Raw genomic sequence first — 57671 nt, forward strand, 5'->3', positions numbered from 1 at the left:
CGATCTGGCGGATGGCAAGCCCGGAGATCAGGATACGCTTCCCTGGCTTTGCGAGATCATGGATCGGGCTTTCATTGCCATCGGTCACCAACTGCTCGATTGAACGGCACAATCTTCGAGTTTCTTCCGCCGAAATTTCAGGCCAATCCGCCGGTCTTGGACACAGCGGAACCGTGAAGGGCAACGACGCGTTGATGTCCCGTAGTCGATCGCGTCGGGAGATTTCATGAGCCGCAACACCCTCATTTTGCTGATTGTCGTAATCGTGGCGGCTGCCGGTATTGGCGGCTACATCTACCATGAGCAAAACAAGAATACCGTCGAAATTACTATTGGCGGCCAGGGCGTCAAAGTTAAGGGGCCCTCCGATTGAGCGGCACGCGTCGCGTTTGAGCCTGAGAGGCCGCAGCCGTGATGAGACACCCGGCACCGTTGCATCAGTGCACATCCCTATGCCGAAGGTAATGCGAGGATTGCGTCCTGCGTCCGGAACATTGTTCGGTAAGGATGGTTAGCAAGGCCATATCGAGTCCGTCCCCGCGACTTGCGAGGACGGCAAATACGACAGGACCTTTGCAAGTGACTTCCCCGCACAAACCTCTTAGTCTGTTGGCAGGCGACCGAGGAAACCGCTCCTTGACGTTCTTCGGCTCGAGCAAGTTGCCCCCGACCAACGGCGAGATGAGCAGTTCAGTGGACAACGATCAGAAGAGTGACAAGGCCAGACCCACAGACAAGGAAGTGGCACGCATTCTGGCCCGCGTCGAGCGGGAACCCATTCCGCAGCGTCTGCTGGAACTCGCCTTCAAGCTGCAAAGGGCTCTGAGGGACGCCAAGAAGGCTGGCTAGAGCGCGTCGGATTAGAGAGCCGACCAGCGTTCAGTTGCGAACGTGGTCTGGAACCAAGCCGCCTCGAGCGCGGTGGGGAATCCTTGATGCCGAGCCGCTCGCAACATATTCCGATCCACAAAATTGCCACCTGACGGGCAAACGATCGAACGCTTCTTGTGCGAGACTTGACGAAGATGATCCCTGACCATCTTCCGGAAAGGAGACATCATGTACAAGCTTCTGCCCGCAACGCTCGCACCGATCGTCCTGGCTGCCGGCATTGCCACCAGCCTTGCCCAACCCGCGACCAATCCGCCGGATTCGCCCGATGACGGCGTTATCGAGCGGTCTCCCGGCGAGATCAGAACGGTGACGGTCTCCACTCTTGACGAGCTGTCGATTCCTCAGCGGGTCATGGTCAATCAGCAGATTGCCCAAACAGGCCCGAACGAGCTGCAGCGCATGAGGAAGGTCATCGCCGATACACCCCGCCTGCAAGCCGCGCTGGAAGATCATGGCGCGGCGCCGTCCTCGGTGATCGCGATGATATTCGATGACACGAACGAGGTGACGCTGGTTATCGCCTCGTAAATGGCCTTGGTCCACGGCATGTTTGCCCTGGTTTTCGAGATCTCGGTTGTCCTGTCTGAACACTCGGGCACCGCAGACTGAACCGAGGTCTAATTGATCTTCGCGCCTTTGGCTCGGACAATCTGGCGCTGATTTGCCAGCTCCTTTGTCAGTCGTCTGCCTGGAAACAGAGCCGCGTTCCAGGTCTCGCCATTGCGAGGAATGCCAGCAGATCTTCACGCCTCATCGAGGCGCAGCCGGCGGTGGGGCCGTATCCCTCGCTGGCAATATGAAGGAAGATCGCACTGCCTTCGCCGGGAACGACCGGCGCATCGTTCTGACCGAGAACCACGACGATGTCGTAAAGATCATCGCGGCGCCACATCTCTTCGTGGCTGGCGTCGAACGGGAGCCGGACCGGGCGGTTATAGTCGGGATGATCGGGCGCATCGCACCAGCCGTCCTGCGGATCGATGGCCGTCGTTTCGAAAACGGATACCGGGGCGGCCGGGAATTTATCGGCGCGATAAAGCACCCGGCGGATCGGCCAGCAGCCGACCGGGCTGACGCCGTCGCCCTCGGTCTTCTCTCGGTGGATGCCGCTACGACCGACAGCCGCGCGCCAAACCTGGTCTGCATAGACAGCCTGCCAGCTTTCGCCACTGCGCTTCACGATCAAGTCCAAACGCGCCTCCTTCAAGATACAAGCGGGAAATGGCAGCTCACCACCCCACCACCCTCGACCAGGAGACACCACGCCGACACGATCGGCGACTTTATCCTGCCTGGGTGGTATTCTGCCATGGCCCGGCCTGCTCATGGGCCAAGACATCCGAAATGTCGACCCTGCGCCGGATGAGCCTGAACACTTCGCCGTCGATCAAAACCTCGGGTACCATATCGCGTGAATTATAGGTCGAAGACATCGAAGCGCCATAGGCTCCGGCATTGTCGAATACCACAAGGTCACCGCTCTGGATCTGCCCCAGCGTCCGGTATTTGCCGAAGACATCGGAGCTTTCGCAAATTGGACCGACAAGAAGGCTCGGCCGTGCATCCGCATCGGCCCGCGGATCGTGTACCGTCAGTGCAGGATGGCGAGCATCGTACAATGCCGGCCGCATGAGATCATTCATCGCGGCATCCAGAACGACGATGGAAACGCCCGCTCCATCCTTGACGTAGAGAACCTCGGTAACCAGCGCCCCAGCCCTGCCGACGAGCCAACGGCCCGGCTCGACATTGAGCGCGCAACCCAGGCCAGCCACCGTCTGCTTGATGATCGCGGCATATTCAGCAAGATCGGGGCCATCGCATACGTCGTCCCCGATACCCAGCCCTCCGCCCAGATCCAAACGCTCGACCGACAGGCCTCTGGAACGCAGGTCACGCACGAGTTCAGCCATGACAGTCCAGGCGTCGCGGAAGGGAGAGAGATCAAGGATTTGCGAGCCGATATGCACGGCCAGCCCCACCATATGCAGCTCGGCGCGAGAAGAGGCTGCGGCATAAAGGGCCGGGATGTCATCGATGGCAATGCCGAACTTGCTATCTTTTCTGGCTGTCGTGATCTTGGCGTGGGTCATGGCATCGACGTCGGGATTGACGCGCAACGCCACGGGCGCACGCAGGCCCATTTCACACGCGACCGAGGCTACGGCTTCAAGCTCGGCAGGGCTTTCGACATTGATCTGATGCAAACCAGCGGCCAGCGCCTGGCGGATTTCCGCACGGGTCTTGCCCACCCCCGAGAAGATGATGCGGGAGGCAGGAACCCCGGCAGCCAATGCTCGCGTCAGCTCACCCCCGGAAACGATATCCATTCCGCACCCGAGCTGGGCGAATTCCTTCAGGACGCTCAGGTTTCCGTTGGCCTTGACTGCGAAACAGACACGCGCTCCCAAGGGCGCAATCGCCTCAGACAACTCGGCATAGGCCTGTCGCAGCGTCGAGGCGGAATAGCAGTAAAATGGCGTGCCTACCGTCCTGGCGATATCGCTCAGCGCGACGCTTTCGCCATACAGCGCGCCGTCTCGCCGGGCGAGCCAACGCGGTGGCCTGTCGGTGGTGGCAGGAGGAGCGATCTCAATAATATCGGTCATGATGGCGTACAGCACTCTGTTCGTGTCGCGAAGCCATTACAAATCGCCACCGGATTGTGAAATGCTTCATTCGCACCCCTTATTCATTCTCGATATATAGATATCGGTCGGGGACAATGGGGTGGAACATGAATTTGAGCCTGCGCCAAATCGATATCTTCAATGCGGTCATGGTCAATAAGAGCGTTACCGCTGCCGCGGCGCGGCTGGGTAGCTCACAACCGACCCTCAGCCGTGAAATCCGTGAAATGGAGCAACGTATCGGCTTCGACCTGTTTCAGCGTTTCGGCAAAAGGCTGACACCGACCGAACAGGCAATCCTGCTGCATGAAGTCGTCTTGCGTTCCTTTATCGGGCTTGACGAAATCAACCGTGCCGCTTCCGCGATCCGAACCCGCAACGCGGCGAATTTCCGCATCGCCAGCATTCCAGCCTATGCGGAATCCATCATTCCCCGCGCAATCCGGCTCCTTGTGAAAACCCGTCCCCCTGTCCATTTCTCTATCCATTCGCATGAGGAACATTCGCTGCGCCACGAGATGACAACACAGGTTTTCGATCTTGGCCTGGCCGAAAATCTATTTGGCCCCGAAGAGGCGACGACCGAGACCATCCCGGTAGGGGATATGGTCTGCGTTCTGCCGAACAATCATGCACTGGCAATGCATGAGGCGCTTTCGCCGACGGATTTCTCCGGGCAGCCCTTTATCTATTTCGGTCAGAACGATCCCTATCGCCACAAGCTTGACCATGTCTTCCTCGCTGGTGGCGTAGCCCGCAACTATGCCGCGGAGACGACCACGGCCGCCAGTGTTTGCGCAATGGTAGCGGCGGGAGTCGGAGTTTCTGTCATCAATCCCTTGACGGCTGCCAGCTACACGGGTCGTGACGTGATGTTCCGCCGCCTGACGGTTTCGGTACCCTACAGCCTGTCAGTCTGGCGTCCACTACGCAGCAAGCGCGCCGTCCAGGCTGAAAAATTCGTCGTCGCCCTGCGCCAGGCCTCCACTGAAATGTCGGTAGAGCTGCAACGGATTTTGGAACCCTAGATGTGGTCTCGCGGTGCAAGAATGCGAATTGGCTTTGAGGATTGACGCCTTCCTCTTCAGGGCCCACATGCCCGGCAGCCTCACCGATAGTCGGCAAGATCGGCCTGCGGAAACCCGGGATAGTGCCGGGCCATTCTCATCGGGCCAACGGCGCGATGGCCGTATCCGTGATTGCCACGCCTGGGGCCGGTTCCTGCACCCCACAGACCGCGCATGTTTTGTGGCCGTGCCATGACAAACGGAATCATGGCTGTGGCTTTTTCCCTCGAAAGGCCTTTTGATCGATCTGCGAGGTCCTATGCCAAGAGGCAATGAAAATGCCTCTTGGTTCCGTCCCACGATTTTCGCCAGATCTTTGATTGGGTGTCGAAAATCGTGAAGTGTTCAAGTCTCGTATGTGTCGGAATGGTCGAGACTTGGTATTGGTGAGGTTCAAGGCAGTGTCACGTATCTGGAAGGGCAGTTCGAAGCAAAGGCATGGCAAAAGCCCGCACCGGATATGCATAGGCATGCTGACTTTCCTCGCGGCCTTGTCATGGATATTGCCGAGCCGCCCCGCCTCTGCCGGTCATCAGAGGCATGAAACACAGGCCCTGATACCTTGCGTGGCGCTAACCTTCGATGACGGGCCGGACGCGACGTTGACACCTCACCTTCTCGATATTCTGGCACGTGAGAAGGTGCACGCGACATTCTTCGTGGTCGGCAAACGACTGGCTTACTCGCCCGGCCTGGTACGACGCATGTTTCTTGAAGGCCATGAGATTGGCAACCACACATTCGACCACCGGGCGCTCACCGAACTGACAGATGGCGAAGCCATCGCCGAAGTGGAAATGACGGACGAAGCCATCATGGCGGAAACGGGCCATAGGCCCGATGTTCTGCGCCCACCTTGGGGTAAGATCGATGCTCGTATCGAGACCGCATTGCGTGGCGCTGGCCTATGGCGCCAAATAGTCTTCTGGAACTTCGACTCCTTCGATTGGCTGGACGACGAAGCGCCCCTGACCAAGCTGATCGGCGCCGGTGCACCGGCAGGTGCTGTCATCTTGATGCATGATATCCATGCCAGCACCATCGAGGCCGTGCCAGACATCATCCACACCCTCAAGATGCGAGGCTTCCGGTTTGCCACGGTTGGTCAACTGCAGGCATGTCGGCACGGGACCGACCCCGCCACCGTATCGGCAGCGCCTTTTGTGCGGCCTGCACCGTCTCATGACTGGTCGCATGGCGCCTTCGCCCATGTCATGGATAGCATCGCCCCCTTGGAGGAATATCTCGCTCACCGGCTCGGCTCCTGATCGAGAGGCTCCAGATCCTCCCATGCGCCCGTCGCCTGGGAGCATTGAGGGATATTGTCATGGTACCGCTTCCAGAGCGGCGGACCATTGAAGGCGCCGTGCACACCGTCACCCTCGTTCCACTCACATGCATCAAACCGCGCGGCAAACCGGTGAGCTGCGGATTTGCTTTAGCTGCTTTTCGGTCAGCGCCAATGGCGTCGGCCCGTTGCTCGATGTTGCGAACATCAGGTTGCGCGTGCTGCCCGAATGCACGGGTGAGAAAGAACTCGTCAGCATGACGTGGCCGATCTCGTGCGCCGGATCCCAACGCGAGCAATCATGCGTGACGGCGCAGGCTGGCTTGCCGATGGCATGGCCGCCGCAGCCCAGCACGTTATTCTCCTGGAACCTGTTGACGAAGAACAGCTTCACGTCGCTGACGGGAACCGGGGTTCCAAGAGCGTGAAGCTCTGCGAACTCGCCCGAATCCATCTGCCAGGTGCAGTTCTGACCCACCACGTTGAAGCGGTTCTCTTCCTCCTGCGTCAGGCCGAGCGACTCGCCGGAGGCGAAGAAGATCTCGATGCCATATTGGGCGTAGACGGCCTGAGCACTCGACAGGATGCGCTCGAACGGCACGTCGCTCAGGGCCAGCGAACGGAAATGCACTTTCACACGGTGCTTGAATCCGCCAATCTGCTTGTCGATCTCGCGGATGGTCGCCTGCCCCAGCTTGCCATCGTCGACGAGAGGCGGGTTGCGCCGCTGGAACGCCTTCACCACCGATTCCGTCTCGATGCCGTAGACCCCATCGGGGCTGTAATCCTGGCTCTGGGTCGAGACCGGCATGGCGAAGCCGAGATCGATCAAGGCCATCTGCAGGAGATGGACATGACGGCCGGACATGCCGCGCAACAGAACGTCGTTGCCGGCCTCGATGCGCTGCAGAGAGGGTTCATTCTTGAAACGAACTGATGTCAAAGCCATGATGGCTTTCCTTTTCGCTGTCTGCTTGACGATGTTTCCGAATAATTCCAAGCACTATCCAGGTCTTCGATATGGAAGATCATGACCATCCATGCGGCTCTTCATCATTTGGGCGCATGAATATGTATCTGAAGGAATCAACCGGCTTGACGTTGCTTCTGGCTGCCCAACCGATACCATAGGCCTTTTCCGGCCCCTGGATGATGGAATAGGCCTTCGCTTCCTTCGAATAGTGGACTTCCTCGCCGCCATACCAGCCCCATTCGACCAGTTGGATGTTCGCTGTCGAACCGCTGACGGTGCAGGAGTCGATCAGGGCGATATGCTCATAGGGTGAGGCCGCACAATGGGTGACGACCACATCGCCCTGCTGGATATCCTCGATCCTGGTCCGGCGCCGGGCGGTCGAGGCATAGGCATCGATGGAGGCAGAGGGGCTGCCGCCATAATAGTTGCCGACCAGCCCGTTGCAGTCGAGCGTGATGAAATCCGTCGCATAGGCCTGGGCCGTCGCCCGGGCGCAGGGCTGTCCCGCAACATCCTTGCCAGTGCCGACACGGCCGATCGCATAAGCGAGGCGGAGCGTATCGATGATCTCGTCGGGGCTGCCCTTGCCGACAAAGGCCTGGATGAAGGTGGTGGCGTAGAAGTCCTCGGTCGGCTGGATCAGGCCAAGCGGCTGCTGGTCGAAGAAGAACTTGGTCCCGCACGGCTTGTTGACATTGCCATGGTGAGCCATTCGGAGCGCCGCCGCGAAGGCCGCGTGCTCGCGCTGCATCACCTGGCCGGTGCCGGCTTTGCCGTTTCGGAAGTCCCAGCCCGAGCCATACATGCTGATGCCGGCCGAGATCAGCTCATTGTTGAGTGGGCTGTAGAACTTCAGATAGGTGTATCGGTCCAGATATTCTTTAGGCGTCACGTCGGCTCCCTGCGATCGATGGACTGAAAAATACTTTCAGCTCAACTGATATGCGCTAGAATAGGTGTATCGATATCTGATCTTACTCTCTCAGTACCGACCGCACATCCTACGAATAAGGGATGGGCAACGGCCTGATCGATGCTTTACGGAACGCCTCACAAGGTCGAGAACATATCGCTGCCATCGCGTCGATTGCACGCCGTTACAACTAGAGGAAGAAATCTCTAGGTACCGAGGAGAGGCGTACGGCGTGCTCATCCTTGCGATCGGACTTGAGCGCGCGTATGTGGCGGTTAAGTATCACGCTGGCGCGGAAATTGTAGGGCTCGCCGTTGACGAAAGATTTGTCGAACATTTTGTGGTACCGGGCCTCGGCAGGCAGTCCTTCCCTGAACTGGCCGAGAGAAATGGCGCCAACAAATTGGCGAAGCAACGTTTTGCCGTTATTGCTCCAACGGTAGACGAACGACAGATCAATGGTCCAAAGCGAGTGGCCGAGGATCTGCGGCTCAGTGAAAATGCGGGAATCTTCGACCGCGAGCACGCAGCATATCTCACGCTTGTCGGATATGCGGCGCAGGAAATTGTCGGCATTGGTCGCGCCATTCCCGATAACGGCGGGCACTCGCATGCCGGGGGCGTCAACTGTGCCGGGAGTGTCGAGGGGGGCGGCAGGCCCGAGTTTGATCATTCCGCGTGAGCGGAAATATGTGAACCGCTCCTCCTTCACTCTGGTCCATGGGCGCTGATCGAGAGGGGTATCTTGGTGACTGTCGGTGAACACGGGCTCCCTATCGCGGAGGTCGAAGGCCGAGACCACCACCGAACCCGCGTTGGAGCGTGTGCCAGCGTACTCGACCACGCATTCGCGTACCTTTAGCGCCTGTGCGAAACCAAACGACCAGTCTTCACGGCCGAGGTTCTCGAAGCTGATCTGGCCAACGGCGATACTGGCGTCAGCGCGGATCGACGGCAAGATCGCGTTACCCGGATTGATAAAACTAACCGATGTACTAACGTGTTCCAGATCAACTTCCAATTGACTCGACGGGACTGTAGTGTCCTCAACCTTGGTCGTTACGTCCGACCAGCTGATTGGTGTCTCCAGGAAACTCGTTTTAATCATATTTTCCCCCAACCTGTGTCTAAAATACGCGCGCATTCCTACGGAAATTCTCACCTGGCAGGCGGCGTTGCAGATCGAGCATGTCTTTGTCCAGACGCACAATGGTCATTTTTCCGACTATATTATCGGCGGTGCGCTGGTAGGTGTAGTTGACAATCTCGCGGGCTCGCTTGTAGGAGAGCACCGCTGCCGCGGTCGTGTCGCCGTAGAGACGTTCGCTGATTTCCCCTTCATCGATCCGGGCGGCGTCAATGGCGACCAGTGCGCGCTGGATGCGAGCTACTGCATCGCCCCGGCAGCCTGGCGTTACATGAGCGGAATCCTTGACCGCACAATCCTGCAGGGCGGGGCAATCGCGAAACAATTCAGAAGAAAGCATTACTCTGCCCTCGACAGTATTGCTTGACTAGTGAAACTCAAGCTTGCAGATTTTATATGTTGCAGTACGAGAGCTTGACCGTCGCGCCGCCCCCTAAATGGGGGATACGGGGCATGGTCCTGTGCGATGTTCTGGTGGGATGTTGTACTGTAGGCATTCTTGCGGATCGCGCTCGGGAGTGCGGTCAGGACACAGTCCGGAAAATGGAAATGCTCCCTGGCGGGATCGAGACGGCTCGAGAGTTGAAAAGGCCTTGAAATAGCGTAGATGAGGTCGCCTGGCTTGATGTCGAAAGCCATGTCAGATCGCTCCGATAACTCTCAATATTGTGGCCAGCGGCTCGTAGTTTCGAACTGACGCTGGTAGCGTTTAATTTCAGAACAATTGAGATTAAGGATCCCAATAACTCTCATGCGGGAACACTTGTGCCGTTTCAGAAGTATTATACTGAATATTCGGACTATTTTTCCGATTGAGAATGGCTTCATTGCAAATAATGTTCGAAATGACATTTGCCTTGATCGTAGCTTCAAATTCGGCATCCCTGCCAAAAACGACGGTGCTCGCGCCCGCCGGAACGATCGATGCCCGATCCGTGGTGAGTTCCGGCTGCAAGGCTTTCCACTTCACGCCTGTGACCCGCCGGTAGGTCCAATGCCAACTCTCCAGCATTTCCCTGGATCCGTCTTGGTGGACAAAGGTCGCGATCGTCTCGAATTGATGCAGCAGTGACAGGGAGTAGAGGTAGTTGAACTTTTTCGTAGCGGAATTGAATTCCAACAGCGAGACGCGCTCCGACGGAGAATCTCCCAGTTTGGCTATCAATTTGTTCGGCGTTATGCGCTCGTTCACCTCATCGCCAAATTGAAAGGGTGCCGACGTTCTTGCCGCATCCGGAATGCCGTTGCTATCGAACGGCACTCGTGCATCGACGGTGCGCTGCAGGATACGTCCCGCATAGCCCCAATTGACGCCGCCTTCCTCTGCTCGCTTGCCGAAATAGGTTACGGTGAAGCGCTGAACCGTCAGCATCTGGATGAAGCGCAGCTTGCACGCCATTGCGACATCGGAAGGCGCACCGGAAACGATGCCGACGGCCTTCATCTTGAGGCCATGCTCCTCGAATGCCGGTATGGCATCGGTGTTCATATGAGTGGTCTTGCAATGCAGCTTGCCTAGTGTCGCGGCTTGCTTGCTGAATTCCAAAACGGAAGGCGTGAACGCCTTCGCCTCGACCTTCTCCCAGGTCAGATCTATCTCCAGGCCATTGCGCAGTTTGTAGAGTGCCATGGCTGACCTACGTCACGAAGTTGCGGCGACGCGACATCGGCAAAACGCGGTCGCCCAAATCCACGGCTCTCGCCTCCAGCTCAGTATGCTCCTCAAGGATATTGTTCTCTTGGATTAATCGATCCAGAACGCCGAGCGTTTTGGCGCCGACGATGCCGTCGGTCTTGAGTGCGTATTTGCGCTGGAAGGCTTCGACATGACGCTTGGTCTCGTCTCCGAAGATACCGTCGAATTTTCGGTTTTTGAAACTGATGTCGAAACGATGGCCGAGATCGCTCAGCAATTCCTGCACCACGGCTACGCCGGCGTGACTCTGGCCCTTCATCAGGGGCGACATATTCGCCGCCGCCTGCTGCAGCACTGGATGCCGCCCCAGCCTCCAAGATATCAACATCATGCCCCGCCCCCTCAGCAATGCGCGCGCCGGCCGTTCCGTGTGGGAACGCCGGACGGTACGCGCGACAGTTAAGTAACCATATAGTGAAACTGCCCTTCCTCCACCCCGACGCTGGCCTCCTCGATCTGCTTTCCCGCAATGGCCTTGCCGAGAATCTGCTGCGACAGCGCCGGCAGCAGCGTGTTGGTGACAATGTTGTCGACCATGCGCCCGCCGGAGTCCGGGTCGTTGCATTGGGAAACGATCTTCTCCACCACGGCATCGTCGTAGCTGAAACGGGCGCCGTGATTGTCACGAATACGCTTGCCGATGCGGTCGAGCTGCAGCCGCACGATGGCGCCCAGCATGTCGCCCGACAGCGGGTAATAGGGGATGGTGACGATGCGCCCCAGCAGCGCCGGCGGGAAGACCTGCAACAGATGCGGCTTGAGATCCACCGCCAGCGCCTCGGGTTCCGGCTTTTCCGAACCATTTGCCGCGGCATCCATGATCATGTCGGTGCCGGCATTGGTGGTGAGGATGATCAGCGTGTTCCTGAAATCGATGCGCCGGCCCGAGCCATCCTCCATCACGCCCTTGTCGAAGACCTGGAAGAAGATCTCGTGCACGTCGGGATGGGCTTTCTCCACTTCGTCGAGCAGCACCACGCTATAGGGCCGGCGGCGCACGGCCTCGGTGAGTCGGCCGCCTTCGCCATAGCCGACATAACCGGGTGGCGCGCCCTTCAGGGTGGAGACCGTATGCGCCTCCTGGAATTCCGACATGTTGATGGTGATCATGTTCTGCTCGCCGCCATAGAGCGCCTCGGCGAGCGCAAGCGCCGTCTCGGTCTTGCCGACGCCGGAGGGGCCGGCGAGCATGAAGACACCGATAGGCTTGTCGGGATTGTCGAGCTTGGCGCGGTTGGTCTGGATGCGCCGGGCGATCATCTTCAGGCCGTGATCCTGGCCGACCACGCGTTTGGCCAGAATCTCGCCGAGGTTGAGGATGGTTTCGACTTCGTCCTTCACCATGCGGCCGACCGGAATGCCGGTCCAGTCCGAGACCACCGAGGCCACGGGCTGCTCGTCGACATAAGGGTAGACCATGCGCTTTTCGGGATCGATCGCGGCGAGGTCCGCCATGATCCTGGTAAGCTTCTCGCGGGCAACCTCCACCCCCTCGCCACCTTCGACGATATCGCGGCGCGCGGCCATCAAGTCGGCGACGATGGCCTTCTCCTCGCCCCAGGCCTGCTCTAGCGCTACCAGCTTCTCCTTGGTGGCGACGATGAGCTGCGTCACCTCGCCGATACGCTTCTCGTCGGCATTGCCGACATCACGCTCACGCTCCAAAGCCTTCAGCTCGCGCTCGCTCGCCTCGATGGCGACGCGCACATCCTCGACGGCGGCCGGCGTCGCGTTCTGCGAGACCGCCACGCGCGCGGCGGCGGTGTCGAGCAGGCTGACCGCCTTGTCCGGCAGTTGGCGCGAAGGAATGTAACGGCTTGACAGCTTGACGGCGGCGACGACAGCGGCTTCAGAAATGTGGACGTTGTGGTGCTTTTCCATCGGCGCCAGCAGGCCGCGCATCATGTTGCAGCACTGCTCGATGCCGGGCTCGCCGACATTGATCGGCTGGAAGCGGCGGGTCAGCGCCGGGTCCTTCTCGATATGCTGGCGATATTCCGACCAGGTCGTCGCCGCGATCGTCCTGAGCGTGCCCCGGGCCAAAGCAGGCTTGAGCAGATTGGCGGCGTCCCCCGTGCCGGCCGCGCCGCCGGCGCCGATCAGCGTATGCGCCTCGTCGATGAACAGGATGACCGGAATCACCGAGGCCTGGACCTGGTCGATCACCGAGCGCAGGCGCTGCTCGAACTCGCCCTTCATCGAGGCGCCGGCCTGCATCAGGCCGATATCGAGCGCGTAGAGCTTGTTGCCCTTGAGCGGCGGCGGAACGTCGCCGGCCGCGATGCGTTGCGCAAAACCTTCGACCACCGCCGTCTTGCCGACACCGGCCTCGCCGGTCAGGATGGGATTGTTCTGCCGCCGCCGCATCAGCACGTCGATGACCTGGCGGATCTCTTCGTCGCGACCGACGATGGGATCCATCGTGCCGCTGGCGGCACGCTCGGTCAGATCGACGGCATAGCGATCGAGCGCAGCGGTACCCTTGGAGGCAGGGCCCCCTTCGCCGCCCGCCCCCTTCGCGACGGGGCCCGAGCCATCCATCGGACGCATATTCTCCTCGGCCGATTGCTGCCAGATCTTGCGGTGCTCATTGGTGAGCCGCTCGACATCGATCAGGCGGAACTGCTTGGAGAGACCATTGAGCGTGCGCGCCAGGCGCGACTCCTTCAGGATGGCGGTGAGCACATGTCCGGTCCGCACCTGGGTTTCGCCAAACATCAGCGTGGCGTAGTTCCAGCCCTGGCTGAGTGCATCGAAAATATCGTCGGAAAAGCCCGGCAGCTCGGTCTTGTTCATGGCAAAGCCGGCGGTGACGGCGCTGAGATCGGCCAGCAGCCGGCCACCGTCGAGCTTGAAATGGGCCACCGTCAAGGCAAGATCACTGCGGTCGGCCTGCAGCACCGCTTGCAGCCAATGCGCCAGTTCCAGATTGCGGTTGCCCGCGCCCTGGGCCAGGCGGAAGGCCTGCATGAAGCTGTCATAGCCGAGCGGATTGAGTTTGCCGGTGAGGACTTCAAGGCTGACGTCGGCCATGGCAACTACCCCTTGCTCGGTTTACGGCGGCGCTCGGCGCGGATCTCGGCCGGATGGAAATGGCAGTCCCAGCGCATGCGGTCGGATACGGCGTCGGGGCCCCCTTCCCTGCCCATCCAGCAGGTCCATCCCAGGCGGCCGAAACCGCCGAGCTGAGCGGGTTTGGTCTTGCTTTCCGCCAGGCCGAACTCGACGTCGTAGATGAAGGCTTCACCAAGATAGAAGCGGATGATATCCGCCAGCGGTTCAAAATGAAGGCCGTCGGGCAGGAAGGTCTCCAACTCGTCGAGATCGGCGACTTCCAGCCTGATGCGAAACTTGTCTCTGAGGCTGTAGGCCGAGCGGCCGATGATGCTGTCGACACCGAGCGCGCAACTGCCGGCCGCCAGCACCGCCTGCTCGCGCTCCTCGAGCGGCAGCCAGACTCCGACGAATTCCTGCACCTCGACTTTGGCGTCGAACAGCCAGCCGAGCATGCCCTCGATGCGCGAGGCGCTCTTGACCGCCGGGGCCATCAGGCCGGCCAGCGCCAGCTTGGAGAAATCATGGAGCCGGCCGCGCCCGCGCATGGCTGGCGTGCCGATGCCGATCATGGCGCCGAGATAGGTAAGGAACTGGTTTTCGTCCGGCCGGTCCGCCTGCACTGCCGGCCGGGCATTGGCCCAGGCCCGGAAGAACAATTGTTGGAAGCGGTTGTTGAAGATATCGAGGAAGCGCGCGAAGGCCACCTCGCGCATATTGGCCCAATGGGTCGCTTCATAACTGGTGTGCAGCGGCAGCGCGCCCTGCGGCCCCAGCATACCAAGGAAGCGGCTTTCCACTTCGGCAGGACCACCTTCCGAAGCGCCGATGCGACTGACATTGGCGTCGGAAAAATCGATATGGGGCTGCTGGCCCAGCTTCGCCACGGCCTCGGCCGAGGAGGCGCTTTCGCCGATGCGCGGCTTGGTGCCCGCCAGATGTTCGAGGCGACGCATGAGGTCGAGGAAATCGTAGTTCCCCGGTTCCTGCGGAAGGGAGGCAGGCCCACTCATAGCTGGGTCCGCCGCCCGAGCTGTGCCGGCCAGCGCATGATCTCACCGCGTTCGGTCGAGCGGATGACCGTCTCGACCACGTTGTTCAGGCCGACATATTCGGTAAGGAAGCGATCGAGGATGGCGCCGAGCACAAAGATGCCACTGCCCTCGAAATGTTTCTCGTCGAGTGTCACCGTGACTTCCAGCCCGCGTACGACGCCCGCGCCGGTTCGTTGACGGATGCGCCGGGTGATCGGCTTGCTGTCGACGGCGAGGATGCCCTGGATGCGCCTCTCGATAGCGGCGCTGCCGCGAGTGGCAAAGAGCGAGAGGATTTCGCGTAGCGATGCCGCCGAATCCCGCGTGCCATAGCCGGAGAGCCCGAAATGATTGAGGCTCAGCATGCTGATCAGCCGCCAAGCCGAGGTGCCGCCCGCGCCATGCTGGCCGCGCGCCTCGGGATCGGTCGCGATGGAATCGCGCGGCAAGGTCGGCCCGACCACGCAATCGACCCTCAACGTGGTCCTGTCTTCGAGAATGAAATCGGCGCCCCCCTGCCCGATAGGCAGATGCTCGGTGAGGTGGCGGTTCGAACACAGGGCCCGCAGACTGAGCTCGGCGACATGGAGGCCATCCGGCCTATCACGATGGTTGGTGAGCGTGACGAACATGTCGCTGCCGACATATTGTGTCGGCTGGGCATTGCGCCGCTCCTCCTGCGAGCGACGGCGCGGCAGGCGCCGCACGGTATAGAACATCGTCTCGGTGGTGGAGACGCCGAGCGGGGGCGCGGCATAGAGTGGAAACACCTCCATCTTGTCGCGACTACCGGTGACGTGGGCATGCATCCTGATCAGGCGGTGAGCTTCGAAATCGAGATGGCGCGAACGATCGGTGACGATGTGATATTCGTGCTCATTGTCTCTTATCGGCACGCGCGCCAGCTGCATCTCGAAGAGATTGGAGGCGGAGGCCGCGTATAGGGCAAAGCTGTCGGCCCTCACCACCGATTGCAGCCGGCTGTCTCCCTGCGCGAAAGCGATGACGATGTCGCAGCGATTGGTCCTGATCGCCGACAGGATGGGCTTGAGATTGGTCAGCTTGAAGCCGAGGAACTTCGCCGGCAGCACGAAATATTCACGCAGGAGATCAAAACCCCTGAACACCCGCCGATCGGAAGGAAACAGCGGCTCGTCGGGAGCAAACCCGATCTGGGTCAGACAGCTCTTGGGCAGCGGCACGATGACGGGGTCGCCGGCCTCGTCGAGATAGCGAAAATAGATGCCGGTGGCGGCGCCGAAGAGCTGCTCATAGAGCCTGATGGCATCGCTCTCATGGCCGATGAGATGGAAGGCCAGCTCATCGGCCCGGCAATTGGCAAACCAGCAGTCGGGCCGCTGTGCCACCTGCTTGTCGGTGGGCTCGGTAAGGCGGTCGGCGGCGGAGCGCCGCAGCAGGGAAAGCCGCAAGCCCGCCTGGCTGCTCGGGCTCGCTTCGATACCGAGCGCCTGCAACGTCGCCGGCCCGCTCAGGAATTCGGCCTGGCCGAGTTCGAACGGCCATAACGTGATCTCGCTGGCGAGGCGGTATTTACAGGCAATGCGGCGTTCCCGCTCGACGAAGCGCGCATCGGCATAGCAGCCGGCGGCGATCTTCATGCCGTCCTTGAGATTGGGATCGCCATAGGGCGGTTCCACCCGCAGCAGCGCCGCTGACGGTACCGGTGCCAGATAATCGGGCAGAAGCTGGTCGAGCAAATTGTCAGTGAACTCGGCATACTCATGCTTGAGCTTGAGCTGTACGCGGGAGGCCAGATAAGCGGTGCCTTCGAGCAGCCCCGCGATCATCGGATCCGTGTTGTTCTCTAAAAGCCCGCCCAGGCGCTCGGCTACGCCGGGAAATTCGACCGCGAACTGCTTGGCTTCCTCCTTGAGAATACCAAGCTCGCGATTGTAGAGTTCGAGGAATTCACGGTTCATGGCGTCACAATCCGAAGACTTTGATCTTGCCGCTCTCGACCTCGACGTCCGCCACGAACTCTACCGGAATATCGGCGGGTGTCGACACCATTTCGGCGCTGATATGAAGCTTCAGCTGTCCGGAAGCGCTGTCGTCGAGCGGTTCACTGGTTATGACCACCGAGCCTGGCACCAGCCGGCAATCATAAAGTTCCAGCCTCTGTTTGAGGAGATAGGCAACCCGCTGCGCCGCTTCCGGGCTGGCGACGATCGCGGTCAGATCCGGCACGCCGAAATTGAGGATCGAGGCAGCCACGGCGTCGCAGCCGTTGAGGTCCTCGATCGCCGCCAGCTCGACAGTGTTGAGCAAGGAGGCAAGATCTTCGCCGAGTTCAGAGCGCAGCACGACCTCCCCGACCGCCGAACGCGGCGAGGTACGCCGGCCGGCAATGACGCGCTCGCCCGCATCGTTGCGGGTGTCGATGGGCTTGGCGGCATCGCGCAGGCGAAAGGCCTCCCGAAAGGCATGCATGATGGGAGGTACGAAACGATCGCTCTTGGCGGCTCGGGAACGGGTCACATCGACTTCCACGCTCTGGAGCGTTTTGCGATTTGACGAAATGTAATTGCTTACGTGGGTCATCCCTGCCGCGACTTGCAAGGCAAGTCGCGGCAGGGATGACCAGGGGGTGAGCAATTACGACGAAATCGGCAAGAATCGCAAAGACGCTCAAGCCAATCCTTTGGACTGGCTTGGAAACAAAGAGTTAGAGTAAAGAAGCGTTCACCACGTAAACGCGCTTTGCTCTAGAGGCTGTTATGGACCGTGGTTGAGAAACGGTCCTTGCAGAGGCGGGCGGCCGTCACGCCTGTACGGCTGCCCGGTCCCTGATTGGGTCGAGGATTAAGAATCCTTGCCCGTAGCGACGTTGATGGTGAACTCGATCGGGCCGCCATCGGCGGCGCCTGCCTTGTCCTGGGGCTGGTATTCGTCGTGGATTTTTTCATAGGTGACGGAGAAGCTCTCCATCCCGCCGCCATCGGAGCCGCCGCTCTTCTGGTAGCTGGTAATGAAGCAATTGGTGAGCGTGATCGTGATATAAGTGAGCTTGTCGTCACCAGCTGCCTTGCGCGCAACGAGCTTCACTTCGTCGATATGATTGCCGAAGGCGCAATATTGGAAGATCGTCGTCGAAGCCTTGTCCACGGCCTTGGTGCAATGCAGATCCTGCAGGACCGACTTGCCCTTGCCGCCGCCAGTGCCGCTGCCGAAGGTCGAGGAGTTGGAGCCGCCGATGCTCCAGCTCAGCAACTCCATATAGCCATCGAGGCCCTCCTGCTGAGTTTCGCCCGTGATACCTTTGATATTCAGTAGTGCGTCAGATTGTGCCATTTTGCTCTCCTGTGCGTTGGTTGATCGGCCCTTGTTGCGATGGACATGGCCGTTCCACACGGACATGAGTCATCATTCGCTCGTCGGAGCGTTGGCGCAGGCCGGCTTCTTTCCTTTGGTTACCTCTGGCTACCGGGTAGTCTCGAGACGAGGCTGATACCGATATCCATTCCTTCGAGCTGGTAGTGCGGCCTCAGATAGAACCTTGCGCCGTAATAGCCGGGGTTCTCTTCGTCGGGGAACACATCGACCTTGGCCGCGGCCAGCGGTCTCTTGGCCTTGATCGCCTCGGTCGAATTCTTGGGATCGCCATCGACATAGCGATTGATCCAGGTCTGCAGCCATTTCTGCAGTTGTTCCTGCTCCATCGTGGCGCCGATCTTGTCCCGCACCATGCATTTTAGATAATGCGCAAAACGCGAGACCGCGAACATGTAAGGCAAGCGGGCCGAAAGGTTTTCGGAGGCCGTCGCCTCATCCGTATCCATCTTCCTGGGCTTGTAGAGCGACTGGGCCCCGATGAAGGCTGCCTTGTCGGTGTTCTTGCGATGGATCAGTGGCAGCACGCCCGATTTAGACAGCTCCGCCTCGCGCCGATCGCTGATGGCGATCTCGGTGGGGCATTTAAGATCGACGCCGCCATCGTCGGTCGGGAAAGTGTGCGTGGGCAGGTTGACGACTTCGCCGCCCGACTGCACGCCGCGAATACGCACCGTCCAGCCATATTCCTTGAAGGCGCGGTTGACATTCACAGCCATGGCATAGGCGGCGTTCATCCAGGCATACTTCGTGCCGTGATGGCCATCCGTATTTTCTTCGAAGGCGAATTCCTCCACCGGCTCCGACTTCGCACCATAAGGTTGGCGCGAGAGCACACGCGGCATGCACAGGCCGACATAGCGTGAATCGGGCTGGTCACGCAGCGAGCGGAAGGCGGCATAGTCGGGCGTATCGAAGATCTTGCCGATGTCGCGCGGATTGGAGAGTTCGTTCCAGCTATCCATGCCGAACAAGGCCGGATTGGCCGCCGCGAAGAAGGGCGCATGCGCCGAGGCCGCGATCTTGCTGATGTCGCGCAGCAGTTGCACGTCGGGCGGTGAATGGTCGAAATAATAGTCGCCGATCAGGGCGCCGTAGGGGTCGCCGCCCAGCTGTCCGTACTCGGCCTCGTAGAGCTTCTTGAAAATCGGGCTCTGGTCCCAGCGGGCGCCAGGATAGACTTTGAATTCGCGGAAAAGCTCCTCCTTCGACACGTTCATGAAGCGGATCTTCAGCGTGGTGTCGGTTTCGGAATTAAAGACGAGATAATTGAGGCCGCGCCAGGCACTCTCCAATTTCTGGAACTCGGGCGCATGGATGACTTCGTTGAGCTGGATCGAGAGCTGCTCGTCCAGCTTGGCGATCATTGACTCGATGGTATCAAGGACATCTTCCTTGACCAGCGAGGTATCTTCGAGCGCCTGGCGGACCAGGGTGTTGACGGCGTTTTCGACCTCGCTGGCTGCGCTGTCGTTGCGCGGTTTGAAGCTCTTGCGCAGCAGGCTGGAGAAGGTCTCCAGATCACGGGTTTCGGTCGCGGGAAGGGTCTGTGGGGTAGCAGTTGTTTCGGCCATATGGCTGAACTCCTGACTTGATCTTCTGGCTTGGTCTACTGGCGGGAGCCGTGGTCAGTTCTCTTCAGGCTTGGCCTGCTCGCTATTGTCCTTGAGCAACCGCATGAGTTCGGGATCCTTCAACAGGGCCTTGATCTGATCCTCGGCCGCAACCTTGCCGTCCATGTAGCGCTGCAGATTGGCGAGTTGCTCGCGCGCCTTCAGCAGTTTCGCCAGCGCCGGCACCTTGCGGACGACCTCGGCCGGATTGAAGTCGGTCATTTTCTCGAAATCGAGCTTGATCGACATCTTCTCGTCGCCCTTGGCGTTGCCGAGCCGATTGGTCACCTTGAAGGCAACGCCGGGCTTGATGGCCTTCATGCGGTCATCGAAATTGTCCATGTCGATGTCGAGATATTTGCGCTCGGCGATCGGCGCCTTCTCGACCTCGGATGCATTGCCGGACAGATCCGACATAACCGCCGTTACAAAAGGAATCTCGACGAGTTTTTCCGCATTATAGGGATCTTCATACTGGATCTGAACCCGCGGCGGGCGGTTGCGCTTGATGAACTTCTGTCCGCTGTCAACCATGACTTTGCCTCTTTCCTCGACACTGCGGTGGGAGTTCCCGCCCACCGAAGGAAACCGGCGGAAAAGTTCCAACCATCGCGCTTGAATTCATTGAGGTTGATGAGCGCCGGCCCAGCGGGCGGTGTCATCCCCCTTGCGAAACCAATCTTGCGCCAAACCCCCTCCCCCGTAATCCCCTATTTGGGGGGCCGGCGCCGAGCCCCCTTTGTCGAATACTGTGATCGATGGCACATACTAGTTATCTCAAAGCAAAACCGGCCGAGCTGCGGGAATTTCGGGAAACGAGACTGGCCCAATAGCCAGTTTAGACAAGCCAAGTGATTCCGGCGTGACATCATGCAGGAGCTGCACCTGCAGGAGGCCTCGATCCGTCCGGCACCGGCGCGATGAAATCACGAGCCGGCAATCTCTTGTGGCGAAGACTCCCCCCTGCTCGCCTCCTTGTGAATGTTACGACGATCAGAGAGGCGTGCGGCGATGACTGAGCCTGTTAGGGGAATATATTCTCCTAACTCAGTATAGAACGCAAGATTGATTCCAAGCTTAAGATGAGGCTTGCAGAGGCGGGCGCAATCGGGCCGATCTACGGAAGGAAAGTCCAACGAGCGCCGGCGGGCCCAGGCAAAAGGCCGATCTGTCCAGGCGCCCGCCCCGCGCGAAAAGAAGGCTCCGATAGTCTTGAGGTTCGGACCGTGCAGTCAGATTTCGGTGCGCCTCAGCGTGGCATGTTGATGACGCCCATGCTCGAGGCCTCGAAGACGGCCTCGGCACGCGAATTCACTTCGAGTTTCTGATAGATGTTCTTGACATAGGTCGCCACGGTGCTTCGGCCGATCTTGAGAATGTCGCCGATCTCCACGAAGGTAAAACCGCGTGCCAGGAGCTTGAGCACCTCGAGCTCACGCTTCGACAGCAATTCGAGGCCTTTCTTGTCCGCCTCCTGCTCGTGCGGCTGGAATTCCTTGAGCAATTGACGGGCGATCACCGGACTAATCGGCGAACCGCCCCGCCGCACCTCGCGGATACTCTCAGCAAAACTATCGAAACGTTCGTCCTTCAGAAGATAGCCGCGGGCACCGGCCTTGATGCTTTCCAATACCTTGTCCTGGTCAGCGAAAATCGTGATGACCATAATGTCGACATCGGCATATTTCTGGGCCGCATAGCGGATGAGGCCGATGCCAGAGCCATCAGGCAGCCCGAGATCGCACAACAATACGTCGAACCCACCCTTGTCGATCATGGTTTTTCCATTGGCGGTGTTCGGCGCGCTGGCGATGACCGAAATGTCCGGCACAGACTCCAGTGCCGCGGTGATGCGTTCCAGGGCCGCAGGATCGTCTTCGACAACGGCAACGCGAATGAGAGGCTGGGGCGCTTGCGTGGCAGGAGCTTCTATCATCGGAAGATATCGTCCGGTTCGGCGTTGTTTTCACGGCAAAACGGCGATCGACCGTGCAAGGATCGGCCCTGCATATTTGCCCGATATCGCCAGTACCCATTCATGTGCGCTCTTTCCTCCAACTTGCCAAGACCTCTGTTTGGCCTCAATCTTGCGGCAATCGCCGCTTGCTCGGCAAATCTTGGGACACGAGCCGGTCTTGCCGGTCCATGCGGGACAGGATCCCGCGATCATTGCCTCCCTGCCCTTCGCAATCATCGCCAGGACACTAGGAGACCGAGCATGGACGCGTTTCAGCAAAGAACCTTTGATACGATCGTAGCCCGCTGCAAGGACCTGATCCCCCCGATTGATATCGTCAGACACATCAAGGCAGGCACCTGGCAGGTGGCGAACAACACGCTTGACGGCATCACGTTCGAGGCGGTGGATCCGGACGATCTCATCGCCGAACTGGGTGGTCGTATGAAGTTGCCTGGCGCCGGCAACGCGCCCGCACCAAGACCTTTCTCCATCGACACCACGCGCAGTCCACGTCCGGCCAATGCCTCGATGATCAGCATGAAGGAAGACCCCCAGCATTGGGCCCTCAAGGCCTCGTTCGGCGCTACCGTCGGCGAGGGCTTTCGTGAGCAATGGCGCCCACCCCCGCCCTCCCTGAGATTGGTGCCGCCACTACCTCATCGTGGCAGCGATCGTATCTCCCTCGCTTTCGGCGAGACGGGCAAGCGCTTGACCTTCACGGCCCTTCATGCCGCCGTCTCCAAGAACAAGTGCAACATCCATGTCGACGAGCGCGGCTTCGTTGTAGCCACACCGGATGGCGCCGTGGTTACGCCCACCTTCTGGGGGCACATCGCCAATGAGTTGCTGCTCAAGACCATGTTCCGGGACTGGCTCGACGGACTGGTCGGCGACAATGTCGTCGGAGCACTCGTGGTCGAAGCGGTCAATCGCCTGTCCTTGCACTTTTCCGATGCCGAGAACGGCTTTGCCGGCCTGACCGAGCGGGTGAACCGCATTTCAGGCATCGGCGATGTCAAGGACATCGACAAGACGCTGCTGCCCATCGGCGTGTCGGCGGATCTGGTTCGTCTCAAGAACTCGGCGATCCAGGCCAATTACTACTGGCATGACGGCCAGCAGACGTTGACGCTGACCTGGGGCGGCACCTTCGACAGGTTCGGTTCCAAATAAGCGGCACGGCAGAGTTCTGCCCGAATTCCCCCGTTTGAAGGATGTGCCTCGGGCGGCCTCGGCCTATGATTGGTTTGTACGATCGGGGCGGCGTGACAAAAACGCTGCAGTCGGACAGAGTATGGTGCAACGTCGCGCGTTCGGTCCTGAAGGACGCGGAACAGGAAGTGGCTGATGGGACAACCTGCTTCACGTCTGGGCGACATGCATGTCTGCCCGCTGGTGAATGTGCTGGTGCCGCATGTCGGCGGTCCGATCGTGATGGGATCGGTGAATGTCTTCACCGGCGGTCAGTTGCAGGCCCGGGTCGGGGATATCTGCATCTGCGTCGGGCCGCCTGACATGATCGCACTGGGATCGACCACCGTGTATGTCAACGGCCAGATGGCGGCACGTATCGGCGATCTCACCGCCCATGGTGGCACCATCGTGGGCATGTGGCCGACAGTGCTGATCGGGGGGTAGTTGTTCGAAAGCGGGCCGTTGTGCGAACGCACAACGGCATCGACCTCGGATCGAGGCTCCTCTCAGGCTGACAATCAAACTCTTCCTGGACGGCTACAAAAAGCGCAGCAGATGGATATTTTTGGCGCGTACCCAACGGATCATGTTGAAATTCACGTAGGTCCCGAGGCTGAAATAGTTTCCCGTAGGCGAAACTAGTCCGAATATCTTCTCCGTCCATTCATCCACAGGAAAGACCATCGCTGCTTTCGCGTGGAACGGGCTCCATGGATCGAGATCGACTACCTTGATGGTGTTCTCGTTCGCCGTCTTATCGTCCAGGGTTGGAACGTTGAGGGATTGCCGCCCATTCATATTGTACCAGTAGACCTGACTTGGCGGTTCAAGGACGGCAAAATCGACATTGGAGTCGGCTGGCAGTTCAACGCCTGTTTCAACCACATCGTCAAAGCCACCAAGAATGTTGAACTCCACCTGCTGGAATTTCGCCTTATTGGAGTCGCCAAGAAAGAACCGTCCTATCGCAATGGGTTTGAATGGACATTTGGCGGTGGTGACAGCAGATCTCTGAAGCGGTGCTATCCAGACTTCCTGCGAAAAGGCGCGTTCGTTTGGCCCGGTGCCCCGCGATAGTGTCGGCACGCTCAATGCCTCGCGAAGCGCTTCGTCGCGGGTGGTCCCTTTTCCCCAGGTCAAATGATCGAACACGGCGCCGGGCTTAATGAGACTCTCATCGGGAGCCTGATACTGGGTGTAGTAAAATAACAGCAGAATGCCCATTCGCGGATTCGACGCGCGTTCACTGGCTATGCTCGGCCTGACCTGGTCTAGAGCTTGCGTGACCTTTCCCTTCTGGATGTAGTCATTGACGAGGTTGAGGATGAAATTAACCCCTTCGAAGGCCAGCTGAATCCCCGCTATCGTTGCCGTGCCCTTCGGGGATGGCCCTGCGAATTCCGGGACGGTATTGTCCGCTATCCCGATCGAATAACTGCCGCCGGAGCCTCCCCCCGATCCTCCCGATGGCCGCACCGGCTTGCCGTCGGCGCCAAGGGTGCGTGGATTCAGTCCGAGTAATTTCCGGCCTACAGCCACGTCCTCAACGCCGCCGCGGTCGCCAATGCTGCACTCCGGCGCCAGTCTGACACCGAGAGCGGGTGCAGCATTCTGCGCCTTCCTATCGAAGGTCCACAAACGCGCGTTGATGGCCTTGGCCTGTGCCACGACGAACACGTCGCCCGGCTTCGTGGTATCGTCCTTGCGTGAGAAATCCTTCAGCTGCGGCCGATTGGGAGCAGGAGCATATTGGATGTTGTCGGCATAGACGTCGCCCCGGTCCTTGATGCTGCCTGACGGAGCGATGGTGATCCGTGCATCCTCGAGCAGCCAATCATACTCACCGCCTTGTTTTTGAGTTTGTGCCCGTGTCACCAACTCGTCATAGGCAGCGCGCGAAATATAGACTGGCGTGCCGGCATTTAAGTATTTCTTCAAACCCTCAGCAGCCGGCTGATTATTTCTTGCGATCGATGTAAGTACGTTCTTATCCAGCATGATGGGATCGGCCATAAGGGCTCCAATTTGCTTTCAACGTTACTTAATTTTACAATATTTTTAACACTTCGATGTCGCCGCGTGCCGGATCCAAATATTTTCGGAAAAGAAAATATTATGATTAAGCATAATCAGTAATTCGATCGATTCTTTTTATCGATTCAAGGAGCGTAGGTAAGTGCTTAAAAGCACTTACCAGAACATTTCGCTGAAACGCGCGTACCATGTTTCGAAAAAAGACACGACAACAATGATTTTTGGCGCCAAGTTCGATATTGTGGGCGAACACGATGCGGCAGAAAGATCGGTATTCTCTTTATAAAAGTGAAACATGCCGGGCTTTTACATGCAAAAGCATCACGTCTCTTCTCAGGAGATGCTGTAGAGCTTCTTAGCTCCCGCTGTCTCCGGAGAAGAAGGGGCGCGCGCCCACCCTTACGACGTGAACTCATAAATGCTGAATGATTGAGATTCTTGGAAAGCGGTCGTTGCGCAACAGGCCGCCGACGTTACGCTCTTGAGGCGTAAATTGCTCGAAGAAGGCTCTTTCCGCACCGCAAAAACCATAGGCCGCCCCAGTCTGCGATAAGCCGTTCCTCTGGTGTGACTGCGCGTCGATACTCAACCAACCTCAAGACGCCGCCATCATCGTTGCTGCCATCTGCATGGGTCGTTTTCGGAGTTCCGTCAGAGAAGTACAGATACATATAGGCAAAAACAATCAGGTGTCGCTTTCCCAGTGCCCCAACGCGTTCGTCTATTCCCTTGACTGCGGATCGCACTGCATCGAAATCGGCAATTCTGACGGCGCGCTCAAGCTGTACGAAGGCTAAAAAGAGCGACTTATTCTCGATCGTTACTAATCCGTCTGGCGTCCGATCAACGCCATGGGAAATCAGCTTCTTCTTGACAAATTCATAGATCGACCCGGGCATCAGAGATGCTTATCCTGTGAAGCTTCGCGTTGCTATAGTCGTTTGCCGACTGGCGGGTTTCAAATTGCGGCTGAATCTCATTCAGCCTCTGCATGGGCAGATATGACCTGACCGACTTTGAATGGCGAGTGATCGAGCCGCTGTTGCCCAACAAACCACGAGGTGTGCCGCGTGTCGATGATCGCCGAGTGCTGAACGGCATTCTTCTGGGTGCTTCGATCGGGTGCTCCGTGGCGTGACCTGCCGAAGCGCTATGGCCTTCGCACAACCTGCTACAGCCGCTTCGTCCGATGGCGAAAAGCAAGGGTGTGAGACCGTCTCATGGATGCCGTCACCAAAGCCCATGAAACAGTGCAGATGATCGACGCTCTCGTGGACGCCAAAGGCATGCCGATCAAGCTGATGCTCACGGCAGGTCAGATGAGTGACATCACCTCCGCAGCAGACTTGATCACGGAATTGCCCGAGGGTGCCATGCTGCTCGCCGACAAGGCTACGATTCAAACGTCTTGCGAAGTGCGATCACCGAGCGCAAAGCATGGGCCAAAATCCCGTCCAAGGTTAATCGCAAGGAACCGATCTGCTTCAGCCCGTTCCTCTGTAAGGCGCGTAACCTCGTCGAGCGCTTCTTCATCAATGCCAAGCGCTTCCAGCGGATCTCGCCCCGCTACGACAAGCTGGCCGAGAACTAGCTCGCCGCCCTCAAACTCGTCTCGATTCGAATCTGGTTACGCCTCTATGAGGCTACGTCCCAGGATACGCCCGTCAATCTGCTTTTTGTGCGCCGTCACTGGTCGCGCAGCTTGAGATAGCCCACCGCCGTGGTGACGTCGCGGGCATTGGCGATCTCCTTGAGGAAAGGCGCGATGAAATCATCTGCCGCAAAGTCGGACTGGGCATTGATGCTGATCAGCGGCCGCGACGAGGCCACCGCGAACACCAGCATGGGGAAGAAGGCCGGCCGAGCCTCATCCTCGACCTTGGCCGGCGCAAACAGGCTGAGCTCGGCTTTGATTTCCCCAGCCGTCATGGTGATTAATTCGGGATACTGGCGACTGATGTTCTGGATCCCGCCTTTATGGTCCATCACGAACAGATAGATGTTACGTTCGCCCGCCCCAGTAACGGTAACGGTGAGTAGATCGCCTAAGGCTTCCGTTCTCGGGTCGCCGCCCCGAATTTCCGCTTTGCTCAACACCATCTTCAAAGGTGGCGCTCCGGCAACCGACATGCGGCGCAACGCGCCGACGAAGCCGCATTGCTGGTCGGAAACCGCATCGAGCTTCACCGTCGGCGTAAAGCCAGCCTTCTGCCTGAAGGCATCGGCGAAGCTCTGGTCCACCGCTGCCGTGCCGAGAGCCGTGACGGTTGCGGAATTGGCCGTTACATCATCTGCCGTTGCGGCAAAGCAGCTATCCGCGCCAAAGCCTGCCACGAAATCCCGGAGCACGGCCGGCGTGGGTGATGTAACAGCCGCCAATTTGGTGCCTTCTATCGCGGCCTTTGCCTTTGCAGCCAGATCATCGGGGCAATCCGCACCACATTGATCGAGGAATCTCCTGAGTGCAGTGGCATTCTTGCCAGCAGCCTTGAGCTGCACCGCGAGGCTGTCATGCCGCGCAGCCAATTTCTTGGCGGCATCGATGCGGTTCCGGGCTTGCTGGGTGAGATCCCCGGGGCAGTCCGCGCCGCACTGGTCGAGGAAGCTCTGCAGGGCAGAGCTGTCCTGCCCGGCGCTCGCCAGTTGCTTCTCCAGCCGCTCACGGCGCGCGGCCTGCTCCTTCAGGGCACTGATACTGCCTCTGGCCTGCCGCGCGAGATCATCAGGGCAGTCCGCGCCGCATTGGTCGAGGAAGCTCTGCAGGGCGGAGCTGTCCTGCCCGGCACTCGCAAGCTGCTTTGCCAGGCGCTCACGGTGGGAGGCCTGCTCCTTGAGGGCACTGATACCGCCCCTGGCTTGCCGGGCCAGATCATCGGGGCAATCCGCACCGCATTGAGCCAGAAAATTCTGCAGCGCGGCCTCGTCCTGGCCAGCGCTCGCAAGCTGCTTCGCCAGCTGCCCACGGCGTGCAGCTTGCTCCTTCAGGGCAGCGATACTGTTCTTGGCTTGCCGGGCCAGGTCATCGGGGCAATCCGTGCCGCAGTGGTCGAGAAAACTCTGCAGGGCGGAGCTGTCCTGCCCAGCGCTCGATAGCTGAGCCGCCAGGCGCTCACGGCGCGCAGCCTGCTCCTTCAGGGCAGCGATACTGCTCCTGGCTTGCTGGACCAGATCATCGGGGCAGTCCGCGCCGCACTGGTCGAGGAAACTTTGCAGGGCGGCCTCGCCCTGGCCAGCACTGGCAAGCTGCTTTGCCAGACGATCGTGTCGCTCGGCCTTCTGCTTGGCGAGGGTCTCCTGGCTGTTGCCATCCGGCTGCTTGTTATCGGGCTGCCCGGTTATGGGTGGGGTATTGCCCGAAAACAGGTTCCCATCGGTATAGATCCAGCCCCCCAGCGCACCGAGACCGATGACCGCGAGAGCGGTAGTGGCAAAAATCGTGTTACGAAGGACGTGCGAAGGCTTTGTCTGGGTGACCTCGGCCGATTTGGCGCTGGTGGCTTTCTTCTCGGCTTTCGGCTTGGGGCTTGCCGGACTATCCGGCCAATCGCGGATAGCGGCCATATCCTCCGGACGATTCGCGGGATCGGAGGCCAGCATCGCGGATAGTACGGCGTGAAATTGTTTGGGTACACCATCGAGATCGGGCAGGCTGCGGCGCTTCTCGATGATGTCGAGTTGCGAGCCTGTCATGTCGAGCGGCCGGCCTCGCATGGCGGCTACCATCACCAAGGCCAGGCTGTAGATGTCTGATTTGGGCGTGACCTCGCCGCCATAAAGACCGAGCTGTTCTGGCGAGACGAAATTATATTTTCCGGCGAAACTGCCGCCCAGCAGGGTTTCGCCGCCGACATTGGCGGAACGCGCAATGCCGAAATCGATGATCTTGGCATTCTGCACGAGGCCACCCGGCAGGATGACGTTATCGGGCGACATGTCACGGTGAATGACGCCAGCCAGATGCGCGCGGTGCAGACCATCGGCCAGCCGGCGCAGCAAGTGCATGAATTCGGAGGGGGCAAGCGGCGCGTTCTTCACATGGGCGGCGAGCGAAGGACCATCCACATATTCCATCGCTAGGTAAGGCCGCGACAGCACCGGATCGAACGAGAACACGTGATAACGGACGATGGCCTCGTGATAGAGGTGGTTGAGGATGCGGGCTTCCTTGCGGAACAGACCGACAATGGTCTCGTCCCCGGCAAATTCCGGCAGCACGATCTTGATCGCCACCGGATCGCCGGTCTGGATGTTGTGGCCTTTATACACCTCTCCCATGCCGCCGACGCCGAGAAGGGCGTCGATGCGGTAGGTCTGGTTGAGTTCGGCGCCGATGCTCACGGCCGAGCCGCGGATCGCGATCCGGGTTCGGTCATCGTTCACGGACGGTTCCATCGGCGGCCATTATCGCATCACAACCGTTGTCGCGCCTGTGTCGACGACATTGACGACGACAACGGAAATGTTGTCCTTGCCACCGCGCGCCAAGGCGAGTTCGAGAAGTTCGTGGCTCGCCTGGTTCGCGCTCAGCCCGTTGCTCATGGCCAGGATTTCCTCATCCTTGACATGTCCGGTCAGGCCGTCGCTGCACAGCACGAAACAATCGCCCGACTTTACCACACCGGTGGCATGTTCAAGCTGGAAATCATCGATGGCACCGACGGCGCGGGTAATCACGTTCCGGCGTGGCCAACTGGTCGCCTCGGCCTGGCTGATGATGCCGCGATCCACCAGTTCCTGCACTTCGGTATGGTCATGCGAGAGCTGCTCGATGCGCCCGCCGCGCACCAGATAGCAGCGGGAATCGCCAGCCCACAGACAGCAGTAATTGCCATCATGGGTCAGCAGCGCCGCAACCGTCGAGCCGACGATATGCTCCGGCCGACCTTGGGAACGGGCCAGAAGTTCGGCATTGACGATGCCGATCTCTCTCCGGAACGCCTCCGCGAATTCCATCAAGGAAGCGCTCTTGCCGACACCTCGCGCGGCATCGGCGATCATCGCGCTGGCGAGATTGCCGTCGCGGTGGCCACCCATCCCGTCGGCCACCACCCAGATGCCGCGCTCGCCATCGGTAAAGATGCTGTCTTCGTTGAAGCGGCGCACAAGGCCAGGGTGGGTCAGTGCTGCGGTTTCGAATTTCAGATGGTCGCCGGATGCCCAAGGGTCCATCAGATCGTCTCCCCCGTCATCAGGAACGACAAGAACTGGGCGTCGGGCTTGCCCTCGGCCACCACGAGCCTGGCCTGATGGCCGCCCAGAGGGGCGCCTTGGCCGCCATGCGTCCACCAATAGCTACGGCCGCCGTTGCGGGCATCGCCGTCCGCCATCTCCAGCGAGCGGAAAGCGTCGGTGACCGGCATTTCGCTGCCGGGCCACAGCAGCAAGCCACCGTCGCGCTGTGGCGGCGGCAGGCGCGATACGAGGGGTGGAAACGGAATTTGCGCCAGCAGATGGGAGGGCTCGCGCTCGAAATTATCGTCGAGCATATGGAGCAGGAATTGCTCGCAGCCCTCGTGCCACTGATCGAGCCCGCGTGAGGGCGGCGGTTCCAGATAGGCGTCCGGCGGCTCGCAGGCGCATACCGTCAGCGGAAAATAGCGCCCGACGCCGTCGACCGAGGCCATCAGCGCGCCGGTCACCGCCGAGCCGAAGACCCGCCTGCCGCACCAGAAGCGCCAGATCGGAAAGCCGAGATAGATCTCCTGCCAGCGCTCGGCGAGCGCGTGCCGGCTGGCGGCGACGGCACCCTGGAGCCACTCCTCCCATTGGTCGAGAAAGGGCCGCGGCATGTTGTAGGACACGAAGTCGCGCTTGGAAGGCAGCTTTCCGAACATGCCGCACATTGTCATCATGACGACGGGTCCTACAGGTCCGACGGACAGGCGAATTTGAGTTGTGACAGGATGGTGAAGGGATTGTCGAGCGTGTCGAAGGTCAATTGATAGGTGACCTCCCTGCCGCCGACGACGAAACGGGCCGTCGCCTTGTTTCCGGCTTGGCGCATGTCGCCCTTCTGCAGCAAACGATAGAGGGACCAGGCGCCGGTGAAACGCAGCGAGGGTGAGGTGCCATCGCTTTCAGGCATGGTGATCGAGGCGGTGCCGTCGGGAGAACGGCCCGGCCATTCGAAATCGCCGCGCGAGACCACGCCGAACGGGCTGTCGAGCTTGGTGCCGTTGACCTCGAAGCTCACCGAGGCCGTCTTCTGGCTCATCGACTGCGCCACCAGCGCGAATTTCACATTGGGCGAGGTGCCGCGTCCGCTGAAAAACGCTTCCTTGATGCGCGCGGCATTCTGGAACTGATGCAGTGTCTCGGGCGAAAGCGCCTGGCTGAACTTCGAGTTCTGCTTCCAGCCCCAGGCCGCGCCGGAGGTATCGACCAGTCCCGCGAGCTTTTCGCGGAAGAAGGTGTCGAACACCCCGTTCGGCCCGAACAGGCGGCCGAATTCGCCGATCGGTACCTCCTGCTTGCTGCCCGGCGAGAAGGGATATTTGTTGCCGACGATGTTGAGGCATTCGCGAGTTACCGAGCCCTTCAGCTCGCCCTTGAGGTCGGCCACCTTGTCGCCGATGATTTTCTGCTCGAATTCCGCCATCGCATCGCGGAACATGGTGTCGAACGGGGTTTCGAGCCGCGACGAGCTGGTGGCGATGGAGCCGAGGAAAGTCTGCATGTTCTGCCGCGCCTGCGCCGCGCGCTCGAAGTCCTGCTCGTCGATCAGGCTCTGGTAGAGGCCCTTCAGCTGCTCGACCAGGAGGTCGATCTGGCTCTTGTCGCCGTTCTTGCGGGCAAGGTCGTGATAGCGGCGGAAATGTTCCTGGATGATGGCGCCCGGCACGAAGGGTGCCTCGACATTGCCGCCACGGCCGGAGGCTTTCTTGGCGGCGTCGAGGCCGATCGCTGCCATATCATCGAGCCTGCTGCCGGCAGCTCTGGTGACGGCCTTGGTAGCGGCTTTCACCGCAGCATCCTTGAGCTTGCCGCCGACGTCACTATCGGCTCCCTGCCGTGCCTCGGTCAGCCTGGTTTGCGCCGAGATGGACTCGAACAGAAGCTTGATCGGCGAAGCGGCACCGGTGGCGGCCCGCAGCGTGGCATAGCCCGGCTTGTCGGCGGCGAAGCTGTTGAGCTTCAACTTGCCGAGCGCCGCAGTCCACGCCTTGATGAATTCCTGGTCGTAAATGCGGTAGAGATCGGGGCCCAGATTGGCGTATTGCTCGTCGATGGCCTGCGTGCTGCCTGCGTCGCCCAGGACCCAGCGCTCGTTCTGCAGAAGCGTGATCACCGACTTCATCTTGTCGAGGAACAAGGCGTAGAAGCCATCATAGGTAAACAGCGACTGGACGCCGACACTCTCGGTGGGCGAACCGTCATTGGTGCCGAAGACGACGGCAGCATCCGGCCCGGCATTGCCTGCCACGGTCCAATCCCTGACGCTCTGGTCATGCGCGGTCGACTTGATGATGGCGAAGGCGCGTTCGGCCAGCGACAGCCGCGTCAATGCAACCTGGCTCGCCTTGACGAGATCACCATTGAGGGCGATCGGACGCGGCGTGCCGTCGATATTGAGCATGGCGTCGAGATGCTGGCTCAGGCTGTCGCGCGTCGCCTTGTTGGGCTCGCCCGGATAAAGGCTTTCCCAATCACCCCGCATCCAGCCCTCGATCAGAGCCGTATCCACCGGAATGGCGGGATCGCCGCCCAGCATCATATAGACCTTGAGGGGTTCATAGAGCTGATCGGGCTGATCCTGCAGATCGGCGAGCCGTTTTTCGAGATGGAAAAGAATGCGCGGACGTAACAGCCGATCCAGCCCATCGCGATAGGCTGCCACGCTTGCCGCGCCGATGCGCTTGTGCTGGCCGAGCCCCAGTGTTTCGTTGATCTGCGGTTCGCTGTCCAGCCGGTCATAGCCCCAGGGAAAATCGCGCAGCTTGCCAAGCGGCCCGACGACCTTGAGGAAATCGGCATCGTCGACTGGATCCTCCTTGAGCAGTGCCGCCGTATCGTTCGCATAGGCGGCAGTGGCGACATCCGTGCGGTCGATCAGGGCTTTGTTGCCGTAATAGCTGGTCAGCCAGCCGGCGAGCGCGGCCAGGGTCACACCAGCGACGAGCACATAGCCCGAGGTCTGCAGCAGGATCTTGCGGCGCACCGCCGCGGCGTTGGTGGAAACCCAACCCGCCTCGCCGAACACCACCTTGGTGAGGAGATGCTCGAGGAAGAAGCTCTTGGCCCGTCCCGAATAGGCAAGGCTGGCACCGGCCTGCAGGCCGAGGTCGCGCGACAGCGAGCCCAGCAACTTGTCGATCGGCGTGCCTTCCTGCGTACCGGAAGTGAGGTAGAAGCCCCGCAGCGCGGCACTGGTCTGATAGCGCGTCGGCTCGAAGATCTGGTTGAGGAAGCGGGTGATGACCGGCTTCAACGCCGCAAGCTGGGACGGCAGGCCTGTGAGCCTCACGCGCGAAATCGGGTCCGGCTCTTCCTGCAGGCGATCGGGCAATTCGGCGCTCAGCCTTGACACCAAGAGGTCGATCTCCGGCCCGACGTCACCGACCCGGTTCTCCTTCTTGTTCTTGGTCTGGAAGGTGGCACCCCAGACAGCCTTGCGCTCCTCGGGGTCGAGATTGCCGAAATACTCCATGAAGCCCGCGACCAGATCGGCCTTGGTGAAAATGACATAGACTGGAAAATCCACCTGCAGGCGATTGTTGAGCTCGGCCAGGCGCTTGCGGATGGCGACGGCATGGGCGCCGAGCTCGGCCTCCTTCATCGACAGGAGATCGCCGATGCTGATGGCCACCAGCACACCGTTGATGGGCTGGCGCTCGCGGTGGCGCTTGAGGAGATCGAGAAAGGCGAGCCAGCTCTTGCGGTCGGATTCGGTGTCGGAATCCTGCGTGGTGTAGCGGCCGGCGGTGTCGATGAAGACGGCGTCCTCGGTAAACCACCAATCACAATAGCGCGTGCCGCCACTGCCCGCGATCGGTCCGGTATGGGCGGCCAGCGGGAATTTCAGGCCGCAATTCATCAGGGCCGTAGTCTTGCCGGCGCCCGGCGGCCCGACGATGAGATACCAGGGCAGCTCATAGAGGAAGTCGCCCTTGGTGCGGCGCGAGCCCTTGAGCGTGAGCAGGGCGTCACGCATCTTGTCGGCCAGGACGACGGCATCGGAGCCGTCATCCTCCGGCTCCTGCACTGCGATGTTCTCGGCCAGCGCCCGGGCCGATTGCCCGTGTTTGTAGATGCGATAGGCCAGCCAGCAGAAATAAACGGCCAGCAGGAGGCCGATCAGCGCCAGCCGCAGCCAGAGATTGTCGAAGGGCTCGATGCCGGCCACGGCGACAAGCGGCAGCACCAGCCAGATCACCGCGCACAGCGCGACCACGGCCAGGAAGCTGACGATGAAGATGATCCAGCGCTTCATCACAGATCCTCGCGCGGGATGAACACTTCGACGCGCCGGTTCTTGGCCCGGCCCTCGGCCGTGTTGCTGAGATCGATCGGTGCAGTATCGGCCAGCCCCGAAGTGGTCAGACGCTGCGGATCGGCGATGCCGGCGACGAGGATCTTCTCGACCGCCTTGGCTCGCTGCTCGGAAAGCTGCTGGTTGTCCTTGTAGCGCACGGTAGCGCGGACCGGCGTGTTGTCGGTATGCCCGATGATACGGATCTGCCCTGGTTCCTTGTCGAGCGCAGCGGCGATATGGCCGATGGCAGCAACGGCATCGGGGCGCACCGTGGTGCTGCCCTTGTCGAACAGGGAATCATTGAGGAGCCGCACCACGATGTCCTTGCCGGAATAGTCGGCCGATGCCTTCTTGGCGGCGATGTCGTCCTTCAGGCGCTCGCGGATGCGTTCGAGCTGGCCGGTGACCTTGATCGGCGGTGTTGGCGGCGGCGGTGCCGGCACGGTCCGATAGATATGGATGTCGCCGGTCGGATGCAGGGCCAGCAGGCCGGCGCTCGCCGTGTCGGACATGCCGCCGAGCAGCCAGCGGAACGCAAGGAAGCTGAGGAGGAGCAAGCCGACGGCGACGGAGGTGATAGCCCATACCGGCACGGTCCGCCGTACATAGGCGGCGGCGATGTCCTGGCCCCGCCAATGCGGCGAGATATGATCCGTCACCCGTGCCTCGCGAGCGCGGAGGGTTTCATAGAGGTCGCGGCGGATCTGCTGATGCGGGACATCGCCGCCGGCAACCCGATATTTGCCTTCGAAGCCCAGCGACATGCAGGCATGCATCAGGCCGAGCAGATTATGATTGATCTGCGGGTGTTGCCGCAGTTTGGCCAGTTCGTCGAAAAACCCGACGCCGCTGTCGCGCACCTGGAAATAGCGGCTCAGCATGCTGTACTGCGTCCACAGATTGCGGTCCGAACTCGGAAGGTTCTGCACGATGTCGTCGGCGGTGGCACAGACCGCATATTTGGCGGTTCGCACCTGCGGTTCGGGAATGCCCCGCGCATTGAGCTCGGCTTCGAAGGTCTCGATGCCCTGCGCCACCGTGCTCATCATCGGCGCAACCTGGGGAACCTGCCTGGCGATACGGATATTGGCGAGCACGAGCAGCAAGGGCATGGCCGCTTCGAGGATGGGATTGGGCCCGCCGGTCCTGTCGCTGACGCCGAGCGCTTCGAGATCGACCGTGGCGGGCGCGAGCGGCAAGGCCGACTGGGCCCGCGGTGTCTCTGCCAGGGGCTGGTAGGGCTGCGGCGTTGCAGCGCCTGCCGCCACGCGCGGCCCACCCCAGATATCCTGGGCCGGCGCAGGGGTTCCGCCCGGATTGGGCGCACCTTGGCCGTCACGCCGGCCGCCCGGATTGGGCTTGATAACCGTCTTTTCGGAATCCGGATTAGACCCGAACGGGCCCTTGCCGTTCGTCATGTGCCCACATCCTACTTCACGTCTTCCTTGACGACCCACAGATTGAGCTCAAGCCCGGGCCAGTCGCCGGAAAAATGCATGCCGATGCCGCTGGCGGTGCTGAACTCAGGCCAGAGCGGCGACATGCGATCGAGGGCGAAATAGACGTGGCTGGTGATCGCCCGGATCTGCGCCGGCGGCGTCGGCAAATGAATGAGCCCGATGCCGGGAAGATGGGCGTGCACGATCTCGTTCATGCGCGTATTGGGGCCGACCTTGAACAGAGCCGGGAACTGTGTCTGCAACTCGGTGAGCGAGCGCTGGGCCGCCACTTCGAGCACGAATGTCGAAGCCCGGAACAAATTGCGGTCGGTCACCGTCGCCAGGAAGGCATTGGTGGCCTTCTCCACGATTTCGAGCCGGATGGCGCGGCTGATGTCGACGCTGAGGAAGCGCTGAATGTCTGCCAGCACCGGGGCGAAGGTGGCGCCGGGATTGTCATGGTCATAGGCCGGATAGTCGTTGGCGCGCCGTTCGCGCGTGGAATAGGTCGCCAATTCGCCGGCCAGACGCAGCAATTCCACATAGAGCCGCTCAGGATGGGTATATTTCGAGCGGCGCATATGCCGAAGCGCCGGAATTTCACGATTGAGCATCTGCAGCACGAAATAGTCGACGCTCTGCATGCCGCCGCTGGAGCGCGGGTCCGAGGCAAAGCGCGCCAACTCGTCGAGCTTGGTCTCCACCCAGCCGATTACGCGGTCGAGCCAGCCGGTGACGGCGGCATGGGCGGCGACCACCAGCACGGGCGGCGCAAAGCGCTCGTCGAAGACGATGGTCTTGTCGTTGACCTCGATGATCCGGGCGCAGAGCATGGAAACGAAGCCCGGTTTCGGCGTCCGGCGGATTTCGTAGCTGAAACGCGGCACCGCGATGTCGATCTCTTCCTCGATCTGCAAGGCGGAGGAAGCGTCGATCAGCGTCTCCGCTTGCACCACATAGCGGCTGCCACTTTCGCTCTCCGGCTCATCGACCTCGCGGCTGTTGGGCTGGGCCATGGGCATACACAGCCAGACGAACAGCCCTGCGGCATTTTCTGGCACCATGGCGGGTGGCGGCGGCGGACAATCACCGGGAAAACGGAACGGTGTGCCGTCCGACAGGACGCCGGCGGCGCGGCGCAGGCCGAATTTGCTTTGCTGCGCCAGGTCGCGGTCGATCTCGATTTCGCTGAAGCCCCAGGGATAGGGCGTGATCTGGCTGGTGCGGCCCTCGAGCAGGTGTTCGAGATAACGATCGCCCTGCTGCAAGTGATGCGGCCGGAGGAACAGACCTTCCGACCAAGCGACTTTGCTATACCAGGACATTGATCAGCCGCCCGAAGGATTTGGTTGTGTGATTGTCAGGCTTGGCAATGCTGTCGCAAGGCCTCGCCAAAAAAACGTTCGGCCGCTGCGCGAGCGAATTCTCTCGGCTTCTCATGAACTGTGCCATATGACCTGAGGAAGTCAAGCGATCCACCGGCTTACATCCACCATCCCACTGTAGTTTAAAGCAGGCGTTCGACCGTCGCCTCCCCCATTGTGAGGTAGACAGAAAGAGGTGCGGCGGATACGAAATTCTGTCATCGCGTGATACAGTCGATCAGTGCTCTCGAAGCTGTTTCTTCAATGTCTGTGGTTACGAAGGCCAAAGTGCTTTGCGATTTATTTGAATTGCCTAGAATCGCAAAGACCCGTCAAAACAAGGAGTTAGAGCAAAAGCGCGTTTTCTCTAAAACGCACTTTGCTTTAGGCCTCGCCATGACGTCGTTTGGCTTGATTCTGGGCCATGGCGACCCGGCCGAAGCGGCTTTCCGAGTGTGCAATCAGTCGGTCACTTTGTACAATATCGCGATCGGCGCTGAAATCGACAGGAAATTCGCCACCGAAGGCTGGTGGACATTGCCAGGCAATACTTGCGTCACGCCGATCAAGGAAGATTTGGCCGGCCTCAAGCTTAGATATGTTTATATCTATGCGACGACCGCCACAGGTGACAGCGCATTCGAGGGAAGCTGGGACATGTGCGTCGACACCAAGCGCTTCAAAATCGAAAAGGTGCAGGACCAGCCCTGGGATTGCTGGGTGCGCGGTTTCGTGCAGGCCAAGTTCAAGGAGGTCGACACCGGCGATACCGGCTCGTGGACGGTGTTCATCCGCCCCGACGACAAACCCTGACCTCGGCACGCCCCCGCCATGGACGACAAGACAGTCATAGCCGGGCAAGCATCCTCCGATCCCGCGGATCCCTCCCGGCCGGGCGTGGCCAAGCCGCAGACCGAAGCGGCCGCCGAAGACACCAACGCCACCATCATCGTGCCGGCCAAGCCCGTCGCACGGGTCGCGAAGAAAACCGCCAAGCCCGCGCCAGACGGCGCCGGCCCGGCCAGGAATGTTCCCAAGGATACCGGCAAACCAGCTCCGCCGGCCGCCCGCCCCGCAGGCGCGCTGGTCTATCTCGCCATGGCTGCCGCTCTGGTGTTTCTCGGCCTCGGCTCGGCCGTGACCACGATTTATTTGCTTGCTCCCGATCGAACCCGGCAGCAGGTCACCGTGACCGACAGCGACCTGCAGGCCAGCCTGGTTCCTGTGCAGGGCGAGGACAATGAAGCGGAAGACGAGGCCCTGATACGGGCGGCAATCAAGCCGCGCATCATCGATCTCAGCGGGGACCCGGTGATCGTGCCACAGCTTGCGGGCGCTCCGCGCCAATTGATCAAGCTGGCTGGTGACACGCAGCGCAAGGCAGCAGTCAGCCTCGGCATCAAGAACGAGGTGTTTCGGCTGAAGGACGTCCTCGACCTGCCCACTCCGCAATCGCAGGTCGCGGTGCTGGGGTCCCAGGAGGACATCGCCATCGCCCAGGAGGCGCCGGCTTCCGCCGGCGCGGTCGACAACGCCCCCGGCGCCGACACGGCCACCGGTTCCTCCTCGATCGCCGCTTCGAGCAGCAGCGCAGGCGACAGGGTCGCGGATTTTGCCGAAAAGGCCAAGGTTCGGATCCCCCTTACGGACGCGCTCGGCAATCTCGGCCTTGATACCCAGCGGGCGAGTGCGGCCGGGGACGCCTTCAATGCCTTCTACAGCCATCCGATGCTCGAGGCCGATGACCGCTACGTGGTGCGCGCGATCGCCGTTGATGGCGATCCCAACCACATGCAGCCGGTGCAGGTGTCTGTTTATGCCAAGACCGAGCTGATCGGCTCCATCGCCCTCAACGATGTCGGCGCCTATGTGCGTTCCGAAGATCCCTGGTATCGGCGCGATCCCTTCGCGGCGCCGCTGGCACCGGCGCCGGTCGATCCGGAGAACCAGCCACGCCTGCTCGATGCGATCTATGTCACGGCGCTGCGCAACAGGCTGCCCGCACCGGTGATCGGCGAAGCGATCATGCTGCTGTCGCGTGCCCAGGACCTGGAGCAGAAGGTGCAGCCAGGCGACACGATTTCGCTGATCTACTCGCCCGCTCCGCGGGATTCCAAGCAGGGCCTCGGGCGTATCGTCTTTGTCAGCATCGGGCGTACCACCGGTAATCTCGATTGCTATGTGATGCAGCCACAGGCGGGTGCGCCCTTCGAATGCGTGTCGTCGGCGGGCCAAGGCAGCGTGCCGGATGGCGGCATGGTCACGCCCGTCAACGGCGTGATCGTCGCCAGATTCGGCCCGCAGGGCTCGGACAGTTCGGCCGCATCCATGAATTATGGCATCGACTGGACGGCTCCCGAGGGGGCGCCCGTGGTTGCCGCCTATGTCGGCAAGGTCACCGCGATCGGCGAGGAGAGCAATTTCGGCACGGTGGTGCGGCTCTCCCATGATGATGGCAAGACCTCGATGTATGCCTATCTCGCCCGGGCGGCGACCGGGCTTGCCGTTGGCAATAGCGTCCAGGCCGGTGAGGCCATCGGCTATGTCGGCACGCCGGCCTCCAGCCGCGAACCGCGCCTGCATTTCGAAGTTCGGAACAATGGCGTGCCGGTCGATCCGGTCGCCGACAGCCAGGTGAGTACCAGCACCGGCACCCCCAGCGCTCCCAGCACGAGCACCAGCGGTGCGAACGGAGCCGTCGACCAGTTCGTCGGTCGTATCATCACCATCGAAAGCGCCAACAAATGCAATGCCGCCAACCCGCTCTCCACGGCGGTCGGGCTCGGCCAGTTCATCGAGTCGACCTGGATGACCACCATCCGGCTGCATCGTCCGGATCTTCTGGTTGGCAAAAGCCGCCAGGAGGTGCTGGCCCTGCGCACCAATTGCGACCTCGCACGGGCGATGACAACAGCCCACACCCGCGACAATGCTGCGGTGATCAGGCAGGCCGGCCATACCGTCACGCCCGGCAATCTCTATCTGGCGCATTTCCTCGGCTCGGGCGGGGCGGTGAAGGCGCTCCGCGGCCCACAGAACAGCCTGATCTCCGACGTGTTCGGCGCCGCCCATGTGCGGGCCAACCCCTTCGAACAGGGCAAGACGCTGAGCTTTCTGATCGCCTGGGCCGCCAAGAAGATGGGTGCGGCGATCTCGGGCAGCTCCACGCCGTCGCAGGATACGGGCACTAGCACGGCCAACAACGAACCGCTGGCGAAATTCGCCAGCGATCCCGCCTTCGCCGCGCTCAAGACATCCGTGCTGGCGCTGCTGCAATGAGGGGTCGTGCCGGGCCTCATGCGAATCGGAGTTGGGACTGCCCCTTCCCCAAGGCGTCTCGCCTGCTCTTCCCATCCGCTCGCCCGAGCGTTGCCATGAGCGACCAAGACGCCTACGGGCGCCACCTTTGCGGGCGACGGCCCAGTGGAACCAGTGGTCGAGTTCGGCTGTAATAGCAGGTCGCGTTGAGATTGATTCTCTGGAAACACGGCAATTGCGGAACGGAGAGCCGATCGTCCGACACTCTCTTGAGTGTCGCAGGGACGTCCGCGCTCCCAGGAAAGCCACGTCTTCGATAGGTCAGGGTTTTTGAGACTTGATGCTATGCGACATGTTCTGCGACCGGTTTGGGCCGAAAATGGACGCGGAGCTGGCTATGGTATCATTTCACCCTCTTCCGGAACCCCGGAAGACCGACGCCGTCCCGGCACACTGCCTGCAGGTCATAAAGGCGCGCCTTACGAATGCCTATTGCGGTTCGAGGCGCTCAGCTTGTCATATTGCTCGGCATAGAGTTCCAGGAAGGCGCCCAGCATGCCATGTTCGCGGCGCCCGGCCCTGGCGGCCCAGCGTTCGGCATAGAGCTCCCAATAGTTCCCCTTGCCGGAAAACAGGGATTTCCTGGCATCCGCGGCGGTCTTGATGGCCTCGGGCGACAATTCGTCGAAAAGCTCGGTCAATGCTGCCTGCATCGAGGCCAGAAACGCGACCTGGTGCATTTTGAGGTCTCCGAAAGCGTTCTCAAGCGCGGCCTGACCGTCGAGATAGCCCCGCGTCCGCGGGCCGAGCATCACCCGCAAGGCCTCTTCGGGGGTCGGCATGAATTTCAGTGGATTGTTGTCCTCGGCGCTGATCATGGTGCGGTTGCCGGCACGCGACAGCGCTTTGGCCTCGGCCCTCGCCCGTAGCAAGGCCATCACATGCAGGCAGGCGATGTTCAGGAGCCGCCCGGCATCTTCAGCCAGGTCGCCGGCATCGGCACCGCTGAGAACGTTTTCTGGAATACCGGCACCGGCCGCAAAGCGGCGAATGAACTCGGCCGCGCCGCCATCGTCCGAAGATGGCGCCGCAACGTTCTTCGCCACGGCTGGCTTGAGGGCCTCCGCCGCCTCCCCGGGCGTGACCACGATCGGTGCCGCCTCTTCAACTGCCGGTTCGGCCTTGGCGGGCTCGACCGGCCGGGGGTGCTCGCTTTCCCACAGCGCTGCGGCCGGGGCAGGCGTTGGAATGGCCGGCCTCGGCTTGCGGATCGGTTCCGCCTCCTCGAGGGGTGGCGGCACATAGGCTGCCTGGTGCAGGAAATCCGGCCCGCGGTCGACTTCGCTCAAACGCGGCACCAATTGGCTGGCATCGATGGGCGGCGGCACGTCGTGCGGGCTGTCCCAGATATCTGCACTTGCCAAGGACGGGCTTGGGTCGGGGGACGGCACCGGCTGGGCCGGCTGGGCCGAGACTTGCGGCAGCTTGACCGACACCGCCAGTACATAGTCACCCACCGCCAACCTGTCCCCATCGGCAAGGCGATAGGGACTTTGCAGGCGCTTGCTGGCGCCATTGAGAAAGGTGCCGTTGGTCGAAGTATCCGTCAGCCAATAGGCACCATCATAGAAACGCACTTCGCAATGCTTGCCGGAGATTACTCGGTTGCGGTCGGGCAAGGTCCAGTCCAGATGCTGGTCGCGCCCAAAATCGAAACCGCGCTTGTCGATCGCAAACTCCAACGGCCCGCCATCGGGCAGGCGATCAAAGTTCTCGATCCGGAGTGTCAGCATGGCGGTTGCGAGGTCCTGTCACGTCATGAGGCCAAATGTAAACTGATCAGGTACCGCCGCGGCGCAGCAGCACCACGGCATCGCCGACGAGGTCTTCCATCCCATCGACCTGCTTGGCCAAGGGCAGGCCGGCGACCAGCAAAGTCAAGCCGACATTCACGGCATGGCCGGTCAGATGCGGGGGCGGTGGTACCGGATGTTCTGGATTGGGCGACAAACTGCCCCCGCTCCAGCCCACCGCCAAGGCGGCCCAGGCGAAGGCCCCCTTGTTGGGATCGTCCATGCCGGCATCAAGGGCCGCGCGGCGGGTGAATTCAATCGGTTTCTTCAGCCAGTCCTCGACCAGGCGGAGCAGGTCGGTCTCCGCCGCGCTCGGCGGCGGCTGGCGCTGGCGCAGCGCCAGGCTAAGCCATTGCACCGCCTCGCGGCGCGGCAGCAAGAAGGCGCAGAACGCCATGGCCTTGCGTGCGCTGCCCTGTGCCAGCAAGGCGTCGATGAACGCGAAAGGCTCAAGGTCGAGATTATATCCGGAAAACTCGCCATCGAGATTCGGGAAAGCTTCGATCACCTGCCGGGCCGTCGAGAACCGAAGATGCTTCATCTCGTCTCCTGCGACCGTTCGAACGCGCTCCTTCTGCTCGCGGTCACACCCCGATATCGCATCACTTCGTGCTGCGATGCGTGCTCAGGCACAACTTGCAGACAAGTTGTGCCTGGGATGACACGAGTGAGCCGATAAGGCGGCACCATTCTTTGCACTAACTCATTGTTTAAACGTATTTTTGCAATTTCTCGCACTTTCGTCCAACCAAAAATGCTTCCACAGCATCCCAACCGATTTCTGAAAATGCATTGCGGTGCTGTGGATCTTTACTATCGCTTGTTCGGCCGGACGGTAAAGACACGCGCTAATTGACGAAAACCAAGGCACCCTGAATCGTCAAGGGTGCGCCGGTCGTCACCTGGCCGAGCGCATCCGACTGTACTTGCAGCAATGCGCTGGCCTTGACGGTGATCATGGTCGACTTGAGCGTTATCCCGACGGGCGTCATGGTAAATGTGCTCGTGCCCACGGTGAACTCGATCTTCTGATTGGCCTTCACCGTCCAGGTCGACATGATGGTTTCGTCACGGTTGTTGCCGATCTTCACCTCGACATTCTGACCGATCTCGCGCCGCTCGTCGTTCTCGACCTTGCCCTCGAGGTCGTGCTGGGCGTGGAATCGGATCAGTTCGTTGCCGGCGGTATCGTCCATGATCAGCTCATTATAGCCCGATCCGCTGAGCGTCTGCGTCTTGGTGCCCGATACGGCGTTGAGCTTGTCCTTCACATAGGGCGCGACATTCTCCGCATTGTAGACGCTGCCCGTCACCAAAGGCTGGTCCGGGTCACCCTCGATATAATTGACCACGACCTCCATGCCGACCCGTGGGATCTTGACGTCACCCCAGCCATTTCCGGCCCAATTCTGCGCGATCCGCACATAGCGGGACTGGGTCTTGTCGCGATCCCAGAAGAATTGCACCTCGATGCGGCATTGGTCGTCCACGTCGCTGACCACCAGCGCGGTCTGCGGACCGTGAATGACCGGCTTGGCCGTCACGGCCGGTGCCCGGAAGGCAATATCGAGCGGCTGAAACTCGTAGCTGCCGGAATAGCCTTCCTCGCCGGACGCGTCGGCCGAGCGATAGGCTTGGGCGCGAAAGAGATGATGGGCCCGCACGATCAGATATTTAGCACCTTTGCTGGCCGGGGGATTGCCAGCGAGCGTCATGGTGAAGCCCGGGCAGCAGGTGACGGCGTCGCCGCCGGCGGTCACGCGCTTGTCGATAGCCTGTTCGGCCTCCAGCCTGACATTGGCAAGCGTGGTGCCATCGCCCTTCTCCGTATAGCGGCCGGGATAATCATAGAGTTCGAGGTCGCCATGCTGGTACCTGGCGCTGGCCGCCTTTTCCGCCATCAGGTCAGTGCTGGGCTTGTGATAATCGTAATCGTCCAGCGTGACCTTGCCGGATCGCAGGCGCCGGCCTTCGGCCCATTCGTTCAGCCTGTCCTTGAGGGTGATGTTGTCGAGGCCGACAGCCGCAAATTCGAGAGCCGCGCCACCGAGCTTGGGCTCATGCGCCGCACTCGCATCCGCCATGACGAGCTTATGGTCGGACTCGCTATGTTCGAAATAATAGTAGATTCCGTATTCCTCCATCAGCCTTGAGATGAAGGCAAAATCACTTTCGCGATACTGCACGCAATATTCGAGCTGCGGATAGCTTTCCGCCAAACGTTGCTCGAACTGGATGAAGCCGCGATTGTTCAGGACCTGGCTGATGATCTCCGGCACGGTCATGTGGCTGTAAATCTTGCAATTGGTGGTCCTCGTCAGCAGCCACAGCCAGGGGCGGAGCACCAGGCGATAATAGCGCAGATCCTGGTCCCTGCCGATCCATTGCGTCTCCACCAGCACGCCGTTGAAGTTGCGCTTGACGCCCTCATGATGGGACTGGATATCCAGACGGCATTTGGTGCCGAGAATCTTGTCGAAATCGACCTCGTTGTCGTCGCTGACCACTTCGAGGCGATATTCGAAAAGCTCGCTGAGGCCCTCCGAGCCTTCGAACCGGGTGACGACGAGCTTGTCCTTGCCAAGGCTGCTCGTGAAAGAGCCCATTCGTGTGTCTTGACCGAATATTTGTGCCACAGCCTGCCCTCGCTCTACCACGTCGGCCAATGAAGGCTAGCTCTGTTCAAGTTCAGCGTCTACGGCATAGACGCTTTGTCGCTTCCCACATTTAGGGGGTCCCGGCCATAGTCCTCGCATCTCGGGCTGGTGGGTTTCGACATTCTTGCTATTCTTATTGGAGGGCCTGTCGCTGTGCTGATTTAAGCGCCTGCCGCTCCGTTGACGAGCGGCGATCCAGCCGGGCAGCCATATTGCATTGAGGACGGTGTATGAGCCCGGTTGCGGAAGATTTGGGGCAGTTGGGACATCTGCTCGCCACCGATACCTTGGCTGTCATCGCGGCAATTGCCCTGATGAGTTGGCTGCTGCGCCGACGGGAGAACGTCCTGGCGTGGCTCTGCTGTGCGGGTGTTGCCTGGTGCCTGTTCAATCTCGAGGGCCTGGCCGAGATCGAAGCACGGCCCTTCGGCCTTCCGGTCAACCGGATCGCCCTGCTCTATCCGCTGCTTTTCACCACACTCGGCTTGGCTGCGAGCCTGGTCGGTGCGAGCCTTCCTCGCGGCCTGGTGGTAGTGATGGCGTTGGCCTGCCTCGGCCTCGGCGCCGCAGCTTTCCCATTCCATGGCCTGGAGATCATGCGTATCGCGGGCCTTGCGACCATAGGCGTATCGCTGCTCATACTGGGCTTCTTCGCAACGAGGGCGGAAGCACAGATCGGCGCGCCCGAAAAACTGGCCCTGGTCATTCTCTATGCGCTCGGTCTCGGCGCGGTTGGTTTCGATCTCTATGCCGGGACGATCCGGTCCGGCCACGGCACGCGGCTCGCGCCTTATGCCGGAGTCGTCCTATTGGGCTTCAGCGGCTTCGTCATCCTCAGGCATATCCTGGCCAATGCCGAGGCACGAGAAAGGCTCAACCAGACGCTCGGCCAACGCATCGAGACCACCAAGGCCAATCTCTTGGCGAGCGAAAGCGCGAGGCACGCCCTCGAAATCGCCCATGCCGTGAAGCTGGAACGCGAGCGCCTGATGCGGGAGATTCATGACGGCATCGGCTCGAGCCTGGTGGCGGCGCTGGCTTCGGCCGAACGCCAGGGCAAGGAGAGCACGACGGCTGTGGTCGCCCTCAAGGGTGCTCTGACCGATCTTCGCGTTGCAGTCGACTCGCTCGAGCCGGTGGAAGGTAATGTCGCCACCCTCCTTGCCAGCCTGCGCTATCGCTACGAGCCCGAGCTGCGAAAATCAGGGATTGCGGTCAAATGGATGGTCGAAGACGTGCCGGAGCTCGACTGGCTCGACGCGCCGAGCGCCTTGCACGTGCTGCGGATCCTGCAGGAATCGGTCAGCAACACCATGGGCCATAGCAAGGCGACGCAGCTCACCTTCAAGTGCAAGATGGCGCTGCTGCAGGGAAGGCCGGGTCTTCGCGTCGAGATTGCCGACAATGGCAGCGGTTTCGATATAAACGCTCCGGCCATAGGCCGCGGCCGCCGGAACATGGCCCAACGCGCCGAAGCCCTGGGTGCCACGCTGGACGTATTGAGCAAACAGGGCGAAGGCACCGCCACCATCCTTTGGCTGCCGCTGGTCCGCAGGCATGGATTGAACCTGGAGGAAGGACAGGCAGCGGAGCAATAGACCGCTCGCAAGACCCACGGAATTGCTTTTCATAAGACACCGACAGCGGATCGATCGTTCCAAAACACAGATTGCGGAAGGCGGCCGTGGCCTTTGGCAATGATCCGCGCGGCATTTTTGCGACCTCCCCCATATGGGGGGTTGCAGGTGGAGGCGCTGAACCGCATCATTTCGCTGCGGGATCCCAACAGGTAGGCCAAGATGGCAGTCTATGCCGGCATCGAGAACGAGATTTCAGCCGACACTCCCTGCGGGCCGGATCCCGATGCCGACGCCGATGCCCAGAATTTTCTGAGTGTCGCCGAAGGCCAATTGCCGGCGAGCTATCGCAGTTTCAACAGGAAGTCGTTCGAATCCAAGCAAACGCTTGCCGATCTTCGTACTCATCTCGAGAAATCGCGCGATCTGCGCTATCTCATCCTGGCGGCGAAATATCATATTCTGTCGGATGATTTGCCCGGCTTCGTCGACGCCATCGCAGCGAGCAATGCCTTGCTCGTCGCGCAGTGGGATCATTGCCATCCGACCCAGGCGGCCGGCGGTGCGGAACTGAGGTCCGCCTTCCTCAAATCGCTCGACGACCTGCCGACGGTCGTCCTGCCGCTGCAGAGCGCCACTTTGATCAACGACAAGCGCCTCGGTGCCGTATCGATTCGCTCGGTCCTGGTCGGGGAAGGAAAGCTGCCTGCCCGCGAGGGGGAGACGGTCATCGAGTCTTCCAGCATCAAGGACGCCTTTCTGCGGTTCGAGCCGCTGCAGCAGCTTGTCGATCTATCGGCCAGTCTTGAGACTGTCCTCGCCAGCCTCGAAAGCCTGCGCCAGCTTTTCATCGACAAGGCAGGACACGAGGCAGCGCCCCAATTCGAGCAGTTGCCGGATCTGGTGCGCGCCATTCGCGCTTATGTGGATGGCATCGTCACGACACGCGAGCCGGGCTTGGCGCCGGCGGCGCCTACCGAAACCGACAGCAGGCCGGAAAGCGCCGACGCCGCTGCCCCACCGCCCGCTCCCTTCGCGCCTTCGAATGTTGCTTCGGTGAAGGAGGCATCCAATGCACTGGCCGCGATCCTGACCTATTATGCCGGCAAGGAACCGTCGAGCCCGGCGAGGCTTCTCCTCAAGCAGGCGCATCAACTCGTCGGCAAATCCTTCGTGGAAGTCATGAAGATATTGGCGCCTGGACTGGTCGAGAAAGCCAAGATCCAGATCGGCGGCACCATGCCCTTTGCCTTGAGCTTCGCCCAGCTTTCGGCGCTGGCGGTTGAGGACGGCAAACCCGACGAGACCGAGGCTGAGGCCCGCATCTATACCGTGGCGACGCGCGGCGAGGCTACGGCGCTGATGCGCCAGATCGAGATCTTCTACAACAATATCGAGCCATCGAGCCCGATCCCCATGCTGATCGAGAAGGCGAGAACTCTGGTAGCCAAGGACTTCAATGCTCTTCTCATGGAAATCTCGCGCAAAGATGAGAAGTAGGATGATAAATCCTGAATCAACCAGGGTCGCTCATCGGGACGAACAAACGAGACATTCGGGGAGTTAAGTAAGGTATTCTTATCTCCTCTTCTATGCTTTCGGACTAAGCCGATATCACTATTTCGAGAGTGGCAGGCAACTGCTTCGAAAACTGATATCATAGAATCAAATATAGTACAGGAGGCGTTGGTGAAGATGCTGACCTCAAATCAGGATCCGGGCAAGCGTCATTGCCTTGCTTGGAGGACCGGCCTGCCGGTTGCAGCGCTCGCGGCTGTCATGCTTGCCTTGCCGGCGAGCGTCAAGGCGGCGGAGCGGCGCGTGGCTTTCGTGGTCGGAAACAGCCACTACACGGTGGTTCCCCAGCTCAACAATCCGGACAAGGATGCGCAGGCTGTCGCGGCTGCCTTGAAACGCGAAGGCTTCGAAGTGGTGTCGGCGCTCGACCTCGATCGCAACGATTTCGACAAGGCCCTGCAACGCTTCATCCGCTCGCTGCCGGGCGCCGACCTCAGCGTGTTCTATTATTCCGGCCATGGCATTCAGGTGGGCGGCGACAACCGCATCATTCCCATCGATGCCAAGCTGAAGGATCCGGCCGACCTGGAGGTCGAGACGATCAACGTCAAGACGATCTTCGCCTATATGCAGCAGAACTCAAAGGCGCAGCTCATCTATCTGGATTCGTGCCGGAACAATCCATTCCAGTCCCGCTCATTCCTGGTCGGGCCGCAAAAGCAGATGGCGGTCGCCGGCGTCGGCCTCGCCCCCCTGACCAGCCCGCCGAGCAGCCTCATCGCCTATTCGACCCAGCCCGGCGCGGTCGCGGAAGATGGCACCGGGGACAATTCGCCATTCACCGGCTCCATGGTGAAATATTCCTTCACGCTGGGTGTCGACGTGCAGCGCGCGCTCGACAAGGTGACCGACGACGTGTGGGCGGCCACCAACAAGCGCCAGCGCCCCTGGTCGGTCGGCACGCTGGCCCAGCCGATCTATCTGGCCAAGCCTGTCATCCGCATTGCCGCAGCGGCACCCGTGCAGGTGGCCAGGAATGCCACCGTGAAGATTGGCCCGGCGCCCAAGCAGGGATCGGATACTTTCACCGATCAGGAAGCCCCGATACAGGTCGCCGCGCTGCTTGGTGAAACCTTCAACAAGCCGCGCCGCGTGCCGATCGGTGTCGGCCAGGTCGCGATGCTGGACGATCTGCCGCTGGTGCGCGCCGCGACGGGCGCGCAAATCCAGATCGCCGCGGCACCGGGTTTCGGTACGATGTATCTCAACGGAGCGCCTCTGGCCGAGGGTGACGTCGTCGACCAGAACGCCGTGCGTGCCATCACCTTCGAACCGTCGATCGGCTCGGAAGGCAAGGTGCAAAGCGTGCAGCTCAAGGTCGAGCAGCCCGGCGGCGAGGGACAGGTCGTCACCGGCAAGATCGAGTCTTTCGTACCCGTCTGCGACGACAAGGCGGGCGAACCACTCGACCCGCAGGGCGTCACCGTCGGCAAGCTGCCGAACGAGATCGACGCCAAGCCGGCCATCGCCGCCTGCAGCGAGGCGGTCGCCAAATTTCCCACTGTCGCGCGCTATAAATACGAACTCGGCCGCGCCAAGCTGGCCGATAAGGACGTTGCGGGCGCAATCGAACTTTTCAACGCGGCTGCCGATGCAAGCTATACACGTGCGTATTATGAGCTCGGCTATCTGGCCGAACGCGGCCTCGGCCGCTCGCAGGATCTGGTCGAAGCCAACAGGCTGTTCAAAATGGGCGCCGACCGTGGCGACCCCTATGCCATGCTCGCCTATGGCCGCAACCTAACCCTGGGACGAGGCGTAGCCAAATCAGTGGATGAGGGCGTCAAGCTGCTCAACCGGGCTGTGGAACTCGGGCATACCTATGCGATGAATGCTGTCGGCGCCATGTATTATTATGGCCAGAACCTGCCGGCCAATCCAAAGCGCGGCGTCAAGTTCTACGAAGCGGCCCTGGCGCGAAACGACATCTATGCGATGCGCAATATGGGCATCGCCTATCTCGACGGCAAAGGCGTGGCGCGTAAGCCGGCTATGGCGATGGAATTGTTCAAGCAAGCCTCCGCGGGCGGCCATCCCGGCGCGCCCACCAATATCGGCGCCATGTATTTCAAGGGCAATGGCGTCAAGAAAGACCTGGCGACCGCCACGAGCTGGTATGAGATCGGCGCTGAACGCGGCGACTTCTACGCAGCGTCCAATCTGGGCTGGATCTATTCCAAAGGCCCGGCGGCGCAGCGCGATCTGGAAAAGGCTGTCTGGTATTCGAGCCTCGCCGTCGCGCTCGATGCTTACGGCGAACACAAGGAAGAAGCCGGAAATCTTCAGGCTCTGCCGCTGGCCGAGAAAAAGAAGGTCATCGACAAGCTCAATGGCGAATTGGGCAGCGATGCGGTGGCCCCGACATCGGATGTCGACAGCACGGTCGTGCTGCTTGCTCGCAAGGCCTGGCAGAAGCGCAATCCTCGTCTCGACCTGTTCTAACGCAGCGTCGCAACGGAGGCGAAGGACAGTTCTTTTCCACGGCATAGAACCTGGTTTCAAGCCAGGTTCTATGCCGTCGGCATTATTGCACTCAGCGACCGAGCAGGTGAGCGGCCCTTTGATAATCCGCCAACATCGTCATCTTCACATCGATACGGTCATAGTCCACCATGAAATAGCCACTGTCGGTACGGATGACCGCTTCCGGGTGTGTCTCAAGAAGATCCTGGGCCATGACGCCCACATAGATCGGGCCGCCCCAGACATAGCGGAAGCGATAGATGGTAAGGCCGCTTGGAGACTGGCCGATGGCACGGATATCGGTCTTGAGCCGGCGGTCCGACCACCCGCCGCCCCCGCTCGAGCCGCCGCCGCCACTGCCCCCGCCATTTCCGCCCCCACCGCCGCCACCGCCGCCACTGGGCATCGGGCCGCGTTCATCGTCGCCAGCGCCTGGCTCCATGATCACGCGCCTGCGATGGGGCATCATCTTGTGATGAGGTCGGGTCGGCCTCATCTTCCGACGCAGGGGCTCCGGTTCGTCCACGTAGATCGGTTCGTCGGGGTAACCTGACGCGCAGCTGGAAAGCACAAGGGCCAGCCCGCTTCCCAAGACTCCAAACAACAGGCCCCGCCGCACTTCAAATTTGCTCGTCATCAGTATCTCCTAAAATCTGGTGGCACACACCGCACGATAAGGATCATAGCAAGTACAGCGGATTTGGGCGTGACAGCCCGCACAGGGGAACGGGCCCATCAGTATACACGGCACTCCGCAAAACTGACCAAATGGTCAACAAAGTAACCGCTAAGACGACGACCTCGATAAGAATATAGAACAAAACCTGTTCTTGACATAGGCGTAGTCTATCTTTGCGAAGCAATTCCAGGCGTCGCGGTGCGAACCAGCCTGGAATGAAGAGCCTGTTTTCCGAGCGATCGGCATCCAAACGCCCCCCAAAAGATAGGATTGGCTCGAGCGGTCATTCCGGGTTCGCAAGGTTGGCCGTCACCCAAGCCGAGGATCAATCCGTGGCTGGTGCAGTTGGATCAGCCTCTGGCCGCCAGCGCAAGCAAGTCGCAGCATGAGTGACCCACGCTGATTCGCAGAGCGGTTTGCCGGTTCGATCTGCAGCCGGCTCAAAGGCGGCCTCTTGCGATCCCTCAGAACGCGCTGGAACCGGCCCCGACGGTCATATTGGCTCGACAATCTGGCCCCAGGGAACTCAGGCGATGTTCCAGTCGAGGATGACGAATGGTTCCTCGACTTCCTTCTGGAGCAATCTCCGATAAGACGCGGCGGGATCATAAGGTGTCATACCGCTGAACATTCCGGCAGTCGGAATGCGGTTTTCCGCCAGCCATTTGAGTGCGGTCGCCAGACCAGAGAAGGTACTGTGCGGCGCGTTGTTGTAGCCCTCATAGAGTTCTTCCCAGACGAACCCGCGAGAAAGGACAGGAACCTCCCATTCCCAGCCGCTGCGCAGCACGACATAGTTGAAAAAGACTTCGTGCAGGATTTCATGGGCCGAGATGTCCGTGTAAGCCTTCCAGGGAACGCCCACCAGCACAACCTCGCCGCGCTTGCGGACGACTTTGCAGCCATCGAGCACAGCCTTCTCGTGGCCGGAGCAATCAATCACCAGGGCGACCTTCCCTCGATAGTCCGCGTCCTCGACCGGAATGACGGCCAGTGCCCGGCCAATTCCGGAAGCGAGTGCCTTTTCACGGCGCCCGTGATCCGGCTCGACGATGGTGACGTCATAGCCCGCGATCTGGCACTGATGGGCTGCCAGGTAGCCGACCGGGCCAGCGCCGCAAACGATGACCTTCTCGCCGGGACGAGCCGCCGTCGTCATCAGCGTGGTCATCGACACGCCCATCAATCGTGCGACGACGGCAAGTTCCGCCGGCATGTCCTCGGGTATCTTAAGCGTGTAACGGTGATCGAACTGCTGGGTGGACCGATGACCGCCCATGCAGAGCAGGCGATCCCCCACCTTCACATCCGTCACGGCCGTACCGATCTCCTCAGCCCGAAAAACCGCCGCATAGCCCGGGCGGATCGGAAAGCTGTCGCCATTGGCCCAGGCAAGCTCGGTGCCGGGGCTGATAAGCGTGACCAGGGTGGGCCCACGCACCTCACTCGCGCCCAGTTTTTCCTCCTCATAGTCGAGGAGTTCGAATTGCTGCTTGCCTGTGAATACGACTTCGCGGCCCATGACGGTCCTCAAACTTCTGGATGGGCGGTCACGCCCTGATGGCTTCGCCGCTGGTGGCGTCGAAGACGTGAAGATGCCGGGGGTCGAAATTAACCCGGATGCTTTGCCGGTCGGCCGAGGGGCGGCTGGAAGCCGGGATCTGGGCGCAGAGTTCCTGTTCGCCGATCCGCAGATTCAGGAGTGCTTCCGAGCCGAGATATTCCGTGACCTCGATCGAGGCGTCATGACCTGGCGTCCCATCGGGGACGACCTGGATGTCGCTGGGACGTATGCCGATGACGGCCTTCTGGCCGGCCTTGAGCCGGGTGGCGATCGAGGCCGGCACCGGGAAGCCCAATGGCCCGGCCGAAAGCATTGCTTGACCGTTCGCCTGCTGAACCTCGGCGGGGATGAGGTTCATCGCCGGACTTCCGATGAAGGTCGCCACGAACAAATTGCGAGGATGCGCGAAAACCTCTTCGGGGGAGCCGACTTGCGCGATGTGACCGTCCTTCATGATCACGATCTTGTCGGCCAGGGTCATGGCCTCGACCTGATCATGGGTGACATAAAGCACGGTCGTCCCGAGGCGCTTGTGCAATTTGGCGATTTCGAGCCGGACTTGCGTGCGGAGCTTCGCGTCCAGGTTGGAGAGCGGCTCGTCGAACAGGAAGACCTTGGGCGTGCGCACCATCGCCCGTCCCATGGCTACACGCTGGCGCTGGCCGCCGGAAAGCTGCGACGGCCTGCGATCGAGCAGGGCCTCCAGGCCGAGTATCCGGACGGCCTCGGTGATACGAGCCGCAACGTCCTGGGCTGAGAGCTTTTGCGGCTTGAGCGCGAACTCCATGTTCTGCCGCACCGTCATATGCGGATAGAGAGCGTAGTTCTGGAAGACCATCGCAATCTGGCGGTCCTTGGGCGCGACGCTGTTCACCACCCTGCCCGCGATCTCGATTTCGCCTTGCGAAATGTCTTCGAGGCCCGCGACCATCCGCAGGGTGGTCGTCTTGCCGCAGCCCGACGGTCCCAGCAGGACCACGAACTCTCCTTCCTCGATCGCCAGGTCGATATTGTGCACGACCTCAATCTGGCCATAGCGCTTGATGACACCGCGCAGCGTTACGGATGACATGCGGTTACACTCCCAACTGCCTGGAGCAGACGCGTTCAGGCTGAACGCCTCCTTGCTCTAACCCCTTGTTTCGACGCGGCTTCAGCCCTTCACGGAACCCATGGTCAATCCCTTCACCAGCCAGCGCTGGCAGGTGAGGACAAAGATCATTCCTGGAATGAGCACGATGAACGAGCCGGCCATGATGCGTCCCCATTGGACCGCATCGCTGGACCAGAAGGACATCACCGCGACGGTGACCGTCTGGGCCTTGGAGCCGGTCAGCATCAGTGCGAACAGAAACTCGTTCCACGAGAAGATGAAGCAGAACACGGCCGAGACGGCCAGGCCTGGCGCGGTCAGGGGGAGCGTCACCTTGAGAAAGGTGGTGATCACACCATGCCCATCGACTTGGGCCGCTTCTTCGAGGGCCTCGGGAACCTCGTCGAAGAAGCCCTTCATCAGCCAGACGGTAAGTGGAATGTTGAAGGTCGAATAGACGATGATCAGGGCAAGGGGTGTATCGAGCAGGCCGATCGTCTTGAAGATGATGTAGTATGGCACGACGACGGTGATCGGCGGAAACATCCGCATCGACAGGATCCAGAAGGCGACGTCGTTGATCCACTTGTTCTTGATCCGGGAGATCGCATAGGCGGCGAGCGAGCCTATGACCAGGCTGAAGGCCGTCGACCCCAGCGCCACGATGAGGCTATTCAGGATCTGCAGGTGGAACGGGCGTATGGTGAACAGGTCGTAGTAATTCTGCAGCGTCGGCGTGAAGATGAACTTCGGCGGCTGCGAGAACATATCCACGGGCTGTTTCAACGACGAGGCGAGGATGAGATAGATCGGGAGCATGAAGACGATCAGCACGATGCCGATGAGCAGATAGATCAGCGTTTTTTCGCGTATTGTGGGCGTCATGACTTAGAACCTCCCGCCTATCGTGCCTGGATGGCTTGGCGCCGCTGCATCGATCGGAAGAAATAGGTGATCAGCAGCGAGATGATGACCAGCGAGACAAAGGACGCGGCAGCCCCTACGCCCATCCGCCAGAACGTGAAGCTCTGGCGGTAGATGTAGAGCGACACGACCTCGGTCGCGTCAGCGGGACCGCCCTTGGTCAGCACGTAGATGATGTCGTAGATCTTGAAGGCATCGATCGCTCTCAGGAACAGCAGGCTCGCCAGCACGGGCCTCAACTGGGGCAGGGTCACGAAACAAAAGACGTCCCAGCGGGAATTGCCGTCGATGCGGGCTGCCTCATAGGGTTCCGTCGGCAGGCTCTGCAACGCGGCCGCCGTTCCCATCATGAAGAAGGGCGTCCATTGCCAGATGTCGGCGATGGCGATGGCCGTCAGCGCCCAGTTCGTGGTGGTGATCCAGCCGATGGGCGAGATCCCAAGCAGTCCGGTAAAATAATTGAGATAGCCAAGTTCCGGGAAATAGAGGAACAGCCAGACCAATCCCACGATCACGGGCGAAATCATCATGGGAATGAGCAGGAGGGTGCGCACGATCCCCATGGCCGGCAGTTTCTGGGTGACCAGGATCGCCATGCCCACGCCCAGGACCAGTTGCACCGACAGCGTCATCGCCATCAGCTTGAACGTGGTGATCAAGGCATGCAGGAACGCCGAGGAGCTCAGGACTTCCGCGTAGTTCGACAGTCCCACGAAAATGCGCGGGATGAAGGGCTTGGCAAGGTCATAGTTCCGGAAACTGAGCCAGAGCGCGTACAGCATCGGGAAGATGGTCGTGACGAACAGGATGACGATCGCCGGCAGCAGAAAGATGCGTGCGATGGCTCTGTTGCGGTTGGCTATCTGGCTCATGGCGTCTCCCCGATGCATCGGCTGATCGCCCCGGCTCGCAGGCCGGAGCTATCCAGGCTGGAGGTCCTCGTGCGATCTACTTCGCCAGGACTTCGACCGGCGTGTCCTTGATCCAGCGCAGGCGCTGTTCGAGCGGGAACATGGAGAGCTGCGTATTCACCGCAGTGCATGCCTTGGTCAGGGCCTCGAGCGCCGTCGGCGTTTCCCCAGCCATGTATTTGCTCAGCTCGACGCCGAAGTTTTCTTCAACCGTCTGGTAGAACGGATGGAAGATCCGGCGACGCGCATCGACCTGGCTGTCGAGGAGGACCTTGTAATAGGGGTACTTGGCCTGAAGCTTGGGATCGGCGAGGATCGACTTGCGGAACTGGCTGACGCCCTTGCCTTCTTCGGCAAACCGTCGCATGAGCTTCTCGCTCGTCGCCCATTTGATGAATTCCCAGGCCGCGTCCTTCTCCTTCTCGGGTGACTTGGCGTTGACGGCGAAACCAAGCGTGCCCGTATAGGTCGGTTGGGCCCCCGCGTCCGAGACGGGGTTTGCGGCAAAACCGACCTTGCCGTCCTTGGCGACCGTCGCCTCGTCGGGATTGGTCAGCCGCACCGAACGCACGCTCCAATAAGCTGCCTGTGCCGCCGCTCCGCGCTCCATGAAGCCGGACTGGATGTCCCACATCAGCCCCAGATAATCCGGCGGATTGAAGGGGATGAGCGCCTTCATATATTCGGCGGCCTTGACATGGGGCTCGCCCGTCATGGCGCACAAACCGGTCTTCGGGTCCCAATAGTCGCCGCCGAAGGAGCGCATGAAGGGGAAGTAGTCGTGGGTAATGGCCCCCTGCACGCGGCTGTAGGACTGGCTCACGCCATAAAGATCATGATCGAGGGGCTTGCCGCCGGCCGGCTCTCCCTTCTTGCGCGTGAAGAACTCGGCAATGTCGCGGTATTGCTGCCAGGTCTTGGCCGGCGCCAGGTCGTAGCCGTATTTCTTCTTGAAATTGGACTTCTCATCGGGGTTGTCGATCAGGTCTTGCCGATATTGCTGGAGCCACGTCATTCCCGAGGCCGGGAAGCCGAGCAGCTTTCCTTGCCAGCTCAGTTCCTGCAGCTGAACGGGAACGATGTCGTCAAGGCCGATCTCCCTGGCATCTCGCTTGGCTCGTGACGTCAGGTCCTCCAGCGCACCGGCTTCGCCGAGCATGCCGACCCAGGGACTGTCCACCCACAGCAGCTGGTAGGTGGGACTATCGGAGCTCGATTCGACGATGATCTTGTCGATCAGCCCGGGATAGGGCAGCTGGTCGATATGGACCTTGATGCCCGTCTGCGCTTCGAACTCCCCAACGAGGGGAGCGACGCGCGTGACCGACGTATCGCCGATACCGAGCATCTTCAGTTCCACGCCGGCATAGGGCTTGTCCTGCGCCCAGGCAGTTCCGGCCAGCATGGTCACCATGCAGGCCGCCCACACAGACTTCTTGACGTGTAGCATTCCCATTTCCCTCCCTGGATATTAGGCAGTGCACGCTTATTCGATTAAGCAGATAGTCACCGGACTGCTTGGGTTCAGCCGGCAAGGGAAAGCTGCGTTCCCTGCCCTCAAACTCTCAGCTATTCACCGACCACATTTTCGGGCCGCCGTCGCGCTCGTAGCCCAGCGCTCCGTCCCAGCTGACCAGTTCGAGAGACAGGCCCCATGGCGCCCTCAGATAGATCCAGTCGAGGCCCTCCAGAGGCCCTGACGGGATGCGCGTGGGTCCATCGAGCACTTCGACGCCGGCAGCGCGAAGCCTCTCCGTGGCAGCGCCCACGTCATCGACCTGGAAGGCAAGGTGGAAGCCGCCGACCTCGCTGTTGCGTTTCATCGGTGTCTGCTCAGGCTCGCCGGAATATTCGAAGAGCTCGAGATTTCCTCCGTTCCCGCACACGATGACGCGCTGATCCTTGATGCGCGTTCCAGCCGGGACACCGAGCCGACGGACCATGAACTCGTCGTCGAGATCGGCACCACCGCATTCCATTACCGTGAC

Annotated in this window: 47 protein-coding genes and 1 pseudogene (2 of these 48 only partly in view); 14 read left to right on the forward strand and 34 right to left on the reverse strand. The window is 60.7% G+C overall.

The window, feature by feature from the left end; genetic code table 11:
* The 4 genes from ACR9ZN_RS03970 to ACR9ZN_RS03985 all read left to right on the forward strand — a co-directional run.
* Window positions 1-103, forward strand: the end of a protein-coding gene (locus ACR9ZN_RS03970; protein ID WP_481271424.1) for a response regulator. It extends 500 nt beyond the left edge of the window; only the last 103 of its 603 coding nucleotides appear in the window; its start codon lies beyond the left edge, outside the window; its stop codon occupies window positions 101-103.
* 123 nt (window positions 104-226) lie between these two features.
* Window positions 227-373, forward strand: coding sequence for a hypothetical protein (locus tag ACR9ZN_RS03975; RefSeq protein ID WP_454817688.1), 147 nt, complete (start codon window positions 227-229; stop codon window positions 371-373).
* 263 nt (window positions 374-636) lie between these two features.
* Window positions 637-849 (forward strand): hypothetical protein, encoded by a 213-nt coding sequence (locus ACR9ZN_RS03980; protein WP_454817686.1) that lies wholly within the window; start codon window positions 637-639, stop codon window positions 847-849.
* Between the two features lie 210 nt (window positions 850-1059).
* Entirely contained in the window at window positions 1060-1422 is a 363-nt protein-coding gene (locus tag ACR9ZN_RS03985; protein ID WP_454817684.1) for a hypothetical protein, read from the forward strand.
* Between the two features lie 148 nt (window positions 1423-1570).
* On the opposite strand, the gene ACR9ZN_RS03990 is transcribed toward ACR9ZN_RS03985, so the two are convergent.
* Together ACR9ZN_RS03990 and lysA are read right to left on the reverse strand one after the other, a co-directional pair.
* On the reverse strand, window positions 1571-2086 hold the full coding sequence (locus ACR9ZN_RS03990) for a L,D-transpeptidase family protein (RefSeq protein ID WP_481271425.1): 516 nt from the start codon (window positions 2084-2086) through the stop codon (window positions 1571-1573).
* A 91-nt stretch (window positions 2087-2177) separates the two neighbouring features.
* Window positions 2178-3503 carry a diaminopimelate decarboxylase gene (gene lysA / locus ACR9ZN_RS03995; protein ID WP_481271426.1) on the reverse strand — a complete coding sequence of 442 codons (1326 nt, stop codon included), beginning with the start codon at window positions 3501-3503 and terminating at the stop codon, window positions 2178-2180.
* A 128-nt stretch (window positions 3504-3631) separates the two neighbouring features.
* Here lysA and ACR9ZN_RS04000 point away from each other — a divergent pair, with 128 nt between their 5' ends.
* Window positions 3632-4552, forward strand: coding sequence for a LysR family transcriptional regulator (locus ACR9ZN_RS04000; RefSeq protein ID WP_481271427.1), 921 nt, complete (start codon window positions 3632-3634; stop codon window positions 4550-4552).
* A gap of 425 nt (window positions 4553-4977) precedes the next feature.
* A complete protein-coding gene (locus tag ACR9ZN_RS04005; RefSeq protein ID WP_481271950.1) occupies window positions 4978-5859 on the forward strand; it encodes a polysaccharide deacetylase family protein in 882 nt (293 codons plus the stop codon).
* 132 nt (window positions 5860-5991) lie between these two features.
* Here ACR9ZN_RS04005 and ACR9ZN_RS04010 read toward each other — a convergent pair whose 3' ends face one another.
* From ACR9ZN_RS04010 to ACR9ZN_RS04075, 14 genes are all read right to left on the reverse strand, one after another.
* A complete protein-coding gene (locus ACR9ZN_RS04010) occupies window positions 5992-6828 on the reverse strand; it encodes a peptidoglycan-binding domain-containing protein (RefSeq protein ID WP_434960599.1) in 837 nt (278 codons plus the stop codon).
* Window positions 6829-6907: 79 nt separating this feature from the next.
* Complete coding sequence (locus ACR9ZN_RS04015) at window positions 6908-7747, reverse strand: hypothetical protein (RefSeq protein WP_481271428.1); 840 nt, start codon at window positions 7745-7747, stop codon at window positions 6908-6910.
* A gap of 211 nt (window positions 7748-7958) precedes the next feature.
* Complete coding sequence (locus ACR9ZN_RS04020; protein WP_454817671.1) at window positions 7959-8876, reverse strand: hypothetical protein; 918 nt, start codon at window positions 8874-8876, stop codon at window positions 7959-7961.
* 19 nt (window positions 8877-8895) lie between these two features.
* A complete protein-coding gene (locus tag ACR9ZN_RS04025; protein ID WP_481271429.1) occupies window positions 8896-9255 on the reverse strand; it encodes a hypothetical protein in 360 nt (119 codons plus the stop codon).
* 390 nt (window positions 9256-9645) lie between these two features.
* Entirely contained in the window at window positions 9646-10545 is a 900-nt protein-coding gene (locus tag ACR9ZN_RS04030) for a hypothetical protein (RefSeq protein ID WP_481271430.1), read from the reverse strand.
* Between the two features lie 7 nt (window positions 10546-10552).
* A complete protein-coding gene (locus tag ACR9ZN_RS04035) occupies window positions 10553-10942 on the reverse strand; it encodes a peptidoglycan-binding domain-containing protein (RefSeq protein ID WP_454817665.1) in 390 nt (129 codons plus the stop codon).
* Between the two features lie 68 nt (window positions 10943-11010).
* Window positions 11011-13644 carry a type VI secretion system ATPase TssH gene (gene tssH / locus ACR9ZN_RS04040; RefSeq protein ID WP_481271431.1) on the reverse strand — a complete coding sequence of 878 codons (2634 nt, stop codon included), beginning with the start codon at window positions 13642-13644 and terminating at the stop codon, window positions 11011-11013.
* A gap of 5 nt (window positions 13645-13649) precedes the next feature.
* Window positions 13650-14678 (reverse strand): type VI secretion system baseplate subunit TssG, encoded by a 1029-nt coding sequence (tssG, locus tag ACR9ZN_RS04045; RefSeq protein WP_434960595.1) that lies wholly within the window; start codon window positions 14676-14678, stop codon window positions 13650-13652.
* Window positions 14675-16639, reverse strand: a complete 1965-nt coding sequence (gene tssF / locus ACR9ZN_RS04050; RefSeq protein ID WP_454817661.1) for a type VI secretion system baseplate subunit TssF — start codon at window positions 16637-16639, stop codon at window positions 14675-14677. Before tssF ends, tssG begins: the two co-directional genes overlap by 4 nt.
* A gap of 4 nt (window positions 16640-16643) precedes the next feature.
* Window positions 16644-17198, reverse strand: a complete 555-nt coding sequence (locus tag ACR9ZN_RS04055) for a type VI secretion system baseplate subunit TssE (protein WP_481271432.1) — start codon at window positions 17196-17198, stop codon at window positions 16644-16646.
* A 324-nt stretch (window positions 17199-17522) separates the two neighbouring features.
* Window positions 17523-18011 (reverse strand): Hcp family type VI secretion system effector, encoded by a 489-nt coding sequence (locus ACR9ZN_RS04060; RefSeq protein WP_454817658.1) that lies wholly within the window; start codon window positions 18009-18011, stop codon window positions 17523-17525.
* A gap of 119 nt (window positions 18012-18130) precedes the next feature.
* A complete protein-coding gene (gene tssC / locus ACR9ZN_RS04065) occupies window positions 18131-19624 on the reverse strand; it encodes a type VI secretion system contractile sheath large subunit (protein ID WP_454817656.1) in 1494 nt (497 codons plus the stop codon).
* A 54-nt stretch (window positions 19625-19678) separates the two neighbouring features.
* The gene (gene tssB / locus ACR9ZN_RS04070) at window positions 19679-20197 is read right to left on the reverse strand and encodes a type VI secretion system contractile sheath small subunit (RefSeq protein WP_434960590.1); all 519 of its coding nucleotides are present in this window, start codon (window positions 20195-20197) and stop codon (window positions 19679-19681) included.
* A gap of 715 nt (window positions 20198-20912) precedes the next feature.
* Window positions 20913-21599, reverse strand: a complete 687-nt coding sequence (locus tag ACR9ZN_RS04075) for a response regulator transcription factor (protein ID WP_481271433.1) — start codon at window positions 21597-21599, stop codon at window positions 20913-20915.
* Window positions 21600-21881: 282 nt separating this feature from the next.
* On the opposite strand from ACR9ZN_RS04075, the gene ACR9ZN_RS04080 reads away from it, so the two are divergent.
* On the forward strand, window positions 21882-22796 hold the full coding sequence (locus tag ACR9ZN_RS04080) for a hypothetical protein (RefSeq protein WP_481271434.1): 915 nt from the start codon (window positions 21882-21884) through the stop codon (window positions 22794-22796).
* Between the two features lie 174 nt (window positions 22797-22970).
* Entirely contained in the window at window positions 22971-23261 is a 291-nt protein-coding gene (locus tag ACR9ZN_RS04085) for a PAAR domain-containing protein (RefSeq protein WP_434960587.1), read from the forward strand.
* A 93-nt stretch (window positions 23262-23354) separates the two neighbouring features.
* Here the strand turns inward: ACR9ZN_RS04085 and ACR9ZN_RS04090 are convergent, their stop codons facing one another.
* A complete protein-coding gene (locus ACR9ZN_RS04090) occupies window positions 23355-24830 on the reverse strand; it encodes a PIN domain-containing protein (RefSeq protein ID WP_481271435.1) in 1476 nt (491 codons plus the stop codon).
* A 494-nt stretch (window positions 24831-25324) separates the two neighbouring features.
* On the reverse strand, window positions 25325-25750 hold the full coding sequence (locus ACR9ZN_RS04095) for a hypothetical protein (protein ID WP_481271436.1): 426 nt from the start codon (window positions 25748-25750) through the stop codon (window positions 25325-25327).
* A gap of 92 nt (window positions 25751-25842) precedes the next feature.
* Between ACR9ZN_RS04095 and ACR9ZN_RS04100 the strand changes: the two are divergent.
* Window positions 25843-26439, forward strand: a pseudogene (locus ACR9ZN_RS04100) (transposase); the annotation flags it as partial.
* A gap of 98 nt (window positions 26440-26537) precedes the next feature.
* Here the strand turns inward: ACR9ZN_RS04100 and ACR9ZN_RS04105 are convergent.
* The 6 genes from ACR9ZN_RS04105 to tssK are packed head-to-tail and all read right to left on the reverse strand — an operon-like array spanning window position 26538 to window position 37087.
* Window positions 26538-29231 (reverse strand): serine/threonine-protein kinase, encoded by a 2694-nt coding sequence (locus tag ACR9ZN_RS04105; protein WP_481271437.1) that lies wholly within the window; start codon window positions 29229-29231, stop codon window positions 26538-26540.
* Window positions 29232-29252: 21 nt separating this feature from the next.
* Window positions 29253-30020, reverse strand: coding sequence for a PP2C family protein-serine/threonine phosphatase (locus ACR9ZN_RS04110; RefSeq protein ID WP_454817646.1), 768 nt, complete (start codon window positions 30018-30020; stop codon window positions 29253-29255).
* Window positions 30020-30703 (reverse strand): type VI secretion system-associated protein TagF, encoded by a 684-nt coding sequence (tagF, locus tag ACR9ZN_RS04115; RefSeq protein WP_481271438.1) that lies wholly within the window; start codon window positions 30701-30703, stop codon window positions 30020-30022. Before tagF ends, ACR9ZN_RS04110 begins: the two co-directional genes overlap by 1 nt.
* A gap of 11 nt (window positions 30704-30714) precedes the next feature.
* The gene (gene tssM, locus ACR9ZN_RS04120) at window positions 30715-34281 is read right to left on the reverse strand and encodes a type VI secretion system membrane subunit TssM (protein WP_481271439.1); all 3567 of its coding nucleotides are present in this window, start codon (window positions 34279-34281) and stop codon (window positions 30715-30717) included.
* Window positions 34281-35741 (reverse strand): type IVB secretion system protein IcmH/DotU, encoded by a 1461-nt coding sequence (gene icmH / locus ACR9ZN_RS04125; protein WP_481271440.1) that lies wholly within the window; start codon window positions 35739-35741, stop codon window positions 34281-34283. Before icmH ends, tssM begins: the two co-directional genes overlap by 1 nt.
* Before the next feature lie 11 nt (window positions 35742-35752).
* Window positions 35753-37087: a type VI secretion system baseplate subunit TssK gene (tssK, locus tag ACR9ZN_RS04130; protein ID WP_434960580.1), complete on the reverse strand. Its 1335-nt coding sequence runs from the start codon at window positions 37085-37087 to the stop codon at window positions 35753-35755.
* 303 nt (window positions 37088-37390) lie between these two features.
* On the opposite strand from tssK, the gene ACR9ZN_RS04135 reads away from it, so the two are divergent.
* Window positions 37391-37939 (forward strand): DUF1036 domain-containing protein, encoded by a 549-nt coding sequence (locus tag ACR9ZN_RS04135; protein ID WP_481271441.1) that lies wholly within the window; start codon window positions 37391-37393, stop codon window positions 37937-37939.
* Window positions 37940-37957: 18 nt separating this feature from the next.
* Window positions 37958-40405 (forward strand): M23 family metallopeptidase, encoded by a 2448-nt coding sequence (locus ACR9ZN_RS04140; protein ID WP_481271442.1) that lies wholly within the window; start codon window positions 37958-37960, stop codon window positions 40403-40405.
* A 458-nt stretch (window positions 40406-40863) separates the two neighbouring features.
* Here ACR9ZN_RS04140 and tagH read toward each other — a convergent pair whose 3' ends face one another.
* The 3 genes from tagH to ACR9ZN_RS04155 all read right to left on the reverse strand — a co-directional run bounded on the left by tagH (window position 40864) and on the right by ACR9ZN_RS04155 (window position 44843).
* Window positions 40864-42177 (reverse strand): type VI secretion system-associated FHA domain protein TagH, encoded by a 1314-nt coding sequence (tagH, locus tag ACR9ZN_RS04145; RefSeq protein ID WP_454817634.1) that lies wholly within the window; start codon window positions 42175-42177, stop codon window positions 40864-40866.
* A gap of 46 nt (window positions 42178-42223) precedes the next feature.
* A complete protein-coding gene (locus ACR9ZN_RS04150; protein ID WP_481271443.1) occupies window positions 42224-42778 on the reverse strand; it encodes a DUF6931 family protein in 555 nt (184 codons plus the stop codon).
* A 307-nt stretch (window positions 42779-43085) separates the two neighbouring features.
* Complete coding sequence (locus ACR9ZN_RS04155; RefSeq protein ID WP_481271444.1) at window positions 43086-44843, reverse strand: type VI secretion system Vgr family protein; 1758 nt, start codon at window positions 44841-44843, stop codon at window positions 43086-43088.
* A gap of 281 nt (window positions 44844-45124) precedes the next feature.
* On the opposite strand from ACR9ZN_RS04155, the gene ACR9ZN_RS04160 reads away from it, so the two are divergent.
* The 3 genes from ACR9ZN_RS04160 (at window position 45125) to ACR9ZN_RS04170 (ending at window position 50491) form a co-directional block, all read left to right on the forward strand.
* Window positions 45125-46492, forward strand: a complete 1368-nt coding sequence (locus tag ACR9ZN_RS04160; RefSeq protein WP_481271445.1) for a sensor histidine kinase — start codon at window positions 45125-45127, stop codon at window positions 46490-46492.
* A 201-nt stretch (window positions 46493-46693) separates the two neighbouring features.
* Entirely contained in the window at window positions 46694-47971 is a 1278-nt protein-coding gene (locus ACR9ZN_RS04165) for a type VI secretion system protein TssA (protein ID WP_481271446.1), read from the forward strand.
* Window positions 47972-48166: 195 nt separating this feature from the next.
* Window positions 48167-50491: a caspase family protein gene (locus ACR9ZN_RS04170; RefSeq protein ID WP_481271447.1), complete on the forward strand. Its 2325-nt coding sequence runs from the start codon at window positions 48167-48169 to the stop codon at window positions 50489-50491.
* A gap of 91 nt (window positions 50492-50582) precedes the next feature.
* Here ACR9ZN_RS04170 and ACR9ZN_RS04175 read toward each other — a convergent pair whose 3' ends face one another.
* From ACR9ZN_RS04175 to ACR9ZN_RS04205, 7 genes are all read right to left on the reverse strand, one after another.
* Complete coding sequence (locus ACR9ZN_RS04175; RefSeq protein ID WP_481271448.1) at window positions 50583-50954, reverse strand: tail fiber domain-containing protein; 372 nt, start codon at window positions 50952-50954, stop codon at window positions 50583-50585.
* A 763-nt stretch (window positions 50955-51717) separates the two neighbouring features.
* Window positions 51718-52713 (reverse strand): zinc-binding dehydrogenase, encoded by a 996-nt coding sequence (locus ACR9ZN_RS04180; RefSeq protein WP_454817622.1) that lies wholly within the window; start codon window positions 52711-52713, stop codon window positions 51718-51720.
* A gap of 28 nt (window positions 52714-52741) precedes the next feature.
* The gene (locus tag ACR9ZN_RS04185) at window positions 52742-53827 is read right to left on the reverse strand and encodes an ABC transporter ATP-binding protein (RefSeq protein WP_481271449.1); all 1086 of its coding nucleotides are present in this window, start codon (window positions 53825-53827) and stop codon (window positions 52742-52744) included.
* A gap of 81 nt (window positions 53828-53908) precedes the next feature.
* Complete coding sequence (locus ACR9ZN_RS04190; RefSeq protein WP_434960568.1) at window positions 53909-54733, reverse strand: carbohydrate ABC transporter permease; 825 nt, start codon at window positions 54731-54733, stop codon at window positions 53909-53911.
* A 17-nt stretch (window positions 54734-54750) separates the two neighbouring features.
* Complete coding sequence (locus ACR9ZN_RS04195; RefSeq protein WP_441770591.1) at window positions 54751-55644, reverse strand: carbohydrate ABC transporter permease; 894 nt, start codon at window positions 55642-55644, stop codon at window positions 54751-54753.
* A gap of 76 nt (window positions 55645-55720) precedes the next feature.
* Window positions 55721-57133, reverse strand: coding sequence for an extracellular solute-binding protein (locus ACR9ZN_RS04200; protein ID WP_434960566.1), 1413 nt, complete (start codon window positions 57131-57133; stop codon window positions 55721-55723).
* 115 nt (window positions 57134-57248) lie between these two features.
* Window positions 57249-57671: the 3' portion of a VOC family protein gene (locus ACR9ZN_RS04205; RefSeq protein WP_481271450.1), read on the reverse strand. It continues 90 nt past the right edge of the window; only the last 423 of its 513 coding nucleotides appear in the window; its start codon lies off the right edge, out of view; its stop codon occupies window positions 57249-57251.

The organism is Labrys sp. HAY1-8F (genome assembly GCF_056754975.1).

Excerpts from the sequence above, each read along its gene's own strand:
- ACR9ZN_RS03975 (WP_454817688.1), top strand. The coding sequence starts at position 227 with ATGAGCCGCAACACCCTCATTTTGCTGATTGTCGTAATCGTGGCGGCT.
- ACR9ZN_RS03985 (WP_454817684.1), top strand. The coding sequence starts at position 1,060 with ATGTACAAGCTTCTGCCCGCAACGCTCGCACCGATCGTCCTGGCTGCC.
- lysA (WP_481271426.1), bottom strand. The coding sequence starts at position 3,503 with ATGACCGATATTATTGAGATCGCTCCTCCTGCCACCACCGACAGGCCA.
- ACR9ZN_RS04000 (WP_481271427.1), top strand. The coding sequence starts at position 3,632 with ATGAATTTGAGCCTGCGCCAAATCGATATCTTCAATGCGGTCATGGTC.
- ACR9ZN_RS04010 (WP_434960599.1), bottom strand. The coding sequence starts at position 6,828 with ATGGCTTTGACATCAGTTCGTTTCAAGAATGAACCCTCTCTGCAGCGC.
- ACR9ZN_RS04020 (WP_454817671.1), bottom strand. The coding sequence starts at position 8,876 with ATGATTAAAACGAGTTTCCTGGAGACACCAATCAGCTGGTCGGACGTA.
- ACR9ZN_RS04025 (WP_481271429.1), bottom strand. The coding sequence starts at position 9,255 with ATGCTTTCTTCTGAATTGTTTCGCGATTGCCCCGCCCTGCAGGATTGT.
- ACR9ZN_RS04030 (WP_481271430.1), bottom strand. The coding sequence starts at position 10,545 with ATGGCACTCTACAAACTGCGCAATGGCCTGGAGATAGATCTGACCTGG.
- ACR9ZN_RS04035 (WP_454817665.1), bottom strand. The coding sequence starts at position 10,942 with ATGATGTTGATATCTTGGAGGCTGGGGCGGCATCCAGTGCTGCAGCAG.
- tssH (WP_481271431.1), bottom strand. The coding sequence starts at position 13,644 with ATGGCCGACGTCAGCCTTGAAGTCCTCACCGGCAAACTCAATCCGCTC.
- tssG (WP_434960595.1), bottom strand. The coding sequence starts at position 14,678 with ATGAGTGGGCCTGCCTCCCTTCCGCAGGAACCGGGGAACTACGATTTC.
- tssF (WP_454817661.1), bottom strand. The coding sequence starts at position 16,639 with ATGAACCGTGAATTCCTCGAACTCTACAATCGCGAGCTTGGTATTCTC.
- ACR9ZN_RS04060 (WP_454817658.1), bottom strand. The coding sequence starts at position 18,011 with ATGGCACAATCTGACGCACTACTGAATATCAAAGGTATCACGGGCGAA.
- tssC (WP_454817656.1), bottom strand. The coding sequence starts at position 19,624 with ATGGCCGAAACAACTGCTACCCCACAGACCCTTCCCGCGACCGAAACC.
- tssB (WP_434960590.1), bottom strand. The coding sequence starts at position 20,197 with ATGGTTGACAGCGGACAGAAGTTCATCAAGCGCAACCGCCCGCCGCGG.
- ACR9ZN_RS04075 (WP_481271433.1), bottom strand. The coding sequence starts at position 21,599 with ATGATAGAAGCTCCTGCCACGCAAGCGCCCCAGCCTCTCATTCGCGTT.
- ACR9ZN_RS04080 (WP_481271434.1), top strand. The coding sequence starts at position 21,882 with ATGGACGCGTTTCAGCAAAGAACCTTTGATACGATCGTAGCCCGCTGC.
- ACR9ZN_RS04085 (WP_434960587.1), top strand. The coding sequence starts at position 22,971 with ATGGGACAACCTGCTTCACGTCTGGGCGACATGCATGTCTGCCCGCTG.
- ACR9ZN_RS04090 (WP_481271435.1), bottom strand. The coding sequence starts at position 24,830 with ATGGCCGATCCCATCATGCTGGATAAGAACGTACTTACATCGATCGCA.
- ACR9ZN_RS04095 (WP_481271436.1), bottom strand. The coding sequence starts at position 25,750 with ATGCCCGGGTCGATCTATGAATTTGTCAAGAAGAAGCTGATTTCCCAT.
- ACR9ZN_RS04110 (WP_454817646.1), bottom strand. The coding sequence starts at position 30,020 with ATGGACCCTTGGGCATCCGGCGACCATCTGAAATTCGAAACCGCAGCA.
- tagF (WP_481271438.1), bottom strand. The coding sequence starts at position 30,703 with ATGATGACAATGTGCGGCATGTTCGGAAAGCTGCCTTCCAAGCGCGAC.
- tssM (WP_481271439.1), bottom strand. The coding sequence starts at position 34,281 with ATGAAGCGCTGGATCATCTTCATCGTCAGCTTCCTGGCCGTGGTCGCG.
- icmH (WP_481271440.1), bottom strand. The coding sequence starts at position 35,741 with ATGACGAACGGCAAGGGCCCGTTCGGGTCTAATCCGGATTCCGAAAAG.
- tssK (WP_434960580.1), bottom strand. The coding sequence starts at position 37,087 with ATGTCCTGGTATAGCAAAGTCGCTTGGTCGGAAGGTCTGTTCCTCCGG.
- ACR9ZN_RS04135 (WP_481271441.1), top strand. The coding sequence starts at position 37,391 with ATGTCTGTGGTTACGAAGGCCAAAGTGCTTTGCGATTTATTTGAATTG.
- ACR9ZN_RS04140 (WP_481271442.1), top strand. The coding sequence starts at position 37,958 with ATGGACGACAAGACAGTCATAGCCGGGCAAGCATCCTCCGATCCCGCG.
- tagH (WP_454817634.1), bottom strand. The coding sequence starts at position 42,177 with ATGCTGACACTCCGGATCGAGAACTTTGATCGCCTGCCCGATGGCGGG.
- ACR9ZN_RS04150 (WP_481271443.1), bottom strand. The coding sequence starts at position 42,778 with ATGAAGCATCTTCGGTTCTCGACGGCCCGGCAGGTGATCGAAGCTTTC.
- ACR9ZN_RS04155 (WP_481271444.1), bottom strand. The coding sequence starts at position 44,843 with ATGGGCTCTTTCACGAGCAGCCTTGGCAAGGACAAGCTCGTCGTCACC.
- ACR9ZN_RS04160 (WP_481271445.1), top strand. The coding sequence starts at position 45,125 with ATGAGCCCGGTTGCGGAAGATTTGGGGCAGTTGGGACATCTGCTCGCC.
- ACR9ZN_RS04165 (WP_481271446.1), top strand. The coding sequence starts at position 46,694 with ATGGCAGTCTATGCCGGCATCGAGAACGAGATTTCAGCCGACACTCCC.
- ACR9ZN_RS04170 (WP_481271447.1), top strand. The coding sequence starts at position 48,167 with ATGCTGACCTCAAATCAGGATCCGGGCAAGCGTCATTGCCTTGCTTGG.
- ACR9ZN_RS04175 (WP_481271448.1), bottom strand. The coding sequence starts at position 50,954 with ATGGAGCCAGGCGCTGGCGACGATGAACGCGGCCCGATGCCCAGTGGC.
- ACR9ZN_RS04180 (WP_454817622.1), bottom strand. The coding sequence starts at position 52,713 with ATGGGCCGCGAAGTCGTATTCACAGGCAAGCAGCAATTCGAACTCCTC.
- ACR9ZN_RS04185 (WP_481271449.1), bottom strand. The coding sequence starts at position 53,827 with ATGTCATCCGTAACGCTGCGCGGTGTCATCAAGCGCTATGGCCAGATT.
- ACR9ZN_RS04190 (WP_434960568.1), bottom strand. The coding sequence starts at position 54,733 with ATGACGCCCACAATACGCGAAAAAACGCTGATCTATCTGCTCATCGGC.
- ACR9ZN_RS04195 (WP_441770591.1), bottom strand. The coding sequence starts at position 55,644 with ATGAGCCAGATAGCCAACCGCAACAGAGCCATCGCACGCATCTTTCTG.
- ACR9ZN_RS04200 (WP_434960566.1), bottom strand. The coding sequence starts at position 57,133 with ATGCTACACGTCAAGAAGTCTGTGTGGGCGGCCTGCATGGTGACCATG.